This window comes from Streptococcus infantis (assembly GCF_047464415.1).
Classification (GTDB): domain Bacteria; phylum Bacillota; class Bacilli; order Lactobacillales; family Streptococcaceae; genus Streptococcus; species Streptococcus infantis_AE.
In genome coordinates, this window is record NZ_JASHBX010000003.1 from 57672 (window position 1) to 115342 (window position 57671).

55 protein-coding genes, 1 tRNA gene and 1 pseudogene (2 of these 57 cut by a window edge) are annotated in these 57671 nt (G+C 39.7%); 14 read left to right on the plus strand and 43 right to left on the minus strand.

Translation table 11 applies throughout. From position 1 onward, the window contains the following. From QM460_RS02590 to QM460_RS02635, 10 genes are all read right to left on the minus strand, one after another. Positions 1-373: the 5' portion of a thioredoxin domain-containing protein gene (locus QM460_RS02590; RefSeq protein ID WP_414289161.1), read on the minus strand. 77 nt of this gene lie to the left of the window's left edge; only the first 373 of its 450 coding nucleotides appear in the window; the start codon lies at positions 371-373; the stop codon falls past the left edge of the window. Positions 374-727: 354 nt separating this feature from the next. After that, positions 728-1510: a deoxyribonuclease gene (locus QM460_RS02595; protein WP_414289162.1), complete on the minus strand. Its 783-nt coding sequence runs from the start codon at positions 1508-1510 to the stop codon at positions 728-730. Between the two features lie 28 nt (positions 1511-1538). Further along, positions 1539-3335, minus strand: a complete 1797-nt coding sequence (gene pepF / locus QM460_RS02600) for an oligoendopeptidase F (RefSeq protein ID WP_414289163.1) — start codon at positions 3333-3335, stop codon at positions 1539-1541. Between the two features lie 10 nt (positions 3336-3345). Then, a complete protein-coding gene (locus QM460_RS02605; protein WP_414289164.1) occupies positions 3346-4089 on the minus strand; it encodes a 16S rRNA (uracil(1498)-N(3))-methyltransferase in 744 nt (247 codons plus the stop codon). 1 nt (position 4090) lies between these two features. Then, positions 4091-5041, minus strand: a complete 951-nt coding sequence (gene prmA / locus QM460_RS02610) for a 50S ribosomal protein L11 methyltransferase (protein ID WP_414289165.1) — start codon at positions 5039-5041, stop codon at positions 4091-4093. A gap of 137 nt (positions 5042-5178) precedes the next feature. After that, positions 5179-5652 (minus strand): GNAT family N-acetyltransferase, encoded by a 474-nt coding sequence (locus tag QM460_RS02615; protein WP_414289166.1) that lies wholly within the window; start codon positions 5650-5652, stop codon positions 5179-5181. Continuing rightward, entirely contained in the window at positions 5649-6083 is a 435-nt protein-coding gene (locus QM460_RS02620) for an NUDIX hydrolase (protein ID WP_414289167.1), read from the minus strand. The genes QM460_RS02615 and QM460_RS02620 overlap by 4 nt, the downstream gene beginning before the upstream one ends. 49 nt (positions 6084-6132) lie before the next feature. Next, positions 6133-6675 (minus strand): hypothetical protein, encoded by a 543-nt coding sequence (locus tag QM460_RS02625; protein WP_414289168.1) that lies wholly within the window; start codon positions 6673-6675, stop codon positions 6133-6135. A gap of 23 nt (positions 6676-6698) precedes the next feature. Further along, positions 6699-7778 (minus strand): M50 family metallopeptidase, encoded by a 1080-nt coding sequence (locus QM460_RS02630; protein ID WP_414289169.1) that lies wholly within the window; start codon positions 7776-7778, stop codon positions 6699-6701. Positions 7779-7797: 19 nt separating this feature from the next. Beyond that, positions 7798-8268: a DUF3013 family protein gene (locus QM460_RS02635; protein ID WP_414289170.1), complete on the minus strand. Its 471-nt coding sequence runs from the start codon at positions 8266-8268 to the stop codon at positions 7798-7800. 115 nt (positions 8269-8383) lie between these two features. Between QM460_RS02635 and QM460_RS02640 the strand changes: the two genes are divergently transcribed. The 4 genes from QM460_RS02640 (at position 8384) to QM460_RS02655 (ending at position 11242) form a co-directional block, all read left to right on the plus strand. Next, positions 8384-9655, plus strand: a complete 1272-nt coding sequence (locus QM460_RS02640; protein ID WP_414289171.1) for a replication-associated recombination protein A — start codon at positions 8384-8386, stop codon at positions 9653-9655. 262 nt (positions 9656-9917) lie between these two features. After that, positions 9918-9990: transfer RNA gene (locus QM460_RS02645), tRNA-Lys, on the plus strand. A gap of 95 nt (positions 9991-10085) precedes the next feature. Next, positions 10086-10502 carry a helix-turn-helix domain-containing protein gene (locus tag QM460_RS02650; RefSeq protein ID WP_080979301.1) on the plus strand — a complete coding sequence of 139 codons (417 nt, stop codon included), beginning with the start codon at positions 10086-10088 and terminating at the stop codon, positions 10500-10502. 224 nt (positions 10503-10726) lie between these two features. Further along, positions 10727-11242 carry an HdeD family acid-resistance protein gene (locus QM460_RS02655; protein ID WP_003004261.1) on the plus strand — a complete coding sequence of 172 codons (516 nt, stop codon included), beginning with the start codon at positions 10727-10729 and terminating at the stop codon, positions 11240-11242. Positions 11243-11774: 532 nt separating this feature from the next. On the opposite strand, the gene QM460_RS02660 is transcribed toward QM460_RS02655, so the two are convergent. Next, positions 11775-12164 (minus strand): T6SS immunity protein Tdi1 domain-containing protein, encoded by a 390-nt coding sequence (locus QM460_RS02660; protein ID WP_080979261.1) that lies wholly within the window; start codon positions 12162-12164, stop codon positions 11775-11777. Between the two features lie 54 nt (positions 12165-12218). On the opposite strand from QM460_RS02660, the gene QM460_RS02665 reads away from it, so the two are divergent. Together QM460_RS02665 and QM460_RS02670 are read left to right on the plus strand one after the other, a co-directional pair. Continuing rightward, positions 12219-13061: an aldo/keto reductase gene (locus QM460_RS02665; RefSeq protein ID WP_049526126.1), complete on the plus strand. Its 843-nt coding sequence runs from the start codon at positions 12219-12221 to the stop codon at positions 13059-13061. Positions 13062-13364: 303 nt separating this feature from the next. Next, positions 13365-14510: a low temperature requirement protein A gene (locus QM460_RS02670; protein ID WP_049526125.1), complete on the plus strand. Its 1146-nt coding sequence runs from the start codon at positions 13365-13367 to the stop codon at positions 14508-14510. A gap of 662 nt (positions 14511-15172) precedes the next feature. On the opposite strand, the gene QM460_RS02675 is transcribed toward QM460_RS02670, so the two are convergent. The 18 genes and pseudogenes from QM460_RS02675 to rpsL all read right to left on the minus strand — a co-directional run bounded on the left by QM460_RS02675 (position 15173) and on the right by rpsL (position 37832). Further along, on the minus strand, positions 15173-16261 hold the full coding sequence (locus tag QM460_RS02675; RefSeq protein ID WP_049527285.1) for an AI-2E family transporter: 1089 nt from the start codon (positions 16259-16261) through the stop codon (positions 15173-15175). Between the two features lie 9 nt (positions 16262-16270). Then, a complete protein-coding gene (locus tag QM460_RS02680; protein WP_049527288.1) occupies positions 16271-17560 on the minus strand; it encodes a membrane protein in 1290 nt (429 codons plus the stop codon). A 507-nt stretch (positions 17561-18067) separates the two neighbouring features. Next, on the minus strand, positions 18068-18625 hold the full coding sequence (locus tag QM460_RS02685; RefSeq protein WP_000753298.1) for a hypothetical protein: 558 nt from the start codon (positions 18623-18625) through the stop codon (positions 18068-18070). Between the two features lie 219 nt (positions 18626-18844). Then, on the minus strand, positions 18845-19873 hold the full coding sequence (queA, locus tag QM460_RS02690; protein ID WP_001095263.1) for a tRNA preQ1(34) S-adenosylmethionine ribosyltransferase-isomerase QueA: 1029 nt from the start codon (positions 19871-19873) through the stop codon (positions 18845-18847). A gap of 39 nt (positions 19874-19912) precedes the next feature. Then, positions 19913-20821 (minus strand): LysR family transcriptional regulator, encoded by a 909-nt coding sequence (locus QM460_RS02695; RefSeq protein ID WP_025171295.1) that lies wholly within the window; start codon positions 20819-20821, stop codon positions 19913-19915. 171 nt (positions 20822-20992) lie between these two features. After that, positions 20993-21223, minus strand: a complete 231-nt coding sequence (locus tag QM460_RS02700; protein WP_075228757.1) for a GlsB/YeaQ/YmgE family stress response membrane protein — start codon at positions 21221-21223, stop codon at positions 20993-20995. 9 nt (positions 21224-21232) lie between these two features. Further along, positions 21233-22474 carry an aminopeptidase gene (locus QM460_RS02705; protein ID WP_045763099.1) on the minus strand — a complete coding sequence of 414 codons (1242 nt, stop codon included), beginning with the start codon at positions 22472-22474 and terminating at the stop codon, positions 21233-21235. 22 nt (positions 22475-22496) lie between these two features. Then, positions 22497-22649, minus strand: a complete 153-nt coding sequence (locus QM460_RS02710) for a hypothetical protein (RefSeq protein WP_000776639.1) — start codon at positions 22647-22649, stop codon at positions 22497-22499. Positions 22650-22722: 73 nt separating this feature from the next. Next, the gene (locus QM460_RS02715; protein WP_414289172.1) at positions 22723-24594 is read right to left on the minus strand and encodes a DUF262 domain-containing protein; all 1872 of its coding nucleotides are present in this window, start codon (positions 24592-24594) and stop codon (positions 22723-22725) included. Continuing rightward, the gene (locus QM460_RS02720) at positions 24588-25898 is read right to left on the minus strand and encodes a DUF262 domain-containing protein (protein ID WP_414289173.1); all 1311 of its coding nucleotides are present in this window, start codon (positions 25896-25898) and stop codon (positions 24588-24590) included. Before QM460_RS02720 ends, QM460_RS02715 begins: the two co-directional genes overlap by 7 nt. A gap of 7 nt (positions 25899-25905) precedes the next feature. Further along, on the minus strand, positions 25906-26856 hold the full coding sequence (locus tag QM460_RS02725; RefSeq protein WP_414289174.1) for a helix-turn-helix transcriptional regulator: 951 nt from the start codon (positions 26854-26856) through the stop codon (positions 25906-25908). 15 nt (positions 26857-26871) lie between these two features. Continuing rightward, on the minus strand, positions 26872-27387 hold the full coding sequence (locus QM460_RS02730; RefSeq protein ID WP_414289175.1) for a DnaA ATPase domain-containing protein: 516 nt from the start codon (positions 27385-27387) through the stop codon (positions 26872-26874). Positions 27388-27462: 75 nt separating this feature from the next. After that, positions 27463-31857, minus strand: coding sequence for a PolC-type DNA polymerase III (locus QM460_RS02735; RefSeq protein WP_414289176.1), 4395 nt, complete (start codon positions 31855-31857; stop codon positions 27463-27465). A 145-nt stretch (positions 31858-32002) separates the two neighbouring features. Then, a complete protein-coding gene (locus QM460_RS02740; protein ID WP_414289177.1) occupies positions 32003-33583 on the minus strand; it encodes an LPXTG cell wall anchor domain-containing protein in 1581 nt (526 codons plus the stop codon). 163 nt (positions 33584-33746) lie between these two features. After that, positions 33747-34153 (minus strand): annotated as a pseudogene (locus tag QM460_RS02745) (transposase); the annotation flags it as partial. Positions 34154-34565: 412 nt separating this feature from the next. Beyond that, positions 34566-36647 carry an elongation factor G gene (gene fusA / locus QM460_RS02750; protein ID WP_223140517.1) on the minus strand — a complete coding sequence of 694 codons (2082 nt, stop codon included), beginning with the start codon at positions 36645-36647 and terminating at the stop codon, positions 34566-34568. 278 nt (positions 36648-36925) lie between these two features. Next, a complete protein-coding gene (gene rpsG, locus QM460_RS02755) occupies positions 36926-37396 on the minus strand; it encodes a 30S ribosomal protein S7 (RefSeq protein ID WP_000087876.1) in 471 nt (156 codons plus the stop codon). A 19-nt stretch (positions 37397-37415) separates the two neighbouring features. Beyond that, positions 37416-37832 (minus strand): 30S ribosomal protein S12, encoded by a 417-nt coding sequence (gene rpsL / locus QM460_RS02760; protein WP_001142333.1) that lies wholly within the window; start codon positions 37830-37832, stop codon positions 37416-37418. Between the two features lie 344 nt (positions 37833-38176). On the opposite strand from rpsL, the gene QM460_RS02765 reads away from it, so the two are divergent. Both QM460_RS02765 and QM460_RS02770 read left to right on the plus strand, forming a co-directional pair. After that, on the plus strand, positions 38177-38617 hold the full coding sequence (locus tag QM460_RS02765) for a LytTR family DNA-binding domain-containing protein (protein ID WP_414289178.1): 441 nt from the start codon (positions 38177-38179) through the stop codon (positions 38615-38617). Then, a complete protein-coding gene (locus tag QM460_RS02770) occupies positions 38614-39072 on the plus strand; it encodes a DUF3021 domain-containing protein (RefSeq protein ID WP_414289179.1) in 459 nt (152 codons plus the stop codon). The genes QM460_RS02765 and QM460_RS02770 overlap by 4 nt, the downstream gene beginning before the upstream one ends. Before the next feature lie 40 nt (positions 39073-39112). Here QM460_RS02770 and mutS read toward each other — a convergent pair whose 3' ends face one another. Continuing rightward, positions 39113-41647, minus strand: coding sequence for a DNA mismatch repair protein MutS (gene mutS, locus QM460_RS02775; RefSeq protein WP_414289180.1), 2535 nt, complete (start codon positions 41645-41647; stop codon positions 39113-39115). Between the two features lie 47 nt (positions 41648-41694). Then, positions 41695-42141 carry an arginine repressor gene (gene argR, locus QM460_RS02780; RefSeq protein WP_001231485.1) on the minus strand — a complete coding sequence of 149 codons (447 nt, stop codon included), beginning with the start codon at positions 42139-42141 and terminating at the stop codon, positions 41695-41697. Between the two features lie 142 nt (positions 42142-42283). Between argR and argS the strand changes: the two genes are divergently transcribed. Together argS and QM460_RS02790 are read left to right on the plus strand one after the other, a co-directional pair. After that, the gene (gene argS, locus QM460_RS02785; protein ID WP_414289181.1) at positions 42284-43975 is read left to right on the plus strand and encodes an arginine--tRNA ligase; all 1692 of its coding nucleotides are present in this window, start codon (positions 42284-42286) and stop codon (positions 43973-43975) included. An 863-nt stretch (positions 43976-44838) separates the two neighbouring features. Then, complete coding sequence (locus QM460_RS02790; protein ID WP_000084856.1) at positions 44839-45087, plus strand: hypothetical protein; 249 nt, start codon at positions 44839-44841, stop codon at positions 45085-45087. Between the two features lie 32 nt (positions 45088-45119). Here the strand turns inward: QM460_RS02790 and QM460_RS02795 are convergent, their stop codons facing one another. Then, on the minus strand, positions 45120-45329 hold the full coding sequence (locus QM460_RS02795) for a hypothetical protein (RefSeq protein ID WP_000040887.1): 210 nt from the start codon (positions 45327-45329) through the stop codon (positions 45120-45122). Between the two features lie 237 nt (positions 45330-45566). On the opposite strand from QM460_RS02795, the gene QM460_RS02800 reads away from it, so the two are divergent. After that, complete coding sequence (locus QM460_RS02800) at positions 45567-46829, plus strand: NRAMP family divalent metal transporter (RefSeq protein ID WP_414289182.1); 1263 nt, start codon at positions 45567-45569, stop codon at positions 46827-46829. 85 nt (positions 46830-46914) lie between these two features. Here QM460_RS02800 and nrdI read toward each other — a convergent pair whose 3' ends face one another. The 7 genes from nrdI to QM460_RS02835 form a co-directional block, all read right to left on the minus strand. Beyond that, the gene (nrdI, locus tag QM460_RS02805; protein WP_049504453.1) at positions 46915-47382 is read right to left on the minus strand and encodes a class Ib ribonucleoside-diphosphate reductase assembly flavoprotein NrdI; all 468 of its coding nucleotides are present in this window, start codon (positions 47380-47382) and stop codon (positions 46915-46917) included. Positions 47383-47457: 75 nt separating this feature from the next. After that, positions 47458-47991 carry an ABC transporter permease gene (locus QM460_RS02810; protein ID WP_414289183.1) on the minus strand — a complete coding sequence of 178 codons (534 nt, stop codon included), beginning with the start codon at positions 47989-47991 and terminating at the stop codon, positions 47458-47460. A 61-nt stretch (positions 47992-48052) separates the two neighbouring features. After that, entirely contained in the window at positions 48053-49339 is a 1287-nt protein-coding gene (locus QM460_RS02815) for a response regulator (RefSeq protein ID WP_414289184.1), read from the minus strand. A gap of 2 nt (positions 49340-49341) precedes the next feature. Then, positions 49342-51015 (minus strand): sensor histidine kinase, encoded by a 1674-nt coding sequence (locus QM460_RS02820; protein WP_414289185.1) that lies wholly within the window; start codon positions 51013-51015, stop codon positions 49342-49344. After that, complete coding sequence (locus QM460_RS02825) at positions 50993-51607, minus strand: YesL family protein (RefSeq protein WP_414289186.1); 615 nt, start codon at positions 51605-51607, stop codon at positions 50993-50995. Before QM460_RS02825 ends, QM460_RS02820 begins: the two co-directional genes overlap by 23 nt. An 880-nt stretch (positions 51608-52487) precedes the next feature. Further along, positions 52488-52826, minus strand: a complete 339-nt coding sequence (gene cadX, locus QM460_RS02830) for a Cd(II)/Zn(II)-sensing metalloregulatory transcriptional regulator CadX (RefSeq protein ID WP_261274324.1) — start codon at positions 52824-52826, stop codon at positions 52488-52490. A gap of 11 nt (positions 52827-52837) precedes the next feature. Then, on the minus strand, positions 52838-53452 hold the full coding sequence (locus QM460_RS02835) for a CadD family cadmium resistance transporter (RefSeq protein ID WP_084972499.1): 615 nt from the start codon (positions 53450-53452) through the stop codon (positions 52838-52840). Between the two features lie 28 nt (positions 53453-53480). On the opposite strand from QM460_RS02835, the gene QM460_RS02840 reads away from it, so the two are divergent. Next, positions 53481-53666, plus strand: a complete 186-nt coding sequence (locus QM460_RS02840; protein ID WP_082242376.1) for a FanG protein — start codon at positions 53481-53483, stop codon at positions 53664-53666. Between the two features lie 78 nt (positions 53667-53744). Here the strand turns inward: QM460_RS02840 and rpmG are convergent, their stop codons facing one another. The 4 genes from rpmG to QM460_RS02860 form a co-directional block, all read right to left on the minus strand. Beyond that, positions 53745-53894 (minus strand): 50S ribosomal protein L33, encoded by a 150-nt coding sequence (gene rpmG, locus QM460_RS02845; RefSeq protein ID WP_001265622.1) that lies wholly within the window; start codon positions 53892-53894, stop codon positions 53745-53747. A 15-nt stretch (positions 53895-53909) separates the two neighbouring features. Beyond that, the gene (gene rpmF / locus QM460_RS02850) at positions 53910-54092 is read right to left on the minus strand and encodes a 50S ribosomal protein L32 (protein WP_000290417.1); all 183 of its coding nucleotides are present in this window, start codon (positions 54090-54092) and stop codon (positions 53910-53912) included. Between the two features lie 147 nt (positions 54093-54239). Further along, positions 54240-54440, minus strand: a complete 201-nt coding sequence (locus QM460_RS02855; protein ID WP_000796543.1) for a PTS ascorbate transporter subunit IIC — start codon at positions 54438-54440, stop codon at positions 54240-54242. A 2-nt stretch (positions 54441-54442) separates the two neighbouring features. Continuing rightward, entirely contained in the window at positions 54443-55450 is a 1008-nt protein-coding gene (locus tag QM460_RS02860; RefSeq protein WP_414289187.1) for an SPFH domain-containing protein, read from the minus strand. Between the two features lie 158 nt (positions 55451-55608). Between QM460_RS02860 and ilvD the strand changes: the two genes are divergently transcribed. Both ilvD and QM460_RS02870 read left to right on the plus strand, forming a co-directional pair. Beyond that, positions 55609-57312 carry a dihydroxy-acid dehydratase gene (gene ilvD / locus QM460_RS02865; RefSeq protein ID WP_248035870.1) on the plus strand — a complete coding sequence of 568 codons (1704 nt, stop codon included), beginning with the start codon at positions 55609-55611 and terminating at the stop codon, positions 57310-57312. A 103-nt stretch (positions 57313-57415) separates the two neighbouring features. Then, positions 57416-57671: the 5' portion of a glyoxalase gene (locus QM460_RS02870; RefSeq protein ID WP_414289188.1), read on the plus strand. 113 nt of this gene lie beyond the right edge of the window; the window shows 256 of its 369 coding nt (coding positions 1-256); it begins with the start codon at positions 57416-57418; its stop codon lies beyond the right edge, outside the window.

Here is a 57671-nt window from a genome sequence, read left to right on the forward strand (position 1 = left end):
CATTTTGATAGACTGAAAGATTCGGAACCGTTTGGATATCCATTTCTTTTGCAAAGGCTGTAATCTCATCCTTTTCATCAGAAGCACTATCTAAATAATAGACCGTCTGGTAACTTTTTTGAATCGCTAGAGCCAAATTGGGCACAAACTTTTGACAGTAGGGACAGGATTCTCTTCCAATATAGACAACAAACTCGTCGCCATCTGCAAGTTTGGAGCGCATTTCTTTCATATTGATTGCTTTAGTATACTGAACAGCTTCCTGATAAGTTTTTGGAAGAACAGGTTGACTGAATTTCCAAATCATAAACAAAATCGGTATAGCAATTCCAATGATAACCAAGCTAAGTTTTTTATTGACACGCACTAGCATATCCGTCCTTTTCTAAGTATTTCCCCTAGTCTAATCGCCCACGACAAAATATAAAATCCAACCGATAGATCTGTAATGATGCACATTCTGAAGATAAAGTCTTCGGCAAACTTTATGAAATAAATGTCATTCTAAAATCTCAACAATATAATTCTATTGTTGCACTTTTATGATTTTACTCTCCCAACTGGGCACTATAGGCAATAATTTGGTCAACCGTATCAGACAAGAATTGAATGGAAAAATCAGCCAACCTCTTTTATTAGTTTTCATTATCAGTTAGGAGAAAATTTCCTCAATACTTCTACATTTCTGATGATTTATCAAAAAGCCGTTCTTAAATGATTTTGTATCTTATTCTTTTTTAGAGGGAGTTTTTCCTGCAGCAATTGCATCGGCCTCTGTCATCTCAACAACATTAGCTTTATTAGTACTTGACGACATTCTATCTTTGTTATACCAATATACTTTCGCTTGCCCATTCTTAGCGACATAAACAATTCTATCTTGCTGTTGGGCTTTAATCTCAGCTTCACGTGCAATTCTTTTCTCTTCTTCTTTTTGAGAAATTAATGACTCAACTGCACCTATCCTATCGATCAATTCTGCTTTTTTATCGTTATTTTCAATCTGATTAACTGTTTCTTTAGCAGACTTCACTTGATTCGCATCTTGACTTTCTTCCAATTGTTTGACTAAGGCTTCACCTTTCTCTTGCAACTCATTTGCAGCTTTTTCTTTGGCAATTCTCTCTTCTTCTGCTTTTTCTTTAGCTTTTTTCTCGTCTTCGATTCGTTTTGCCTCCTCTATGCTAGATGAAGTATCCGTCGTCGAAGCTGTCGAAGAAGTAGATGTCACAGTCTGCTTAGTTTCTGACTGAGCAGATGAAGTTTTCTTTGTGACTGTTGGAGTTTGGAGAGCAACTGCAACAAAACTGACAATGAAAAGCCCTATCATTAAATTTCTTTTTCGAATATCTGGTGCTTTCTTTACAAAATACCAAATACCAACTCCACTCAAAACAAGATAGAGAGTAGGTAGAGCAATCAATAAAATAATTCCCAACAAAACTATACCAATTTTGATAAAGAGCATTCTTTTGGGATCTTGCTCTAGCCATTTTTTTATTCTATTCATATTATTCTCCTAAAATCGGCCTATTCCCCTATTCTCCCAACTGGGCACTGTAGTTGATAATTTGGTCAACCGTATCAGACAAGAATTGAATGGTATCACGGAGTGGTTTATCTGTTGAAATATCGGCTCCGATAATCATGGCTGACTCAAGTGGTGTTTTGCTACCTCCTGACTTGAGGAGATTGAGCCAGTCTTCAGCTCCAGTTTCTGATTGTTTCAGATGGAGATAGCCAGCAGTTGAAATTACAAGACCGGCAGAGTAAGTGTAACTATACAAGCCCATGTAATAGTGAGCTTGGCGCATCCAAGTCAAGGCCGCATCGTCATCAATTTCAATAGCATCTCCCCAGAAATCTGTCAAAACTTCCTTCATAATGCTGTTGAGCTTGCTTGCTCCAAAGGTTTCCCCTTCTTCAATCAGTGTATACACCTTACGCTGAAATGCTGCTTCCAAAAGGTGGGTGATAAAATTATGGAAGTAGGTATCTGTCAAGCGGTGAGCAAGAGCGAAGCGTTTTTGACGCGGATCGTCAGACTGATGCTCCAAGTAATCACTTAAAAGCAATTCATTGAAGGTTGACGGTGCTTCAACATAGTAGGTCGACATGTGGGCGTTGAAGTAACTCTGGTAATTATCTGAAAATATAAATTGACCAGAATGCCCGATTTCATGAATCAAGGTATAAACATCACTCAAACGACCTGTCCAGCTCATGAGAACATAAGGATGCACACGGTATGGATCAGCTGCATAGCCACCAGAATCCTTGCCACTATTGGCAGCAAAGTCCACCCAGCGCTCTTCTTGATAGCGAGCAACTTCCTGACAATATTCTTGTCCCAAAGGTTCTACTGACTTCATGACCAAATCATAGGCATCATCAATGCTAACCTCTGGATTGAGAGCACTGTCCAAGTCCAATTTCCAATCCGCAAAGGTCATCTTTTCAAGACCATTTACTTTGGCAACATGCTTGAGGTATCGCTGAGCAACTGGCGCAAAGTCCTTCATGATGAGGTCAATCTGTCGATCAAACATGGTACGATCCACTTCTTGTTCAGCCAGAAGATAATCAAAGACTGAATCATAGCCCTTCATATCTGCCAACAGTTTTTCAGATTTAACCTGAGCAAGATAGGCTGCCGCAGCCGTATTTTGGTGCTTACGAAGCCCTTCTGAGAAGGAACGGAAGGATTTCTCACGAACCTCAGCGTCCTCGTGGTTTTGGTAGAAGTTTTCATAGGTCACAAAGCTGTTTTTGTAGGTCTTACCATGGGCTTCAAAATCAGCCATTTCAAAGTCCCCAGCTCGCATTTTAGTATAGATATCCTGTGGACTGTAGAAAACTTCACCCAGATTGGTCAAGGCCTTCTCCACATCCGCCCCAAGATAGTGGGCTTTTTTGATTTTGGCCTGACGAATAGCTGCCGTCAAATGTGGCAAGTCACCCAAACGGTCCAAGACTTCTTCATCTGCTGCTACCAAGGCGTCATCAAAGAAGGTCAAAGCTACGCTGGCATCTGTCTCAAAGTCCATCCCAGCCTGAGCGATATTGGCAAAATCTTCATTACCATAGTCCGTCGTCTGAGGCATAAAGCTGTAATTGCCAATATGACTCATCTGAATGTAGATTTGTTCCAATTCCGCAAAGGCCTTCTCGAAATCTTCAAAAGTGTGAAGATTGCCCTTGTAGTCACGGCTAAATTGATTGATGTCTTCACGCGCCTTTTCTATCGCACGCAAGAAATCCTCACGGTCTTGATATAGGGCAGTTAAGTCCCAAAGTTCCTTCTCTGGAAATTCTGAACGGTGTTTTTGTTCCATCTTCTTCCTCTTATTTCTCTAATTCTAGTAATACACTGATGGCTGATAAGGCATAAAGCGGTGCTGTTTCTGCTCGCAAGATCCGAGGCCCAAGTCCTGCTAGAACAGCTCCTTTGGCTTCAAAACTTTCAATCTCAGCAGGTGAAAGACCACCTTCTGGTCCAAAGATAAAGAGCAGCTTTGCTCCTTTTTCCAGTCCAGCAACAGATTGGATGAGGGCAGCTGCCTCTCCTTCTTTAGCCGACTCTTCATAAGCCACCACGATGCGGTCAAACTGGTCCAGCTGTGCTAGAAAATCTGCCTTTTTCTCAAACAGCTTGATACTTGGGATCAGATTACGTTTGCTTTGTTCTGCTGCTCCGAGGGCGATTTTTTCTAGTTTTTCAACCTTTTTGCCCAATTTTTTGCCGTCCCACTTGGCAACGGACCAGTCAGCAGGGAAGGCCCAGATTTGACTGGCACCGAGTTCCGTCACTTTTTGAGTGATAAATTCGAGTTTGTCTCCCTTGGGGAAGCCTGATGCGATGGTCACTTGGACTGGCAGTTCCACATTGTCATCCAATTCCTCAACCAACTCAAATTGACGCGCCTCCACATTGACCACGCGCGCCAAACGCTTAATGCCATCATCAAAGACTAAAGTAACCTGGTCATCTTCTTTCAAACGCATGACCTGAAACATATGCTTGCTGGTTTCCTTGTCCTCGATGGTGACAGGAGAGATTGCACTACCCTTGACAAAATATTGCTGCATGCTAGCCTCCAATCACACCGGAGACATCCTTGGTCTTCTTGAAGACACAGGCATTCCACTCCCCTTGGATCATGTGGGTTTCAAGGAAAAATCCAGCTGACTCAGCTGACTCACGCACCATGTCCCACTTGTCCTTGATAATCCCACTCATGATGAGGTAGCCTTCATCCTTGACCAAGCGATAAGCATCATCCGTCAGATGAATGAGGATATCTGCCAAGATATTAGCCACGATAACATCTGCTTCAATCTCCACACCCTTAAGCAAATCGCCTGGGGCCACATGGATGTTTTCCATGCCCGGGTTGAGCTCAATATTTTCCTGAGCGACTCGAACCGCCACGTCATCCAGGTCATAGGCAAAGATTTCCTTGGCACCAAGCAGCGAGCTGGCAATAGAAAGGACACCTGATCCAGTACCCACATCTAGCACCGTTTCGCCACCGCGAAGGACCTGCTCCAAGGCAAAAAGGCTCATCTTGGTCGTCGGATGGGTTCCTGTCCCAAAGGCCATCCCTGGATCTAGCTTGATAATCTTCTCGCCAGCTGTCGCCTCATAGTCCGTCCATGACGGCACGATGGTCAAGTCATGAGTGATACGAGCTGGCTCATAGTATTTCTTCCAATTGTCAGCCCAGTCTTCCTCAGCCAAGGCAGTCGTGCCAATCTTGACTTCTCCTAAGTCCATAAAGTCTGTCAATTCTGCAAGACGCGCCTGCAAATCCGTTTCAACAGCTGCTACATCAACTGTGTCAGGGTAGTAGGCAGTCACCACGATTTCTTCCTGTTGCTCGACTTCTGGGAAAATCTCACCGAAGCGGTCCACATTTCCCACATAGTCCATACTGTCTTCGATTGCAACCCCTTGGGCACCTAACTCGATCAAGAGATTGGAAACCAACTCCTCACCCTCACGCTTCACTGTAACTTTTAACTCTTGCCATGTTTCCATTATTAAGATACCAAGCCCTTAAAACACAAAGCCAAAATAGGAAACTCTCTGAAGACGCTTGTGTCTAAGAGAAGTTTATCTTTTTGGCACAGTGTTTAGGGCGGGTTCAGTTTAGAAATTTAACCGAACCATCCTTTCTATTTGTCAATCAATTTTTTCATGTAGACCATATCCATACCTTCTTTTTCAGGCTCGATATGGGTTTGTTGGTAGCCATTCTTCTCGTAAAAAGCAACCATGCCTTCATCCTGTAATACAGTACACAAATCCCATTGTGTGATGGTTGGAAATTCCTTTTCCAGCAATTCCAATCCTTCAGAACCATATCCTTTTCCCTGATACTGGGGCAAAATCGCTGCCGTTCCCAACCAAGCCTTTGTCAACTCGTCATTGGTCTGAATTCGTAGAAATCCGATTTTATCTTCGTTTTCTTTCACAAAGTAGTAATAGCTATTGGGACGCTCGACTAGTTTCCACTTGATTCGTTCGCGATCCTCCAGATAAGGATCGTATTCATCTTGGTATTTGTCATAAACTGCTTTAAAACTAGCCCTTTGAATGGCAATAATCGTTTCTAAATCTTCTGCTCCTGCTCTCTCAAGTCTTATCATAAACTTTCCTCCAAATAATCCCTCAATCTGCCCTGGAGCTGAGGAACTGTCTGTTTAGAATTGAGAAATTCTTCAACGGGCATCAGCTTATAAGCCTGACCTTCATCTCCAAAGGTGATATTGTCAAATTGTTCTTGACTTATCTGACTAACCATAAAGACCGACTGTCTGCCTTCATAGAGCATGCTGGGATAGACCTTGCTCCAGAGCAGGCAATCCTCATTTAAATGAATTCCCAATTCTTCATAAACTTCACGTGCCGCACACTCGAAAGGACTTTCATCCCCTTCACGGCCCCCACCTGGCAACTCCCACATATTGGGCCAAGGGATATTTTCCTTGTCATCACGCAAGATGGTCAGTAGCTTATCTCCACAAAAGAGGGCAATTTTACAACCCGTAAAATCCAAGTGTTTATCCAATAATTCCATGATGATGACCTTTTCTTATCATAACTACTACTCTATAGAAAACCCCTAGCTAGCTTTCTTCAATCACCTTTTGGCACTCTGCATCCCAGTACGCCTGCCATCTACCATGTTTTTTAGCAAAAAACACCGTAAACTCATCATTTACATAATCTGCAACATAGCGAAGATTAGGCGGGTTTTCCTCAAAACTTAATATCCAAGGATGGAAGTAAAAGGTTTTCTCCCACCTCTTCTGAGTATAGCCTAGATCCTTAGCATACTGAGGGATGGGTTGTTGCAACTCGCTTTCCAAATGGGACTGAATGGCATTATCAATACTATTTAAACGAGCTAATAGTTGCTGAAACTGGTCTTCCTCTTCCGTCTTAAAACCAACTAGAAATTCAAATTCCGCAAAGTCTTCAGGAAATTCAAGTTCTGTTATTTTCCCATCCTCAGCATAGCGTCCTTCCTCATTAACAAGGCGACGAGTTCCTGACTTCAATACTCTCTCGAAATCTAGATCCGCAAAGCGATTGCGGTGAAGAAACGACTCACGTTCTTGAGATTCTTGGGATTTCTTACTAAATAACCGCTTAAATTTCTGAAGCATCGGACAGCTCCCTTTTCTATTTCTCAGCTAACCTGAGTCTCTTCTTCCTGTATGGCTTGTTCCAACTCATCTAACCACTGCTGGTAGTAGGCTTTCTCATCCCGCAGCATTCGGCTGCTATTCATTTTCTGTCTAGCAATCTTCATAGCCTTGTGAGTTTGAACTACATCTTTCTTTACCTTAAATTGATACCGAGCTTGAATGACCTGCATATCTGCTGTTTTTAGAGATAAAAAGGATTTGACTCCTCGAATGCTTGCATATTCTTCCGCTTTCTTATTATCTCCTTCTAGCAAGGTTACTTGAAGAAGGTATAACTGAGAAATTGTTCTAATCATTGAGTTATCTGTATTTTCAAGTAAAGTTTGCAAGTGCTTTTTAGCTGACTCAAGCTTACCCTCCATGATAAAAACTAATCCCTGTAGTGCTGATACACTACCAACAAAGCTCCCTTTTGCATCCTCAGGAACTGGTTGAACAAAATCTTTCAAATCATATTCTTGAGGAGCCAGCAAAGTTTGAGCAGAATGCCTCAACATCACATAAGCATAAGTCACATTCTCAGGATGCCGCATCATTTCTACTATTTTTGCTCCATCGGTGATGCCGACTGGCAAAATGTTATTTAGGAAGAAAGACAAATTAAGAAAAATCCAAGTCCCTGCAAAATACCAGCTTCTTGTCAAAAATCCAAACACTATCGCCAATAATATCAAGCTGAGATGAACCATCAAGCCTCCTGAAAGCATCAGGATGATTCTTTGATCGTTTTCATCCTCTTTTAAACCAATGTATTGAGCGCCAACATTTTTGAGAACAGCTGTTCGGCTAAGATAAAACTTGCCTGACTTTTTAACCAAAAGAAAGTTACCTAATCCAAAAGCTACTAGCCTATAGCCTGTCAAGTAACCACAAAAGGCATGTCCCAGCTCATGAAGAATAAAGATCACATACATGCTTAGAAGAGCGAAGGCATAACCAAAAGTAAAGGCTAAAACTGCGGAATATCCCAACTCTGCAAATGCGATGGTTCCACAAGCAAAAGCTAGCATAATAAAGGCAAAAGCTAGCACATAAACCAAATAAGTCCCAATTTTCTTCATAAAAATCTCCAACCAACTCCTAATATCTCGGATAAGGATAAAACTCTCCCTCTTCCAAGCCTGCTTTTCCTTCTTCAAAGACTTCTTGATTCCATTCCATGACAAATTCTTCTGCTTCTGGGTCTTCCAAAAAGTCCATAAGGGCATCTAGTCCGACCTCGGCAGTATCCTTAAGAAATAGCGCAAAATAAGCTAAGAATTCACGAGAAAAACCTTTCTTAGGGAGATATGGAATAGCAGTTAAATAATCTTCCTCATTGACTGTTGACTTGGCAGGGTTGTAAAAAAGTACCGCTTCTTCAAAGAGGATATCATCTGACGAAACCTCTCCGTCTTCATCTAACATCTCCACTCCTGCGGCATTTTGCGCCTCTAACAGAAAACTCACTTCAACCGCATGATTGCGCTTATCCCAGCTAATCTCATAATCAAAAGGAAAGTTCTTGTCCAACTCTTCTTGTAAAACATCTAAAAATCCGTATGTTGCCATTTTGTCCTCTTTCTATACGACTCTTAAATCGCCCCGAATACTCGGAAATATGCTAAAATAGATACTACCATATTACCACATTAGTATCAGAAAATCCATGTTAGAAAGGACTGCTATGCCAGACAATCTCGCGCTTCGTATGCGCCCCAAAACCATCGACCAGGTCATCGGTCAAGAGCATCTGGTGGGCCCAGGAAAAATCATCCGTCGCATGGTGGAAGCTAACCGCCTGTCATCCATGATTCTTTATGGACCTCCAGGCATCGGAAAAACCAGTATCGCTTCGGCCATCGCTGGAACGACCAAGTATGCCTTTCGGACCTTTAATGCGACAGTTGATAGCAAAAAACGTCTCCAAGAAATTGCCGAGGAAGCAAAATTTTCGGGTGGACTAGTTCTGCTCCTTGACGAAATTCATCGTCTCGACAAAACCAAGCAAGACTTTCTCCTCCCTCTCTTGGAAAGTGGACTGGTCATCATGATTGGGGCGACAACTGAAAATCCTTTCTTTTCTGTAACACCAGCCATCCGTAGCCGTGTTCAGATTTTTGAACTCGAACCCTTGTCGAATCAAGATGTCAAAGAAGCTATTCAAATCGCCCTGACTGACCCTGAACGAGGTTTTGATTTCCCAGTTGAGTTAGATGATGATGCCCTTGATTTTATCGCAACATCTACCAATGGAGACCTCCGTTCTGCCTTCAACTCGCTGGATTTGGCAGTTCTTTCTACTCCGGCAAATAACGAAGGCATCCGCCATATCACGCTCGATATTATGGAAAATAGTCTGCAGAGAAGCTACATTACTATGGACAAGGATGGAGATGGACATTACGACGTTCTCTCCGCTCTACAGAAATCCATTCGAGGTTCGGATGTAGATGCTAGTCTCCACTATGCTGCTCGCTTGATAGAGGCCGGTGACCTTCCTAGCCTAGCTCGTCGTTTGACTGTGATTGCTTATGAAGATATCGGTTTGGCCAATCCCGAAGCCCAGATTCATACCGTGACTGCTCTGGATGCAGCACAGAGGATCGGTTTCCCCGAAGCCCGCATCCTCATTGCCAATGTTGTGATTGATTTGGCCCTTTCTCCAAAATCCAACTCAGCCTATGTAGCTATGGACAAGGCTCTGTCTGACCTTAAAACCTCAGGTCACCTACCAATCCCACGTCACCTGCGAGATGGCCACTATAGTGGTAGCAAGGAATTAGGCAATGCCCAAAACTACCTCTATCCACATAACTACCCAGGTCACTGGGTCAAACAAGAGTACTTGCCAGAAAAAATTCGCAACCATAGCTACTTCTCACCAGAAGATAGTGGAAAATACGAACGTGCCCTGGCTCAACGCAAGGAAACCATTGATAAATTACGAAACTTATGAAATCCTTTTCAAAATTTTTAATTTTCCCTTGATTTTTTTTGAAAAAGTGGTATCATATAATCATAGAAACGCTGTGGTGTACGACTTCACATTTAAGTGTTGACCGACTATTTTTTGTATTATTAGGGAAACAAAAGTCTTCTAACAGCATGTAGGCCGTCTCACACGGAAACAGCTTCAGTTAGAGCGAGTTGCCCACCTGCTTAATTGCGCGGGTTCAATACAAACCGTGAAGTTTCGGCACCAATACAGCTTTTTATTTGCCTCCTTAGCTCAGTTGGTAGAGCAGTAGACTCTTAATCTATGGGTCACAGGTTCGAGCCCTGTAGGGGGCATCTAAATCAACAGGAAAAAGCCTTGATTTATAAGGCTTTTTTGCTTGTCTATAACTGATTTGCCCCATCATTTGCCCCACATTTTTTTATGAGCAATCTTTCCAAACATCTCTGATTACGAAAAACAAAAAAGCTATCCTACCTTTGCAAATTTAGATAAGATAGCAGAATATTTTAATGCAACTCCAACTCAACTTTTTGGAACTAGTAAAGAGATTGAATTAGAAAAGAGTGTTCTTGAATCGAATGAATACTCTGATAAAGTAAGTGAGATCTTAAAGGCTGTCAAATACATCGAACATTTTCTAGAAACTGATGGACAGTACTTAGAGGATTTACTTTACTTAACAAGAGGCAACCAACTATACACAGAAGATGGAGATGAGTTGTATATTGATCCAACTTCTCAGAAAAGAACACTTCATAACCAATATGAACCTGGTTTTATTGAAGCAAGGGATAAATCTCCACTAGAACTCTTAATTGAAAATAAGGAATTGTTTGATAAATAGAAAAAGCGAGGATAACCTCGCTTCAGATTGAAGTTAAAATCTTTAGAAGACACTTTTATAAGGACTTTGTCTTCAATCTGTGAAAAGGAGTGAAAACTCCTTTTCTTTTTGTAAGTCAGACTGAAACTTCCAAATTGTTTATTTATTTTATTGACATTTTCTATAAAAATAAGTACAATAGTTTTATTAGAAAACTATACTATATAGGGATAGGGGGTATTGAAATGAAATTTTCTAATCGTTTACTGCTATTCCTTGCAGGAGTTGTTTTTGTCCTTTTAGGACTTTTCCTATTTACAAACCCAGTAGCTAATCTTGTTGCTTACAGCTGGTGGATTTCATTTGGTTTACTGGTTTCTTCTATAGCAGCTATTTTAGGCTATTTCTCTGCACCAAAAGAGCTTCGCTCACCTGTTTATCTTTTCCAAGGATTTGTTAGTCTTCTCTTAGCTCTTTACCTCGTTGCTTATGGCTTTGTGACCCTGCCGGTCGTCATTCCGACCATTGTAGGAATTTGGTTAATTGTAGAAGCCATTATTGCTTTCTTTAAAGGCAATCGTCTAAGATTGATTTTCCCTATTATTGGTAGCAATATCATGTGGGTAGCCTTGCTTGAATTTTTACTAGGTCTAGTGATTCTGTTCAATCCAGTGGCTACAGGTGTCTTTGTCGTTTATGTCATTGCCTTTTCATTTTTAGTTACTGGCTTCACCTACATTATTGAGGCCTTTCGTAAATAGTCTAGTTGCTATTTCTATCGCATTCAAAAAAGCTGGGAAATCATATTCTCAGCTTTTTTGTCTCTTTAATTATCACTTTTTCGCATTCCATTCTGCGTAGAAATTTGTTTTTCCATTTTATTCTCCAATTTGATCTCGCACTGACATTTATTTATAACAACACTATATATCTAGAATAGCATAATCATTAGGTATTATAGGTTTTCAAACAAAATACGAGTCATTCGTTTTTGCCCCACTTTTGCCCCATTTTTAAATCCTGACATTGAAAATACCTAAAAGTATTTCCCTAAAATCAGCTATATTTCAACATTTTTGTTTATTTTCAATATGAAAAGTTCTTACAAATCCATGTAGGGGGCATCTAAACAACAGGAAAAAGCCTTGATTTATAAGGCTTTTTTGCTTGTCATTTTGTTTTTTGTACCAAAAAGTTTATATTCACAAAATAAGCGACTCTCATCAAAGACTCGCTATTTATCTAACATCTCGTTTTCATCGAAAAAACCACCGCGAGGGTGGTTCTTTTTTATCAATCGTCAAACACTCCGCCTGTGAGTTGGTACATGAGGTAAATGTGTTCCAAGGTTTTTACCTTATCCATATGATCCACATCTTTTACGCCTCCCAAGGCTAGTAAAGGAACAAAACCGAAACATTGGTTATAAGACAAGGGACCATGTTTTAACACAGCCTGTCTATATAAATCCAATTCAAAGTTATCAGTCACATATGAGTTATCTAAATACTGAAGAAAATATTTCAGGCTCTTAATAATAATGTCGCAGTCTTGAATATTGTATTTTACAATACCAACAAATTCATTCTCTTCCCAAGTAATAATATCTCCAAATGCTGTTACGAACAGCGGAAAAAGAAGTAAGGAACTATTCATAATAATAGCCGTAGTAAATCTTTGCATTTTTGTCTTATCTTTTTTAAGATAGTACTATTAAAAAAAGATAAGGTGAAAATCATGGAAACATATACACTTGCAAATGGGGTTACTATTCCTAAAATTGGTTTTGGAACTTGGCAAATTGCTGAAGGCGAAGAAGCCTATAACAGCGTTAGCTTCGCACTTAAGGCGGGTTACACACATATTGATACCGCACAAATTTACGGTAACGAGGTTTCTGTAGGTAAGGCGATTGCTGATAGTAATTTGGCACGTGAGGATATTTTCCTAACTACCAAACTTTGGAATGATAAGCACGATTACGAGTTGGCTAAGACTTCTATCGATGAGTCTCTCGAAAGACTTGGTGTGGATTATTTGGATCTTTTGCTTATCCATTGGCCTAATCCAAAGGCGCTTCGTGAGAATGATGCTTGGAAGGCTGGCAATGCGGGTGCATGGAAGGCTATGGAAGAAGCCTACAAAGAAGGTAAGGTGCGTGCTATCGGTGTGTCAAACTTTATGCAACATCACCTAGAAGCTCTTTTTGAAACAGCTAAAATTGTTCCACATGTCAATCAAATCCTCTTGGCTCCAGGTTGTGACCAAGAAGACTTAGTTGACTATTGCCAAGAGCGCGATATCCTTCTTGAAGCCTATAGTCCACTAGGTACAGGTAGCATTTTTGGAAATGAAGATGTTGAAGCAGTGGCCGAACGTAACGGTAAATCTGTGGCACAAGTTGCTCTGCGTTGGAGCCTCCAAAAAGGTTTCTTGCCACTTCCTAAGTCTGTGACACCTAAAAATGTAAAAGCTAACTTGGATATCTTCGACTTCGACTTATCAGAGGAAGATATGGCAGTCTTGGATAAGATTCAAGGCACCAAAACTCAGAATGATCCTGACACAGTTAATTTTTAATAGGATTTTAAGCAACTCGTCAGGGTTGCTTTTTAGCGTGTTTCTTTAGATTTGCTATGATGAAACTATCATTTTTTATTTATAGATGGGAGTTACGTAATGGAGTCTCGAAATCTTTTGCCTCAGAATACACGTACTTCATTATCAATCACCAAACACACCGCCTGTAATCTGGTACGTGAGGTAAATGTGCTCCAAGATTTTGACAATTCGCGCCACATGAAATTATTTAAGCATATCCTTTTCTCTCATTACCATTTTCTGTTATAATAAATTGTACTTCTAGAATAGAAAGGACTTAAGATGACAACTCTTATTAAACATAAACGTGTAGAATTTTCAGAACTTTTTTATGACTTAGTTTTTGTTTTTGCAATTTCAAAAGCAACTGCTTTAATTCACCCTCTTCATAGCGGTGTTGTGGCTTGGGATTCTTTACTTGATTTCTTCATCTCTGTCATGGTTATCATCAATTCCTGGATGATTCAAACCATTTATACCAATCGCTATGGAACAAACTCGTTATTTAACATGGTAATCATGTTTATCAACATGGGACTTATGCTCTTTATGTCCAATATGATTGGATACAATTGGCAACAATGGTTCTATTATACCTGTTGGGCTGTTGGTACATTGACCCTTACCTTATTTTTTCAATATTTGGTTGAATTTTTTAGAAAATCAACCGATAATACTGATCGGGAAAGTATCAAAGGTTTTCTATGGTTAACAGGTCTAGGAAGTTTAGGAGTCTATCTGGCAGCTCTTTTTCCTATTTACGTTGGAGTCTATATCTTTATTGCTAGTATTCTGCTAACATTTATTGTGCCAATTTTCTTGATTACTAAAGATGAGCATTTCCAGGTAAATCTTCCCCATTTAATCGAGCGCGTCTCCCTTCTTGTGATTATTACGTTTGGAGAGATGGTTGTTGGGCTAGCTAGCTTCTTTACAGTCGAGAATTTCTCGATTTATTCGGTTCTCAATTTCGTTATCATGCTTTCCCTGTTCTTGTTTTATTTTGGCGAATTTGACCATGCTATTGATGAAGGATCTAGTCAAAAGGGATTATTTGTAATTTATAGTCACTATCCTATTTTCATCGGGCTTATGTTGATGACAGTTTCGATGGGTTATCTCCTGAATCCCGAGGCTAATCTTCTCGTTGCAATCAGCTTCTTTTATATCGGAATTGGCCTCTTCCAAGCTGCTGTCCTAGCAAATGGGCCCTATAACAAAAACTATCTTCGCTATCCGAGAAGTTACTACTGTGCTCAAGCGACACTCTATCTGGCTGCCTTGATTCTCTCTTTGCTTTTCGCTTCTAATCCTATAACAGTGTTGAGTATTGCAACCATTTTAGCTCTAGCTATAGCCATTCATTTTATTTATTTTTATATGACACAGAATAAAAAATATTCCAAATCTAACTGGGGGATATTTTAATGAGTTTATAACATTAAAAAGCTTTGGGAACCAAGGCTTTTTTTTCATTAATTTGTTTTTCCATTTTATCCTCCGATTTGAACTCGCACTGACATTTATTTATAACAACACTATATATCTAGTATGGCATAATCATTAGGTATTATAGGTTTTCAAACCAAATGTGAGTCATTCGTTTTTGCCCCACTTTTGCCCCATTTTTAAATCCTGACATTGAAAACACCTAAAAGTATTTCCCTAAAATCAGCTATATTTCAACATTTTTGTTTATTTTCAATATGAAAAGTTCTTACAAATTCATGCAGGGGGCATCTAAACAACAGGAAAAAGCCTTGAAATCAAGGCTTTTTTGATGTCAAATAACTTTTTGTAGCAAATCATTATAAAGGTTTTCCAACCTTATCAAACTTATCATTTATTCTCAATCAATTGCTAGCAATATTTGATAAGACCAACTGTTTTTTACAGTACAGAGCTAGTCTATAATTAACTAAACTATACTAATTTGTGCCCATATTACATGGCCAATCCGCATAGAGATTAAAATGGGCTATTATGAATTCATAAATTTTCGCAACAGAACAAGAGCAAGTCATTTAGAAATAAAAGAGAAGAGAATCTTTCACTCTCTTCTTAGTATATCTTATTAAATTCAGTCTTTCTCAATCTACCTGATTTTCCTTTGCGACGACAAATTCTTTAACCAGTCGATAGATAACAGCAAATACGGGGGTAAAGAATATCATTCCAAGCAGTCCGAAAAGATTCCCTCCGATACTAGCTGCTGCAAGTGTGAAAAGAGCTGGCAAACCAATAGACTGACCTACAACTTTTGGATAAATAAGGTTTCCTTCAATCAGCTGTATAACTTGATATAGAAGAAGAGAAAGTAAGGCTTGAGTAGGACTCACTGTGAAGATAAAAATCGCTCCCACAACACAAGCAATCATAGGCCCTACATAAGGAATGAACGATAGCACTCCTGCAAAGATACCTGTCATTACTCCATAGGGTATCCCAAACATGCTGTAACCAACCGCTATCATAACTCCTATGATAACTGCTTCAATCAGCTGACTCATCAAAAATTGGTCATAAGTCTCTAGTGCTACTTGTCCAATGTAAGTCAACTTTATCACCACCTTCTCTGGAAGAAAAACTTTTAGAAGTCGACTCGTCATCGCTGCCAAATGTTCCTTACTGGATAAAAATAAAAAGGTGAAGACTATAATCAAAAAGGCATTCATCAAACTTGAAAAAATATTGCCGATATTACTAGTCAGACCTGATAAAAAACCTATCAAAGCTTGGCTAATAGAACTAGATTGTCCCTGTATGCCTGATACGATAGTTGACAACATGTCTTTGGTTACAAATTCCGAGCTGCCTAGCAATTTCCCAAGTTGAGTCAGGACTGTTGAAAGGACTGTTCCCAGCTGACTAATAGTCTGAGCTAGGGTTGGCAGCACCAAAACCAAAAGAGCAATCACGATTAAGATAAGAGCTAGGAAAACAAGTACCATGGCAATCGGACGACGCAACTCTGCCTTTACCTTCAATTTAACTAAGTACTGTTCAATTTTTTTCATAGGAACATTAAGCACAAAAGCAATAACAGCACCATAAATCAAGGTTGATGTTACATCAAAAAGAGAGATTGCTCCTGATATAAAGCTCGATGCATTCAGAATCACAAGAGCAACCAGCCCTATAAAAAGGATTAACGGGGTGTATTTTCTAACTAACTTCATAAATTCTCCTTAATAAACATGTTTAGATACGACTATACTATTTGGTTTTTCAAACTCTCGGTCAAGGTAGGCTTGATAAGTTCCTGGTGCGATAAATCCTTTTGGTGAGAGGATATCTGTTCCAGCTTGACCGACTATGGTATCAGCCAAGAGCACACAGTTTGTGGACAAGACAAAGTAGGATTTAAACTTAGATTTGATAAATTTATAAAGTTCCCCATCCGTCTCATGTCTGATTTTATAAGCGTAGGTGTAGTCTTCCTTACCATCTTCCGTTTTAATTTTATCTGCGCTTGGCTCCCATGGAATCGTCAGTTGTTTCAATTCAGCTAATTTTTCCTGAACCGCTTCTTCCATTTCCGGTGTCAAATCTATTCCGTAACCAAATAGCGTTTTTTGACTCTCCCGTTTACATAGGTCAATGTACTTGTCACGATCACAGAAATATAAGACACCATCTCCTACCATGCCAAATAAGGTCTCAGAAGACGGATCATAGTTGCCATAAGAAATAACACGGCCTTGATAGCAGATATCCACATGACCAATTGCCGAAAACAGAGAGGTCTCAGCTGTATGAATAAAAATTTCAAGCTCCGCTGTCTTACCAGACTTCACCATTCCAAGATGGATATCCTCTCTCTCATCAGCATTTTCCTGCATGAATTTGTTGATTTTTGCTAAAGTACTTGCAGGGATGAGAGCGGCTAGGACAATAGGTAAGCTCATTCTTACACGACGTTTGAGATGGTTTTTCCCAATTTCCCCCTCAAACAAGAAACCGTCACGGATATTGGACACACCATAAAGGAAAAAATAAGCCCCTAAAACAAAGAGTTGAAAGACAGAATTTCCCGTAGAGGACAAAAGACTAGTCCCACCAAGAAAAACTAGTACGAGACCATCTAGTAAGAAACGAAAACGAGGTCGAATTTTGTTTTTGCGGTAGAGAACATAGGTGACAAGGTTGATACTAGCATGAAAAATCTGATAAATTCCAATCACAAGAGCCAAAATATAAATTGGCACATCAGTAGCAAGATTCGAGCCTAGCAAATATCCCATCACTAACAATTTAACCAGTGCAACTCCCAAGGTGTCCGTTGACTGACTTTTTTTGAAAATACGTAATACTAAATCTAAGACCGTTGCTATCCAAGCTAAAAACAGAACCAGTCGAATAACCGTCACTGGCAACCAAGTTCCCGTGACCATCAAGATAAGACCTAGCAGAACAAACAAGAAACCCTGAACAAGTAATTTCTTACCTGTCAGACCTAAAGAAAGAATTTTTTCCATAAAAGACCTTTCAAAAATAATAATTAAGCCCTTTGATCAAATTGACTGGTAAATAGCTGACGGCACAAACAGCCTGTGCCAGCAAGACATGGCGACTGACTGTAGCAATGTCACCATCTTGTCTTTTGCACTTCTGAAATTTGTTTTATTGAGTCGAAATCAGAGCTTTTAAAAACTAGCTAAACTTGAAAGCTAACCATAATTGCTAGATAAAAAAGGTGCAACCAATCCTTCTTGTAAAGGTAGGAAAGAATTATATCCATTCCATTAATTATTTATATATTACCTATTGTGACACAATACTCACTATAATTCAACTTTTTACTTATTTCAATAGTTTTGATTATTTTCAACATGAAAACTCTTCAAAAATTATGCAGGGGCATCTAAACAACAGGAAAAAGTCTTGGAATCAAGGCTTTTTTACTTGTCAAATCAATCTCATCCATACTTTTCACCACTCAAAAAGCGAGCCGTCGATTTGGCTCATTTTTTCTTTTTTCATTCTTAATTTCGGTAAAAATGACTATCTTTGTCGCTTGGTGATTGGCCGATTGCCAAGACGTCTTGGCTGCCATCCGTACCTGTCAATTCATTTGCTACACCTGCTGGTGTAAAGATAAGGCGTGCACCTTCTCCACCATCGACAAGATGGATTCCTGTTGAGTAGTAGCCATCTTTTTCCTCTACTTGGCCCATTTCATACTGGAAGGTTCCTTTTGAACTTTGAATGGTCACGATTCCATCAGCTGTGACTGTAGCAGTTGTTCCAGCATAGTTTTCCCATGTTCCAAGAAATTTTGCGTAAGCTTCTGGCGACTTTTTCTTCTCTTCCTTCTTATCCGTTTGAGTGCTTGCGGAACTTGATGGACTCGTTTCAGACTTCGGCTCCTCTTTTTGACTAGCTTCTGTTTTACTTGATGACTCCTTAGTTACTTTAGAGGAAGAAGCCTCTTTGCTTGAAGATGCTGTAGTTTTTTCAGTATTTCCTCCACAAGCAGCAAGTGTCACCACAGCCAACAAGGCAAGAGCTGAAAGACTGGTGTAGCTCAATGTTTTTTTCATGATAATCTCCTTTTAAAATGATGACCCAGTTTAGTCTGAGTCTAAAATGGCTAGTCCGAAATTACATATATTTTTGACGGCCAAGCCCTAGTCTTCAGTGTATCATTTATTTGTCTATAATTCAATAGTTATTTTGGTAACTTTGTGTAAGATCAAGCAAAAAACTGATCCAAGAATGAATCAGTCTCTCTTTATATCTTCTTTGATTTTTCAAAAGCTTTAATAGATAAACATGGCATCGCCAAAGCTAAAGAAACGGTATTTTTGGTCGATAGCATGTTGGTAGGCTTCTAAGACCAATTCACGGCCTGCAAAGGCAGAAACGAGCATGACCAAGGTAGACTTAGGCAAATGGAAATTCGTAGAAAAAGCATCCACAACCTTCCAGTCATAGCCTGGTTTGATAAAGATATTGGTCCAGCCAGAGTCTGCTTGGATTTGCCCATCAAACTTGCTTCCGATGGTTTCTAGTGTACGGATAGAGGTTGTTCCAACCGCAATGACACGACCCCCATTTTCTTTGACCTGTCGCAAGGTCGCAGCAGCTTCTTCAGACAATTGATAAAACTCTGAGTGCATCTCGTGCTCATCCAGATTATCTACGGAAACAGGTCTAAAGGTCCCAAGTCCAACGTGCAAGGTCAGGTAGACTAGGTGAACCCCTTTTTGCTGGATTTCTTCCAGTAATTCCTTGGTAAAATGCAGGCCTGCAGTTGGGGCAGCCGCTGAGCCGCTCTCCTTGGCATAGACTGTCTGGTAACGTTCACGGTCATCCAACTTTTCATGGATATAAGGAGGCAGTGGCATTTCTCCAAGACTTTCAAGTACTTCTAGGAAAATTCCTTCATATTCAAAACGCACAATACGGCCACCATGGGTCAATTCCTCAGTCACAACTGCGCTTAGCCGACCATCGCCAAAGACAACTCTAGCTCCGACCTTGAGACGTTTAGCAGGTTTTGCCAAGACTTCCCATTCGTCTCCTGCTGTATTTTTCAAGAGCAAGAGTTCAACATGGCCCCCTGTTTCTTCCTTTTGACCATGAAGTCGCGCTGGTAGTACGCGGGTGTCATTCATAACCAGGGCATCACCTGGCTCTAGCATTTCAATAATAGAGTGAAAATGGCGATCTTGAAATTCCCCTGTTTTGCGATTGACTATCAAGAGTTTAGAGGCATCGCGCTTTTCCAGAGGTGTTTGTGCAATCAACTCCTCAGGCAAGTGAAAATCAAAATCATTGGTATTCATTGTAGTCATATTTCCTTTTCTTTTCTAATGTACTTACGATTAGCTATCAAAACGAACTTCTTCAAGCAAATACTCGATGAAGCGTTCACCCATCTTAGATAAGCTAGTTTTCTCATGCTGGATATAAACCAGCTCAATCGGATCATCAATATCAAGTGGAATCGAAACAATATTGTCTCCATTGAGGTTACTATTAAGGATACCAGTCGCGATGGTATAGCCGTCCAAACCAATCAAGAGATTGAACAAGGTCGCACGGTCACTAACAACGATGGATTTCTTGTGGTGTTCCTGAGACAAAATCTCCTCTGAGAAATAGAAGGAATTATGGGTTCCTTGATCATAGCTCAAGTAAGGGAAGTCTTCTAGGTCTGCCAACTGCACCTTGTCTTTTTTAGCAAGAGGATTGGTCTTGCTGACAAAGATATGAGGTTGGGCTGTAAAGAGATGGTGAGCAACTAGATGGTTATCATCCAACATCTTAGAAAGGACATCACGGTTATAGCTATTTAAAAAGAGGACTCCGACTTCACTACGGAAGTTCTTGACGTCGTCGATGATTTCCCAGGTTCTGGTTTCACGCAAAAAAAGCTCGTACTTTTCCATATCGCTCTTCTTGAGCAAGGAAACAAAGGCATTGACTACGAAGGCATAGTGTTGCGAAGACACACTAAAAAGCTCACGATGAGCGATTGGGTTCTTATAGCGTTCTTCTAGGAGTTGGGTTTGTTCGACAACCTGACGGGCATAGGACAAAAACTCCATCCCATCACGTGTGAGGGTAATTCCCTTAGGATTTCGGATAAAAATCTCAATCCCCATCTCATTTTCTAGGTCACGAACTGCATTTGATAGACTGGGCTGCGTAATGAAAAGTTGCTTGGCAGCTTCATTCATCGAACCAGTCTCTACAATTTTGATAATATAGTGTAATTGTTGAATTCTCATGTTTTTATTGTACCATACTTGAGGCAATATAAAAAGAACCAGTCACTGAAAGCTCTGTGGCAAAGCTTAGATGAGTGCTTTCAAATGACCTTATCTAGCACTTTAAAAAGAGGTTGAAACAATTCCAACCTCCTTTAATCTTTATTATTATACAAGCTTTTTAATCGAAACTTAGCTTCCTCTTTCCCAGAAGATGGCTAATAAAATCATGGCTCCTAAAACTGATGGGATAATGGCTGTACCGCTTAAGCTTGGTCCCCAAGAACCAAAAATTAATTGTCCTAAAAAGGCACCAATCCAGCCGAGAAACATTTTCCCGAAGCATCCCATCCGTTCTCCACGATTGGTGATAGCTCCTGCTAATAGTCCGATTAAAAGCCCGACAAACATACTTCCAAGCATAGATTCTCCTTAAATTGCCCAATCTCCATTACGGAAGAGTGGTACGCGTGTCCCATCCTCACGGATACCATCGATATCCATTTGGTTAGAACCAATCATAAAGTCTACGTGAACATCTGAACGATTAAGTCCTGCAGCTTCTAGCTCTTCTTCGCTCATCTCTGCTCCGCCAACAACGCTCGTTGCATAGGCTGCACCGATAGCCAAGTGGTTAGAAGCATTTTCGTCAAAAAGGGTGTTAAAGAAGGTAATACCTGACTGAGAAATTGGACTTGGATCTGGTACCAAGGCACATTCACCCAAGGCACGCGCACCAGCATTCTTAAAGACGAGGTCCTTCATTACTTGATCACCCTTTTCAGCTGTGATATCAACGATTTGACCATTTTCAAAGGTCACTTTGATGCCTTCGATGATATTTCCATTGTAGCTAAGAGGTTTTGTAGACGTTACATAACCATCTGCGCGACGGAAATCAGGGGCTGTAAAGACCTCTTCTGTTGGCATATTTGGCAAGAAACCTTCGCCTTGAGCATTGATAGCACCGGCTGATTCCCAAACGTGGTTCTTCGGCAAGCCAAGTGTCAAATCAGTTCCAGGTGCTGTGTAGTGAAGGGCTGAGAATTGTTCTTTGTTGAGCATCTCTGCCTTGCTCTTCAAGATAGCTGCATGTTCTTCCCAAGCCTTAACTGGGTCTTCTTCGTAGATACGGCAAGTCTTGAAGATTTGGTCCCAAAGGAGATCCACTGCTTCTTCGTCGCTCGCTGCATTTGGAAAGACCTTCTTAGCCCACTCGAGTCCAGCTGCAGCAGCAACAGTCCAACTAACCTTGTTGGATTGAGTTGCGATACGCATTGGTTTCATGGCAATTCCCATAGCTTTGGCGGAAGCTGAAAGTTTTTCTGCATCAACTCCGTTCAAGGCACCTGGGTCAGAAGAACGAACACCGAGACGACTTGCTTTGTTTTCAAGAAGGTAATTCATCTCAGCAATCTTGTATTCTGGTACATTGTCCAAACGCTCTAGTGGCGCGTGAAGGAATTTCTCACGATTCACAAAGTCATCTGCCCATTGAACGATAACTTCGTGTGCACCAAGTGCATAAGCCTCTTTAACGATTAAGTGAGCCAACTCACGTTGCTCCACATCGATTGAGAGAGCCAAGGTATGACCAGGTTGCACATTCACACCGTTTGCAACCAACAACTTAGCATATTTTTCTAGATTTTCTTTAAAATTTGGTAAAACCATTCTTGTTTTCTCTTTTCTATTTTTATTTTTCTTTCAAAGCAGAAAATAATCCTGCCAAAGCAATAGCACCTGACAAGAGTGCTGTCGATAGAAGAATTGTCTGATCAACAAGTTCTAACTGATATTCAAAAACTTTTTGAGCTGGCTTGTTTTCCGCAAAAATTCTAAGTTTCATGAAATGTCCTCCGTTACTAGTATATCACATATGATGTAAATTTAAAAACAAGCCTAATAAAGCTTGTTTTTATTTAACTATCACAAAAGTCGTGTACATATCTTTCCACTTCTTTTTCCATAGATTGAATCTCACGAATACCCCATTTATCATTCTTTACCGTTACATCTGCCATCATCTGTAATTTTAAACTCTGGCGGTTGAAAATTCCTTCCCACTGTTTATATTTTGCACTTGGAACTAAATTTCCAAACTTCGAATTTTGACTATCTGTAATGATACAGAGATTCCCAAAGGAGTGCAAAAATTTATCATCAATTTTTTCAACTCTTTCATCACTATTTGGATGTTGTGGAAACCAATGCTCTATAGAACGACGATATGCAAATTTGAAATCTTCAAACTTAACATCATAATCTTTCTTTAATTCTTCACGATTTTTCCATAAAACATAATCTACAAAGTTAAAAGCATAAACAGGAATTGTACCATATTTCTTAATTCTTCTATCCTCAGTAAACAATCTTTCTTCTGCATACGTCACTGCCATTTTTTCTAGAAATTCTTTAAAACGAGCACCAAATTCTTGATCATTTAGTTCTTCAATATGTCTGAAGAGAAATTGTAAAATCTCATATAACCAACGACTATCACGATTAGCAGTGAAGGTTACAGCGAACATGGATTGAAGAAGAATAATGTTTTTGTTAATTTCCGAATCTGAAAATGTATTCTTAGTAAAGCGTTCTTCAACTATGTAATGCTCTTTCGCTTTTCCATTAGGTTGATATTCATAATAAGTCCCCTTCTGCAAAAACCATTCATCCTTATTTCTGCTTGAAGAATCCATATTTGAATTTCTAACGATGTAATTATCAAAAATATGTTTTATTTTAAGAAGAAATTCACTGAATTCAATAATCCAAGTCTTATTTTTATTTTTTATATCAAATAGAGCTAAAAGTTTCTTATCGTCTAACTGAACCTCATTGGTATCCTTACCTTCCCAAATTGCCAATACATGGAGTAGGAAGGTTGGAAAATCGATAACTTGGGTATAATCACCAAAATCTTTTTCTACTTCTATATTTTTTTCATTTATCTTTTTTCCTAATATATCTGATAACTTTCTTCTTTCATTTTGATAAAAATCAATATCATCATAAATATTATGAAATGAGTAATTTGTAAAATGCCATCCAAAAATACGTTCGCGTTCTTGAAAATCATCTGCTCTCTTCCGTCGCATCTTAAATTGACTTGATACCGGTTTATCAAACTCTGCACAGGCATCCCAAATTCTTGCAAACTTTTGAGCCATTTCTTGATCTGTACCGAATTTAGCCATCATTTGCGCCTTGAGAATCTCATGAGCCTCTAGTTGTTCTCCTCGAGAATTGAAACGTTCGAAATAAAGATTCAAATCTAAATCTTCAGGAAGTATACTCCGAAAAATGATGACATTCTCAAAAAGATAATCAACGAAAGACTGAGGATTAAGCTGATGCTCCTCTAGCACTTTTTTCAATGCATCTTTAGCATTCCCATAACCTCTAGTTAATTCATTTTCATCGTCCTCAGAGATTTTTTGCTTAGTAAATAGTTTTTGAATATTCTCATTTGATTTCTTCCTAGCTGGAAAGGTAAGATTGACAGCTTTCAATCTATCAAAACCAAACTCATGCTTCAAAGCTAAGGCAATCAAATTAAGGGCTGTTGTCCGTTGTTGCCCATCTATGATTTTGAAAATGTCATTCTCTTTATTAACGACTAATGTTCCAATATAGTAGTTGTCTCTATTTTCTTGAAAAGCATCTGCTACGTCGTTCAATAACTGCTCAATTTCATCATAAGTCCAGGCAAAATTTCTCTGATAAAGAGGAATAGCATAGGTATCTTCATTTAACAAACGATTAACAGATAACCTTATATGTGTTTCTACCATTTATCTTTTTCCTCTTCTATAATCTTGTCCACAGTATAATTTTCAAATAGCTCTCTATCTATCTTGATCATGAAATCATTCGGAGTGACAGCATGGGATAAAAGTTGAAATAGCTTTTGAGCCTCTTTTTGTCTAAAACTTCCACCAGCGGCGTATTTCCCTACCGTTGCATCATATATAGCTTTAGACTTAACTCGAGGGTAATAAGACCAAATAAACAAGGTCTCTATTATCTCCTTTGATAGCTCATCTTTTCCAAATCTCTCTGCAAAAAGAGAGCAAATATTTAGAAACAGATTGTAGCATTTGAGATAGCGTCCCTTTGAGCTATTGTAAATGTTCAACATGCCTTCTGGGTAAGCTACATTTTTTTCTCCCTCTTCAAGCTCATCAGAAAATCCTAACCTTTCATTTAAAAAATCTTTATGATCTTTAATAGTTTCATGAGCAGATTCAATATACTCAAAAAATTTACTTCCGTCAATGATTGGCATAGTAATCGAAAGAGGAAATTTTTCAATATGACGATACAATTCTAGGTATGGAAAGTTCTGATTCAAATCAACGCCTTTAAAGTCGTCAATATAATCCTCTGTAAATCGTAGATAAGAGCCATAACGCTTGTTTGTTAATCCTGTTTCTCCCCTAGACCAACGTCTCATACGAAAAAGATGCTTATCAAATAACTCTTTGAGACTTAACTCTTTATCCTCTACAATTTGCTCCCACTTTTCAACAATTCTTTCATCTTCAGAATCTTGCTTGCGAAGATGATAGGCTTTGAGCAAATCATGAGGTTCTAGAGATTTTCCACGATTATTCTGAGAATCAAATAGCTGAAAGGCCTCTGATAATCGTTCCTGTGGCATAGTAATCACAGAGACAGAACAATTTTCCAATAGAAAGTTACAAATATCTTTTGCCTGATTCTCACCAATCAATTGAGTCAAATTTTCCCACTCATTATAATTTTCACTCGCATGATAGCAAGATAGCTCTCCAAATTCAGCACTTAGTAGTTGATTAGCACCCTTATAATCCTCAAAATCATCTAGTAAATAAAGAAACAAGGAGATAGAAATTAGCCGTTGCTGTCCATCGACAATATCTAAGTATCCATCATTTTCATGCAAGATAACAGAACCAACCTGATATTCCTTTTTCCCCATAGCATCTCGTAGATCATAAAAAAGATTACGGATATGCTTTCTGTTCCATTTATAAGGTCTTTGATAAGAAGGAATCCGTAAATTCTCTTCTTTCAATAGTTCTCCAACTTTTTTAGAAGTAAATTGAATACTCATTTTATCCTCATCTATATTTATCTATCATTTCTTGAACGGTCCGCTTCATATCCTCTACTAAAATCCGAGGAGACAAAACAGTAACTGCTTCCCCTTGTCCCAGCAACCAGCGTTTAAGACCCGGTGTATGCTGACTTTCAAACTTAAAATGAGTCCAGCCACCATTTTTCCCAACTATTTTTGCATTTGGAAATTGATCCATCACAATAGTAGGATCGTACAAGAACTCGATCTCAATACTGATTTTCTTCCCGATAAAAGCGTCTACTCTCTCGTTACGAATGTCTCCATCTCTAAATTTATCTCGATAAGAAATAGAGGGTTTCTCTATATCACTATGAGACCAGGACTGGATACGGTCTACTCTTAAAGTAATATAAGTCTCATATTTCAACTGGTATACAACCAGATAGAAATAATGACTATCATAATAAAGAGAGACTGGCAAAACAGTCGGCCTCTTAGAAGACTCAGAATACGGGTTTTGATAGATAATATCTAGAACCTGTTCATGCAAAATAGCTTCCGATAAATCCCAAATTTTCTCTACTCTATCTTGCTGATCCGTTAAGGGAGTATAGTTAAGTTTTTCACTGCCAATGATCTGCTCAATTTCTTTCTGGTCATCACGAGGAACTAAGGCAAGTAAATTTTTTAGTAAGCTATCAATTTCTGGTTTATTCAGTGCTCGATTTTCCAATAAAATCTTTGAAATAACGAGAATATCCTTTTTATTAAAAACTGACTTACTTGATAGGCTATACTTTTTCGTTTTACGACTATAAAACAATTCTCCACTAAAATCGGGATGACTGGATAAAATATCACGGAGTAGCGAAAAATCTCTCTGTATCGTCTTTTCACTAACCTCAAATTCCTGGGCTAATTGCTTTTTTCCTAACGGAGTCCCAAACTGTAAGCGTAAAAAGATTGTTAGTAGTCTCTCTTGATCATTCATCTAATGTCCTTTTTGTTAATCTTCAAGCGATGTTAGACACGCTGTCATCCCCCATTTAAAACGCACAATCAAACTAGAAGGCACATTCCCCAATTGATCTGGTTCAGTGTCACTAGAGAAAACCATTTGTTTATTCTTAAAATGTTGAGAATTAAAAAGATTAAAAAATTTTTCTTGAATAAGAATATCCTTTTCTCCCAATACCTGAATATCATCTACGATTAGGAGATCAAACTGCTCACTTCTAACTTTTTGGATTTCTAGCTCATTTTCCAATAAGTTTACGGCAGAAATATATTTTACTCGCTTTTCTGGATTATTCTCAAGAACCTTATTTCCAATTGCTTGAAGGAGATGTGTTTTCCCCGAACCTTTTTTTCCATAAATATAAAGTGGATTATATTGGGGATTATATTTTAATCCTAGGTTCTCTACTACTGCTAAGGCTCCTTTCTTTGCTAAATCATTACCATCTTTTTCTACAAAATTTTCAAATTGATATTTGTTATTTAAGCCTGTATTGTTCATCATTTAAACCTCTTTATTTTTTATAATATAAGTATAACAAAACAGATGGACAATATTTGTCCGTCTGTTAATTTTTATTTAAAACAAATCATCAAACAGACTCAACTGGTTGTCCTCTGGCATATTGCCCAGAATTCCCATTTCATCCATCTTTTCAACTAAAGTTGAGGAAAGTCCACCTCGCTTGCGTAGTTCGGTTTTAGAGAGGAACTCACCTTCTTGACGAGCACGAACCAATTGCTTAGCAACGTTCTCCCCTAGACCATCCATAGCGACAAACGGTGGGATGAGGGTGTCTCCATCGATGATGAATTCAGTTGCATCACTACGATAGAGGTCCAACTTCCCAAATTTGAAGCCACGTTCCCACATCTCATTGACGATTTCAAGCGTTGTATAGAGGTCGATTTCCACGTTGGAAGCTTCATTGTTCTTGCGCTTTTCAGCAATTTCTTGCATCTTGTGTTTGATAGCATCCAAGCCTGCACCCATGGTCTTGATATCAAAAGCTTTGGCACGGATGGAGAAGTAAGCACAGTAATAATAAATCGGATGGTGAACCTTGAAGTAGGCTACACGCAAGGCCATCATAACGTAGGCTGCCGCGTGGGCTTTAGGGAACATATACTTGATTTTCCCACAAGATTCGATGTACCATTCAGGTACATTGTTGGCCTTCATAGCTTCGATATACCCATTGCGCTCTTCTTCCGATATTTTGAGCCACATTCCCTTACGCACTCGCTCCATGATGGTAAAGGCCATCTTTGGATCTAGACCAGCGTGCATGAGGTAAACCATGATGTCATCCCGACATCCGATAACGGTTGACAGGTCCGCAATTCCAGCCTTAATTAAGTCTTGGGCATTTCCCAACCAAACGTCGGTACCGTGAGACAGACCAGAAAGCTGAAGCAACTCCGCAAAGGTCGTCGGATGGGTTTCATCCACCATTCCACGAACAAAGTTGGTCCCAAACTCTGGAATACCAAGCATACCAGTTGAAGTCCCGATTTGATCAGGCGTCACTCCCAGAATATCGGTTCCTGAGAAGAGGGCCATGACACCAGGGTCATCCATAGGAATATCATTTGGATCAATGCCTGATAAGTCCTGAAGTTTCCGAATCATGGTCGGATCATCATGTCCTAGGACATCGAGCTTGAGGACGTTCTCGTCGATATCGTGGAAGTTAAAGTGAGTAGTCTGCCATTCAGCGGTCACATCATCTGCTGGATATTGAACCGGTGTAAAGTCATAGACGTCCATATAGTTTGGAATAACAACGATTCCCCCTGGGTGCTGACCGGTCGTCCGTTTAACACCAGCAGCTCCTTGGGCTAGGCGCTCTACTTCAGCTTCACGGTAGAACTTGCCATAGTCACGCTCGTAACCCTTGACAAATCCATAAGCTGTCTTAGCAGCCACCGTACCAACCGTTCCTGCACGGAAGGCATATTCTTCCCCAAAGATATCACGAACATCCAAGTGGGCACTCGGCTGGTCCTCACCTGAGAAGTTCAAATCGATATCGGGAACCTTATCCCCATCAAAACCAAGGAAGGTCTCGAAAGGAATGTCCTGTCCATTTTTGCTGAGCTTGTGACCACAGTTAGGACAGTCTTTATCTGGCATATCAAATCCTGAACCGTAAGAACCATCCGTGATAAACTCACTGTACTGACACTGACCACAGACATAGTGAGGCGATAGCGGATTAACCTCGGTAATTCCAATCATGGTCGCAACGAAACTGGATCCAACAGACCCACGGGAACCAACCAAGTAACCTCGTTCATTGGAACGGTGCACTAGCATCTGTGAAGCCAGATAAATCACGGCGAAACCATTCCCTAGGATAGAAGTCAATTCTTTTTCAATCCGTAAATCAACGATATCTGGGAGTGGATTTCCATAGATTTCAAAGGCTTTTTTATAGGTTAATTCAGCAACTGTTTCTTCGGCTTTGTCAATGAAAGGTGTGTATAAATCACCCTTTACAACCTCCACAGGTTCAAAGATTTCTGCCAAGGCATTGGTATTTTCAATAACAATCTTGCGAGCCAAGTCTTCCCCTAGAAAGGCAAACTCATCCAACATTTCATTGGTTGTTCTAAAATGCGCCTTTGGTAGCGGAGCTGGTTGGGCAGCTTCTCCATGGCCGATAGTTCGGTTAATCATAGCTCCCTGACCTAGACTTCGCACGATGATTTCACGATAAATCTCATCCTCGGGTTCGAGATAGTGGACATTTCCTGTCGCAAGAACGGGTTTCCCAAGGCGATCTCCAACCTCTATCAGGCTCTTGATGATGGTCTGGAGTTCCTCCATGTCCTTGACCTGCTCTTTGGCAATCAAAGGTGCATAGATAGCAGGAGGCATCACCTCGATAAAGTCATAGTATTTAGCCACTTCGACTGCCGCATCTACTCCTTGGGAAACGACTGCATCAAAAACTTCCCCTTCTGTACAAGCAGAACCCAAGATTAAACCTTCTCGATGGGCATCCAGTACCGTACGTGGAATCCGTGGTACTCCTTCAAAATACTGAGTATTTGACAGAGAAACCAGCTTAAAGATATTTTTCAAGCCCACTTGATTTTTTACATAGATAGTTGCATGCTTGACGCGAGCTTTTTTATAAGAGTCCGGACTGATTAAATCAATATTCAATCTAGCTAAATCTGTCACGCCATGCTTTTCTGCCACTTCCTTGATAAAGATGAAAAGCAGACGGCCAGTTGCTTCCGCATCATAGTTGGCCATGTGATGGTGTTCTAGGGCAACTCCAAAACGCTTGGTCAAAGGTCCTAGACCATGACGTTTATACTCAGGATAGAGATTTCTTGCGAATTCTAGCGTATCGATGACAGGTTGACTAATTTTTGGTAGACCGTGACGTTCATAGTTGGCATTCATAAAGCCAACGTCAAAGGTTGCATTGTGGGCGACAAGAACGGTATCCTTACAAAATTCTTGGAATTCTTTCAGAACTTGAACCAAGGGTTTGGCATTTTTTACATGGTCATCCGTAATTCCCGTCAATTCTGTCGTAAAGGCCGATAAGGGGTGCCCTGGATTGATAAATTCATCAAATTCAGCTACGATATTGCCCTTATACATCTTAGAAGCTGCGACCTGAATCAAGTCATTATAGATAGCTGAAAGTCCAGTCGTTTCCACGTCAAAGACTACATAGGTTGCTTCAGACAAATCCATCTCAACTTCATTATAGACGATAGGTACACGGTCTTCAACGATATTGGCTTCCATCCCATAGATCAGCTGGATTCCAGCTTTCTTAGCCGCCTTATAGCCATGAGGGAAGGATTGAACATTCCCATGGTCCGTGATTGCTACCGCCTTGTGTCCCCATTTAGCAGCTTTCGCAACGAGTTCTTCGACTTCAGGTAGAGCATCCATGGTCGACATATTGGTATGCGCATGGAACTCAACACGACGTTCTCCCTCTGGCATCAAGTCTTTCCGTTCATAATGGACGACTTCCTGGACATCTTGCACATTCATGGTCAAATCCCGTGTAAAATTATTGACCTCAACATTCCCACGAACACGGAGCCAAGAATTTTTCTTAATCATGTCAAATTTTTGGGCTTCTTCTTCATTCTTGACCCATTTTTGCATAGAGAAACTAGAAGTATAGTCCGTCATCTTGAAGTTAATCAAGACACGACCCGTTCTAGTCACCTTCTGCTCGACATCAAAGACAACTCCTTCAAAAACCAGACGATTTTCCTCAGTATTAACCTCAATCATTGGAGTAATCTCTGCCTTGTCTAGTTTTGGCTTGGCAGCTGCTTTCTTGGCTTGGAAATCAAAGACAGGCTTATCCTCTACTGGAGGTGGTGGCGCCATCTGTTCCAATTGTTCCATAGCCCGAAGTGTTTCTTCATTAGCAGCTTGGATAATCATTTGATTTTCCGTCTGAAAGGCCTCTTGCTCTTCCCTCGTGAGTTCTTCATTTTTTTCTAAACTGCAGGAAAGTTTGGGAAAACCAAAGTGTTCCAACTGTTTGCTAAGATTTGGCAGATGATTTTTTCTAAAATGCTCAGTATCTGCGGCTTCAGAAGCTTCAATGATTAACTGGTCATTTTCAAAGCGAACCTGAAAATTCTGATATATAGAACGAAAACCTTGACTAGCGCAAGGACCATCCGAAAAAGCCTCTCGATAGTAGGCTTGTAAAAGTTCTCTAGAAAATTCCTGATTTCGCGTTTTTATCTCAAAACTAGCCTGATTTCCCGTTTTTGAGAATTCTTCCTTCAAGCCTCTTTTCAACTCTAGAAAAAGTTCAAAAGGCAAGATATTTTCAAAAACAAAATGAAACTCCCAAACTTTGCTTCGTTTATGAACAATGACTTGTTCTATTTTAGCCTGAGAGAAGGCCACATGATTTCTCATTTCAGCGGGGATTCCCAACTGATTCATTAAAATTTCAAAAGTGGTTGACATCCATTTTCCTCACAATATACTCCCTCTATTTTACCATATTTAAGGCACTTTTTCCTATTTCTACCAAAGAGCCAATATAAAAATGGAGAGGACAACGATTGTCCTCTCCAGATGTTAGCTTTTATTCGACTTTTTTTAATAAACACTAGTTTCTTTTCTTCTTGAAAGAGAATTTAAGAAGCGTCATCATTCCTAGTAATACTGCTCCAACCGATCCTAAAAGACCGCTACTTTCTCCTGTTTTTGGTAAAGCTTTTTCTTTATCTTCAGTCTTTTCTATTTCTTTCTTAGATGGACCAGACTTCACATCTTCAATTTTTTTCGGCTCCTCAGACAGACTCCTAGAATCCTTATTCTTACCATTATCCTGAGGTTTCAAGTTTAGTTCCGGTTGTGGTGCAGGATTCGGCTGTGGTGCTGGATCTGGTTGAGGTGCAGGATTCGGCTGCGGTGCTGGATCTGGTTGCGGTGCTGGGTTCGGCTGTGGTGCTGGATCTGGCTGTGGATTTGGTTTCTCAGTGTTTTGAGATTGATAAACAACCCCATAATTTGAGAAGTGAGAAACTTTGAAATGAACATATTTTCCATCAGCACTCAATTCAAACGGCAGTTCCTCAACTGCTCCTGTTTCTGGTAAGAAGTAGATAACCTTTCCTACTTTACGACTAGGATCCACAGGTATCGTTACAGTTGCTTCTCCTGTGATTTGTACAAAACTACCATCTGCCTTTTGAGTCTTAACATCGTAAAGTTCAACATTTTTAGCTGGAAGTTCTGCTGGAAGTTTAGCCAGAATATTGGTATCTAAAACCTTGTCCGCTATGATCTTATCAACCGCAGCAACATCTGCTCCTGTTAGAGATACAGAGACGTTCGTCGTAGGAGAAACGAGTGTCTCCTTGGGGTGAGATTTGTAGTATAAACTTAAGAATGCGACACCTCCTATGCTACTGTTGGTGTGCAATTCATACTTCAACAAAGTCCCATAGGCTGGATTGGATAGATCCTTGGGATTAAAACGTTTTCCAGCAGGAACGCTATAAACCCTCGTTAATCCATGATGCCTTGCCCTACCACTCTCGTCCACATCTATAGCATGGTTTACCCTTAAAAATTCTCGTTTTTCAGGAATCGTAGTTATATCTGGACTAGTCGGATCTGTAGGGTCTGGAACTTCTCGCATAATTTCTTTGAAGGTGATAATATACTCCTTTTGGATTTGCTCAGAGCCGTCATTGGTAATGGTTCTGCCGATATTCTTAAGGTTTTCCTCATAATCATCGAATCCCTTATAATCAAAAAGCACAAAATCCTTATAGGTATTTGCCTGCAAAGTATAGCTTTCTCCTGGCTTGAGAGTGATTGTTTTGCGGGACAATTCAGCAGTTCCCCGACCGCCAGGTTGGAAAACGTAATATACTTCAACCACATCAAAAGAAACTGTTTGCAAAGCTGGTTTCTCTCCCTCAACCGTCTTCTTTTCTTTATCTAGTAGTTGACTAGAAGTTTCCACAGTAGAGTTTGTATTTTTTTCTGCTGTTTGCTCCTTTTCCTTGGACTTTGGAGTATCGACTAAGCTCTTTGATGGTTCCGTTACAGTTTCCTCTGCATGTACAAGGGCTGTTCCAGCTACACCGACTGTCACGGCTGCTAGACCGAGCAAAGCAAATTTCTCCAACTTAATAGCCTTTTTTCGATCATGTTTATAACGCTTTATTCTTGACATCTTGTATCTCCTCATTATTTAAAATGTATCACCTTTAGTATACCCCCCCCCCGAATCCCTTTGTCAAGCCTTTTTTAGCACTTTTTTAAAATATTTTTACGTCCAGATTACTTCAGTAAAAAAATGAGAAACCCATTGTCAACACTTTTTAGAATTTTTATATTCAATTGAAACAAGAATAAGATAAAAGAGCCTCGGAAAAAGTATTGCAATTGGTAATACCTTTTTGAGATGCTTTTTAACATGAGCCCATTTCTTCTCAATAGGATTGTACTCAGGTGAGTAGGGAGGAAGAGGTAAAAGTTCATGCCCAAATTCTTCACATAAGAGCTCTAGCTTACCCATTCTATGGAATCTTGCATTATCCATAATAATAATAACTGATGGTGTGTTTAATGTTGGTAAGAGAAACTTCTGAAACCAAGCTTCAAAAAAGTCGCTCGTCATCGTCTCTTCGTAAGTCATTGGAGCGATTAACTCGCCATTTATTAGCCCTGCAACCAAAGAAATCCTCTGATACCTTCTTCCAGATACTTTACCTCTTATTAACTTATCTTTCAGAGAAAATCCCTTGTGAATAGGCAAACAAAAGAGTAGATAAAAGCATTTTAGGGTGATAGGACGGCGACTAAAGGCGTGATAGAAGGCGTGGACGTGACGATCCTCCAAGGTATTCACCACTTTTTCAATAGTAAAACGAGATGATCTTGTGGCAAGAATGAACTGATTTCTCGTGGTAAAGTTGTTTGATTTTTGTTATAGTGAATATGCATGGAATAGCTTTTCTAAATGGTTTATTGTGAAATTCTATTTTACAAAGACTATCGCAAACATGCAAAAAGCAACGGCAAAAACCGTTGCTTTTTTGGGAGACAAGGGACTATTGTCCTAGACTCAGATGTTAGCTTTTATTCAACCCACAACAGCTGACAAAGAGCCGAAAAAGAAGCCACAAAGTGACTTCTTTTAAAGTGACGGTGAATTATTCTTCACCTTTGTTTTTCTTAATGATTTCTTCTTGTACTGACTTAGGTACATCTTCGTAGTGGTCGAATACCATCATGAATGTACCACGTCCTTGTGATGCAGAACGAAGAACTGTTGCGTAACCGAACATTTCAGCAAGTGGAACGTAAGCACGAACGATTTGGCTGTTACCGTGTGCTTCCATACCATCTACACGTCCACGACGAGCAGTTACGTGACCCATAACATCACCAAGGTTTTCTTCTGGAACAGTGATTGTTACAAGCATCATTGGTTCAAGGATAGCTGGTTGTGCAGTCTTAGCAGCTTCTTTAAGTGCAAGAGATGCAGCGATCTTGAAGGCAGTTTCAGATGAGTCGACATCGTGGTATGAACCATCGTAAAGCTTAGCTTTAACGTCAACCATTGGATAACCAGCAAGAACACCGTTAGCCATAGATTCTACCAAACCTTTTTCAACCGCTGGGATAAATTCACGAGGAACCACACCACCGACGATTGCGTTTTCGAATTCGAATCCTTTTCCTTCTTCGTTTGGAGTAAATTCAATCCATACATCACCGAACTGACCTTTACCACCAGACTGACGTTTGAAGAATCCACGTGCTTGAGTAGGAGCACGGAATGTTTCACGGTAAGATACTTGAGGAGCACCTACGTTCGCTTCAACTTTGAATTCACGACGCATACGGTCAACAAGGACGTCAAGGTGAAGCTCACCCATACCAGAGATAACTGTTTCACCAGTTTCAACGTTTGTTTCAACGCGGAATGTTGGATCTTCTTCAGCCAATTTTTGAAGGGCGATACCCATCTTGTCTTGGTCTGCTTTAGATTTAGGCTCAACCATCAATTGGATAACTGGTTCTGGAACGTTGATTGACTCAAGGATGATTTTAGCTTTTTCATCTGTCAATGAGTCACCAGTTGTAGTGTCTTTCAAACCAACGGCAGCAGCGATATCACCTGAGTAAACAGTGTCGATTTCTTGACGGCTGTTAGCGTGCATTTGAAGGATACGTCCGATACGTTCACGTTTACCTTTAGAAGTGTTCAATACGTAAGAACCTGATTGAAGAACACCTGAGTAAACACGGAAGAATGTCAAACGACCTACGAATGGGTCAGTCATGATCTTGAAGGCAAGAGCTGCAAATGGCTCTTCATCAGATGCTGGACGAGTTTCTTCTTCATCTGTATCTGGGTTAATACCCTTGATCGCTGGGATATCAAGTGGGCTTGGAAGGTAGTCGATAACCGCATCAAGCATCAATTGAACACCTTTGTTCTTGAAGGCAGAACCACACAATACTGGGAAGAATTCAACGTTGATAGTTGCTTTACGGATACCAGCTTTCAATTCTTCGTTAGTGATTTCTTCACCTTCGAGGTATTTCATCATCAAATCTTCATCAGTTTCAGCAACTGCTTCGATCAATTTTTCACGGTATTCTTGAGCTTGCTCAAGGTATTCAGCTGGGATGTCTTCTTCAAGGATATCTGTACCAAGGTCGTTAGTATAGATTTCAGCTTTCATCTTGATCAAGTCGATGATACCACGGAAGTCATCTTCAGAACCGATTGGCAATTGAATTGGGTGTGCGTTTGCTTGAAGACGATCGTGAAGTGTGCTTACTGAGTAAAGGAAGTCAGCACCAATTTTGTCCATTTTGTTGGCAAATACGATACGTGGAACTCCGTACTCAGTTGCTTGACGCCAAACTGTTTCAGTTTGAGGCTCAACACCTGATTGTGAGTCAAGAACTGTAACCGCACCGTCCAATACACGAAGAGAACGTTGTACTTCGATTGTGAAGTCTACGTGTCCTGGTGTGTCGATGATATTTACGCGGTGGTTGTTCCATTGAGCTGTTGTCGCAGCAGATGTGATAGTGATACCACGTTCTTGCTCTTGCTCCATCCAGTCCATTTGTGACGCACCTTCGTGAGTTTCACCGATTTTGTGGATTTTACCAGTGTAGTAAAGGATACGCTCAGTAGTAGTTGTTTTACCAGCATCGACGTGAGCCATGATACCGATATTACGAGTTTTTTCAAGTGAAAATTCGCGTGCCATGAGGTTTGTTTCTCCTATATTTTTTTATTTCTATTTTATTATAACACGATTTAATAAAAACGGATAGGCAGGACCTACCCGTTCTCAATGTTTATCTTGTTATGGTTGGTTTCAACTTACGAAATGGTAAGTTGAGTTGTACTCGAGCTAAAGTTAATTAGCCGATTTGAGCCGGAACGGGATGCTGTGTGAAAAAGATAAACTTCCTTGTATTCATCGAATACTGCGTCAGTTTCCTATTTTCACCTTGCATCCTTACCGTTCCTAGCATCATGATTTTACCAACGGAAGTGTGCGAAGGCACGGTTAGCTTCAGCCATACGGTGAGTGTCTTCACGTTTCTTAACTGCTGCACCAGTGTTGTTAGCAGCATCCAAGATTTCTTTTGCAAGACGGTCTTGCATTGTGTGTTCACCACGAAGGCGAGCGATTGTTACCAACCAACGAAGTCCAAGTGTTGTACGACGTTCTGGACGAACTTCAACTGGGACTTGGTAGTTAGAACCACCAACACGACGTGCACGTACTTCAAGTACAGGCATGATGTTTTCCATAGCTGTTTCAAATACTTCAAGTGCATCGTTACCAGTAACTTCTTTGATTTGTTCAAAAGCACCGTAAACGATTGAAGCAGCTGTACCACGTTTACCGTCAAGCATAACGCGGTTGATAAGACGAGTAACTAATTGTGAATTGTAAAGCGGATCTGGCAATACGTCACGTTTTGGAGCTCTATTTTTACGACTCATTTCTCTTTATCCCCTTTCCTTATGCTTTTTTCGGACGTTTAGTACCGTATTTAGAACGGCCTTGTTTACGATCGTTAACACCTGCAGTATCAAGTGCACCACGGACGATATGGTAACGTACCCCTGGAAGGTCTTTTACACGTCCACCACGAAGAAGCACCACGCTGTGCTCTTGCAAGTTGTGTCCGATACCTGGGATGTAGGCAGTAACTTCGATAAGGTTGCTCAAACGTACACGAGCAAATTTACGAAGGGCAGAGTTAGGTTTTTTAGGTGTCATTGTTCCAACACGAGTTGCAACACCACGTTTTTGTGGTGAAGAAACGTTTGTTTGAACTTTTTTATGACTGTTGTAACCAACGTTCAAAGCTGGTGATTTAGATTTTTCTACTTTTGATTTACGCGGTTTGCGAACCAATTGGTTAATTGTAGGCATCTACATTCTCCTGTGTTTTTTTTATTTTTGGTGATGATACACTTGGTGACAGCTATCATCTGTGTGTACTTTTGCAACATTTGTCAGCACGTCCCTGTACACTCTTGAGAGACCAAAAGTAAAAAGTACCGTCTATTATTGTACCACGTTTTTTCTATTTTTGTCAATATATTTCTTCTTATTTTTTGACTTCTTTGCTCTAAAAATTCTATGAAAACGGTCACCTGCCAGATAGACTCTTCAACCGACCACATAGACAAAGCTTCTTGTAATTGTCAACAAAATGGTGTTTAATAGATTTGTAAGTAAGAGATCTCTATTACAACTTTTACAAAGGAGAAAATATGAAAGTTAGACTTGACATTGATCAACAATACGCCGAAGAACAAATCATCATAGAAGCACCATCTTTGTCCCCTAGAGTTCAAAAAGTTCAAGACTTTGTTCAATCACTGGAGCAAAACGAAACTCTTAAAGGAAAATTTCAAGACCAGGTCTACTTGATTCAGATTAGCAAAATCCAGCGAATTTACATTGAAAATCGTAAAGTTTTGGCTGAAACTGATAGTCGAACCTACGCTCTCGACATTCGTCTTTACCAAGCAAGTGAAATTCTACCTGCTTCCTTTATCCAAATTTCCCAATCGGAAATTGTCAACATCGATGCTATTAGTCATCTAAAACTAACCTCTAACGGCTTGATTGAAATCTATCTAAAAAACGAAAGTTTCACCTACTCATCTCGCCGTTACCTCAAAACTATTAAGGAGAAATTAGAACTATGAAAAAACAAGTATTTCACGATGCCACAACTGGTATCCTCATCGGCCTCATCCTATCTATTATCTTTTCTTTTATCTTTTCACCAAGCAACTACGCACCACTTAGCCCCAACTCTTTGATTGGCCAATTCATGATCCAACAACAGGTACATGGCGCTCTAGTTTTACTCTACTGTGCACTTATCTGGGCAGCTATCGGAGTCCTCTTTAGTTTTGGTAGCCGTCTCTTTGCCAAAGACTGGAGCCTTCTTCGTGCGACTGTCACTCACTTCTTCCTCATGCTATTAGGTTTTGTTCCTCTAGCAATTCTGGCAGGTTGGTTTCCACTTCGCTGGACTTTCATCCTTCAACTCATCCCAGAGTTTGCCATCGTCTATCTCATCATCTGGGCGATTCTTTATAAAAGAGAATCAAAGAAGGTTGCCCACATCAACCAATTATTGGCTCAGAAGAAATAATACAACAGAAACCCACTCACAGGACTGAGTGGGTTTTGATTTATAATTTTTGTTTCCATTCTAACAAGAGGTTCATGGCTTGCATCGGTGTCATATTGTACACATCTACTTTAGCCAATTCTGCTAGGATAGGATTTTCTTCCGCCGAGTCAAATAGGGAAATTTGTTCAGAGACTGCATGTGTTTGTTTCATTGGAGCAGGACTTTCCTGACCTTGACTCTCTAATTGCGTTAAAATTTCATCTGCTCTTTTCAGCAAGTCTGCCGGTAAACCTGCAATCTTAGCTACGTGAATACCGTATGATTTGTCAGCTGGTCCTGCTTCGATCTTGTGAAGGAAGGTAACCTGTCCATTTTGCTCAAGCGTAGCTACGTGAACGTTAACCAGATGTCCTAGACTAGTCTCCAAACTAGTCAATTCATGGTAATGAGTCGCAAAGAGAGTCTTGGCTCCGATATGTTCATGAATATACTCGATAATTGCCTGGGCCAAGGCCATGCCATCATAAGTTGCCGTTCCGCGTCCAAGCTCATCAAAGAGAATCAGGGATTTTTCAGTAGCATGTGCAATAGCATTATTAGCTTCCATCATCTCGACCATAAAGGTTGACTGACCGGAAACCAAGTCATCTGCTGCCCCGATACGGGTAAAAATCGCATCAAAGATAGGCAAGTGAGCACTTTCTGCCGGAACATAAGATCCTATCTGGGCCATGACTGCTGTCATAGCTAGCTGACGCATATAGGTTGACTTCCCGCTCATATTAGGCCCTGTAATCAGCTGGATGCTAGTATCTTCACCCATTTGGATGCTGTTGGGAATATAGGTTTGGGCTCCCATGACCTTCTCAACAACTGCGTGACGTCCCTTTTGGATGTCAATTCGTGAATCCTCTCCGAACTCTGGCCGAATCAGGTGTTGATTTTCTGCTACCACTGCCAAACCTTGTAAGACATCGACAGTAGCGATTCCTTGGGCTAGGGCTTGCAGGCGTTGGATATACTTGCCAACCTCCTCACGGATCCGCATAAAAATTTCGTATTCAAGATTGGCTGATTTCTCACGCGCTTCTAACATTTCTCCTTCGATACGAGCCAACTCCTCTGTCCCGAAACGTTCAGAGTTTTTTAGCGTAGCCTTACGGAAAAAGTGGGCTGGTACGTTACCAAGCTGCGAATTGGTCACATGGAAATAGTAGCCGTCTTTTTTATTGTAGTCAATCTTGAGCGTACTGATGCCAGAATTTTCTCTTTCCTTGGCCTCAATCTCAGCAATCCAGCTGGTTCCTTCTCTCAGTACCCGACGATACTTGTCCAAGGTCTCATCAAAGCCAGTCCGAATAATACCGCCTTCGGTAATCACATGAGGAGCCTCAGGGGCAATGGCTGCACTAATGAGATTTTCCAACTCAGGAATAGCATCCAGTTGTTCAATTAGATAAGCTAGAGCTGGTTGCTCCATTCCTTCTAAAATTGCCCGAATTCGAGGAACACTTCCCAAGGTAGTCGCTAATTGCAAGAGGTCTTTAGGATTACTTTTCCCAAAAGACACACGACTAGCCAGGCGCTCAATATCGTAGACTCCCTTTAGGCTTTCTGTCAAATCACTACGTTCAAAGAAATGATCCAGAAAGACCTGTACAACCTCCTGACGTTCAAGGATACGATCCTTGTCAATCAAGGGACGGTGGATCCAAGAGCGCAAAAGACGCATTCCCATGGCAGTCTTAGTTTCATCTAGCAACCAGAAAAGACTCCCTTGTTTCTTGCCAGAACGAGCATTTTCTACTAGATCTAAACTAGCCTTGGTTGCATAATCCATCTGCAAGAAATCCTTAATTTCATAACGGACAACTGGCTTCAAGTGGTTGAGCTCTCTCATCTGAGTCCGATGAACATACTGAAGAAGCTTACTGCTGGCAGCTTGTTCAATAGGCGCCAAGCGTGGATCCAGCAGATGTATGTCTTCAAATAATTCTTGCTCATAAGAAAGCACCAAATTCATTTGACGGCTGAGAATCTGTTCTTCCTCTTCAGTTAAGGCATAGCCGATGACAACTTCTCTTGCCTTAAGATTTCGGATTTCACCACAGACCAGGGTAAAATCCAATAAACCTGTCACATATAAATCACCCGTCACTAAGTCCATGTATGCCAAACCAAATTGCTGACCGTCACGGTCGATAGCCACCAAAAAGTTGTTTTGACTATCTGGTTTACTACTATCAACGACTGTACCTGGTGTAATCACCTGCACAACCTCACGCTTAACAACCCCTACTGCCTGCTTAGGATCCTCCATCTGCTCAGCAATGGCAACCTTGTAGCCACGCTCAACTAGGACATCAATATACTGTTGAGCAGAGTGATAGGGAACTCCAGCCATGGGAATAGGATTGTCAGCATTTTTATTGCGACTGGTTAATGAAATTTCTAGTATCTGGGCAGCATTGACTGCATCTTCGTAAAATAACTCATAAAAATCACCCATACGAAAGAGCAAAAAAGCATCTGGATATTGTTTTTTGATATCCACATACTGTTGCATGCCTGGTGATAATTTTTCTGTCGTCATCCATTCTCTCCTTGTTAAAAATAGTCTTGAGAGAGACTCCCAAGACCTTATCTATCCTTCATCAAATCTAACAAACGATCTTCCATGAGTTTAGCGACATGCTGATCTCGGCAGATTACCAAGAGAGTATTGGCACCCGCAACTGTTCCTAAAATCCATTCATCCTTGTTGGCATCGACAACATTGGCTAAAACTGCGGCTTCACCCAATTTAGTGTGCAAAACTAAGGTAAACTCAGCTCTTGCTACACCTTCCAAATGATGGGATAAAAACTCAACCAGGTCAATCTTCTCTGTCTCATTTGCTAGTACGTAGTAGACCTTATCATTTTTCTTAACCTTGGTCAAGCCCAGTTCGCGAAGGTCACGCGACAATGTCGTTTGCGTCACAAAAACATTGCGTGCTTCCAACCGATCTTGAATCTCCTTTTGAGTCCCTAATTTTTCCTCAGTGATCATTTGTTTGATTAACTGATGGCGTTCTCTTTTTCTCATAACATCCTCTCGAGTGAATATTTATAACATTTTACAACTATTTAATAAGAACATTATACCAAAAAAACCGAATATTTCAAAAAAATTCTTATCATTCCTCAAAATTATGATAAAATAGAAGAAAAGTCCAAAGGAGTTTATAATGAATACAAAACAATTGATTGCTAGCGAATTGGCTAGCGTCATTGACAGCCTGGATCAAGAGGCTATTTTAAATTTACTAGAACAACCCAAAAACTCTGATATGGGAGACATCGCCTTCCCTGCCTTTACTCTAGCAAAAGTTGAGAGAAAAGCTCCACAAATGATTGCAGCAGATATCGCTGAAAAAATCAATAGCCAAGCCTTTGAAAAAGTCGTCGCTACTGGACCTTATGTTAACTTCTTCCTTGATAGAAATGCCATTTCTGCTCAAGTATTACAAGCTGTTATCACTGAAAAAGAACACTATGCTGACCAAAATATTGGTAAACAAGAAAATGTTGTTATCGACATGTCTAGTCCTAATATTGCTAAACCATTCTCTATTGGTCACCTACGCTCAACTGTTATCGGAGATAGCTTGTCACATATTTTCCAAAAAATCGGTTATCAAACAGTCAAGGTCAACCATTTAGGAGACTGGGGCAAACAGTTTGGAATGCTGATTGTTGCCTACAAAAAATGGGGCAACGAAGAAGCTGTAAAAGCTCATCCGATTGATGAACTTCTTAAACTCTACGTTCGCATCAATGCTGAAGCTGAAAATGACCCTAGCTTGGATGAAGAAGCACGCGAATGGTTCCGTAAACTTGAGAATGGAGACGAGGAAGCTCTCGCACTTTGGCAATGGTTCCGTGATGAAAGTTTGGTGGAATTTAACCGCCTTTACAATGAATTGAAGGTTGAATTCGACAGCTACAACGGGGAAGCCTTCTACAATGACAAGATGGATGCAGTTGTAGATATCCTTTCTGAAAAAGGACTTCTTGTTGAGTCAGAAGGAGCCCAAGTTGTTAATCTTGAAAAATATGGAATTGAACACCCAGCTCTTATCAAGAAATCTGACGGTGCAACACTCTACATCACACGTGACTTGGCCGCTGCCCTTTACCGTAAAAACGAATATCAATTTGCTAAATCTATCTATGTCGTTGGTCAAGAACAATCTGCTCACTTTAAACAGCTTAAGGCTGTCTTGCAAGAGATGGGTTACGATTGGAGTCAAGATATTGTCCATGTTCCTTTTGGATTGGTAACAAAAGAAGGGAAGAAACTCTCTACTCGTAAAGGGAATGTTATCTTGCTAGAGCCTACTGTCGCAGAAGCCATCAGCCGTGCCAAAGCGCAAATTGAAGCCAAAAATCCGGAACTTGAAAATAAAGACCAGGTGGCGCATGCTGTTGGAGTTGGAGCCATTAAATTCTATGACCTTAAAACCGACCGTACAAATGGATACGACTTCGACCTTGAAGCTATGGTATCCTTTGAAGGTGAGACTGGCCCTTATGTTCAATACGCCTATGCTCGTATCCAATCTATCTTACGCAAAGCGGATTTCAAACCAGAAACAGCTGCCAACTATAGCTTGAATGATGCTGAAAGCTGGGAAATCATTAAACTCATCCAAGATTTCCCACGTATTATCAACCGTGCGGCAGATAACTTTGAACCTTCTATCATTGCTAAATTTGCAATTAGCTTAGCGCAAGCCTTTAACAAATATTACGCTCACACTCGCATCTTGGATGAAAGCCCAGAACGCGACAGTCGTCTAGCTCTCAGCTATGCAACTGCGGTTGTCCTCAAAGAAGCACTTCGTCTGCTGGGTGTGGAGGCGCCAGAGAAGATGTAAATCGTTACAAGAGACTGGAACTAAAGTTCCTAGTCTCTTGACGGCAATCGCTATATGGCGAATTGCCTAAACGCTTCACTAATTCACCTAACCAAATAATATCGATTTGGTTAGGCTCATGTCGTAGACTTTTAATCACTTTATTGTAAAGCAATCTAAGTAACTAACATCAAATCCTATAAGGAATTTGGCTAGGCGCTTCACTAGTCTTTCGATAGAAATATTATCGATTTCTACCGAAAGACGTCGTAATCTTAAAGTTACTGGAACTAAAGTTCCTAATTGTTGGACGCTAGCCGCTTTTATGCGGACTAGCTAACTGCTTCACTAGTCATGGCCCCTAAATATAATCTATTTAGAGGGCCACGACGTCGTAAATGAGGCGAATTGCCTAAACGCTTCACTAATTCACCTAACCAAATAATATCGATTTGGTTAGGCTCATGTCGTAGACTTTTAATCACTTTATTGTAAAGCAGTCTAAATAACTAACGCTAAATCCTATAGGGGATTTGGCTAGGTGCTTCACTAGTCATGGCCTCTAAATATAATCGCTTTAGAGGGCCACGACGTCGTAAATGAGGCGACTTGCCTAAACGCTTCACTAATTCATTCAACCAAATAATATTGATTTGGTTGAATGAATGTCGTAATTCTGAAGTTATTTAATTGCAAAGCGACTTAAGCAACCAATCCTAAACCTCTAGGACTTTTATTTGGTACTAGGGGCGGAGGGCATTACATCTACTATTTTAGATTAGCGATCACTTGCCTAATTTCTATATTGTCATTACTTGAAAAGCGAAAAATCTTTTTCGCTTTTCTCTTGCTATTAACTTCTTTATCACTTAGGGAGAGATTTTATGAGCCAATATGCTTATATTTTAGTTGTCATCAGTCTTGTCGCTCTTTTTCTCATCAACAAATACGAAAAGGAAAAACTACAAAGACTTCTACAAGAACAGCTGTTAAAGGATGAATCTTTTCGCGCTACTATCAAGGAAAAGATTCAAACAACAGAAAACATCAACGATGTCATCGACTACATCAATAAGGGATATCGTTTGGGAATCATGATTTCAAAGGAAATTGTTGAAGACATCAGAAAATGAAAAAGGATTCGAGATGCATTTCTCGAGTCTTTTTATTTATTTCTGACAGCTAAGATTTCTACCAGGATAACAATCCCTAAGGATACCATGGTTCCAAATGGTGCTGCATCTTCATCAAAAATTTTCTCAGAGAACAGTAGCAGAGCAATCGCTAATAGTAGCAAAGCACTGCATAGCATAATATCCTTGAAGCTTGGTTTGCGTTTTATATACTTTAAAAATGATTTCTGTAGTTTACTCATTTCCTTATCCATTTCTACTAAGTATTTTTACATAATATCGCTCTATTTATCTTTATCTCTATTATAGCTCACTCTAGAACTAAAGCAAGCACGGTATCACTTTTTCTCTATTTCATTGTAAACTATTTTCACTATTTTCAAAATATTTTCAAAATTCACTTGCTTTTCTAATCATTTTTTTATAGAATAGAGTACATATCCAGATTATTCTGAAAATTTAATGATAGGAGATTAATTATGTCACAAGTTTCTTCGTTAAACCAATCAACATGGACAAGTAAACTTAAAGCAATGGGACCTGGTATCTTAATGGCTTCTGCGGCTGTAGGGGGATCACATATCGTATCTTCTACTCAAGCTGGTGGTTCTTATGGTTGGTCCCTACTACTCTTGGTCATATTAGCTAATGTTTTTAAATATCCATTTTTCCGTTTTGGTGCTGAATACACTGCTGATACTGGAAAAACCTTAGTCGAAGGTTATGCTGAAAAAGGGAAAATTTACCTCTGGATTTTCTTTCTACTCAATGTCTTTTCTGCTATGGTCAATACTGCTGGTGTTGCTATTCTTTGTTCAGCCATCATCGCTAGTGCATTTCCAATGATTGGACTAAGCATCACTCAATGGTCTCTCATACTTGTGGCAATCATTTGGGCTATGTTGCTCTTTGGAGGCTACAAACTTTTGGATGGTATGGCAAAATGGATCATGTCTGCCTTAACCATTGCAACTGTTCTTGCAGTTATTATTGCTGCTATTAAGCATCCAGAGTACAGTTCTGATTTTGTTGAAAAAACACCTTGGCAAATGGCTGCACTTCCCTTTATCGTTTCTCTCTTAGGATGGATGCCTGCACCTATTGAAATTTCAGCCATTAACTCACTTTGGTCTGCTGAAAAGAAAAAGACTGTCAACTTTAATACAGAAGATGCTCTTTTCGATTTTAACGTAGGTTATATTGGAACAGCCATTCTTGCAGTATTCTTTGTAGCACTCGGAGCGCTTATTCAGTATCCTACAGGACAAGCAGTTGAAGCCGCTTCTGCCAAATACATCTCTCAATTTGTAGGTATGTATGCCTCTGTACTTGGTGAATGGTCTCGTTACTTAATCACCTTTATCGCTTTCCTCTGTATCTTTGGAACAGTTATCACTGTTATCGATGGTTATTCTCGTGTTAACCAGGTTTCCCTTCGTCTCCTAGCTAATCAAAAGAATGACGATAGCAAATCTTTGAAAATCTGGATGACCATCACAGCTATCATTGGTATTGTTATTATCAAATTTTTTGCAGGTCAAGTGTCAACCATGCTTCGCTTTGCCATGATTGGTTCTTTCCTCACAACACCATTCTTTGCCCTTTTAAACTATGTCTTAGTCACACGTGAGAACAAAAACCTTCCTTCTTGGCTGAAACTGCTCGCTATTGCAGGACTGATTTTCCTATTTGGTTTTGCAATCTTCTTTATCTACGCACTCGCTATCGGAAAAGCAGGTTAGTTTATAAAGTAGCACCCACCTTGGGTGCTTTTTTGCGTATTCAAAAAGCAGTTGAGAAGCCCAACTGCTACATCAAATGATTCTATTAATCCGTATTCAACTCGTATAAGTCTGCAATAATCCCTGCGACCTTCTTGATATCTCCCAGCATTCCACGCATCTCAAAGTCAGCTAGAACGGGGAATCCGAAGCGTTGGCTGTATTGTTTGGCTGTCAAACAGTATTGGTTGTTGAAGTTACGATTGCCTGATCCTACGACACCAAAACACTTGCTGGCATTGTCACCGTAAGCGATAAAGTCCCCTACTGGAGTGGTCAAAATCTCCACATCACCATTGTCAACTCCATTGCCACCTTCTAGATAAGTCGGTAGAAAAGCGACATATGGATTGGTCATCTCAAAGAAATTCTCTCCCTCCTTGACCAAATCTTTAATATGGATCTTTTCCACTTCAATGTTCCCATACTGTTCTAAAAGGTATGCCTTCAGACGTGTGACGAAACTTTCAGTATTTCCACTCAGACTGATATAGACTAAGGAAATTTTTTTCATGCTCTCCTCCTTCTTTTTTGAATTCAAAAAAATAACTACCAAGATTGTATCTTGATAGTTATCCTTTGTCAACTCTTAGGCCAGTTCTTCCTCTTCTTGAGCTTCAGTTAATTCTTTTTGCTGACGCCACATTTTATAGAAGACGATTGCTAGGAAGATAACATTGAGTACGATCCCAAAAATGGCTGAACCTTTGGCACCAAGCTCCGCTCCCATACGGATGTTAGGATCTGTAAAAAGTGAAACCGCATCCTGAACGCCGATAAAGTTGTAGATAGAACCAACGATGGCAACGAAGACATAAGCAAGATAAGTGTAGTTAGCCAATTGAAGGTTTTTACGAATAAGGAAAACCAAAGCCACAACAACTAGAATAACAGATAAGACAACCAAGAGAATGCTGAAGACAGAATGGCCATGCTCCGATACCTTAATGGTGTAATCAACAAGCTCCTTAGCATAAGTAGCATTAACACCTGATGCTGATGTTTCTAGATTGCTCATACCCTCCGCAGTAGGTACTGGAGATATGATTCCATATAGCGACATTGCTGAGAGTAAGGCTGAAAAAATCAGTAATACCCATAGATAGATTGGTTTCTTTTTCATCAAAGCAACCCCCTTATGTTTTTTAGTTTATTATAGCATATTTTAACAAGCAAAACAAATCCTATAAGTTGGCTTCCACCTGTTTACGGTAGGCTTTGGGAGACTTCCCACATAGTTTTCGAAAGACCTTATAGAAATAACCAACATTACTGTAACCAACTGTATAACAGATATCCTCAATACTATCATTTGTAGATAGCAAGAGCTGCTGGGCAGCCTTAATGCGTTGCTTATTGAGAAGCTCAGCAAAGGTGGAATTGGTTTCCTTCTTAATCAACTGGCCCAAATAAACGGGATTGATAAAGAGATCCTTGCTGATATCTTTGAGAGAAAGCTCTTTTTGGTAATCTCTACCAATAACCTCGAGCACACTAACAACATTTTCATTCATGCGGTATTGACCAAAGAAGGATGTCAAGGTTTCCTTGGTATAAGCGACTAGGTCCTCAAAAGTTGTAATGGCATGGATGTTTTTGACAATATCTGTCATGTCGTCTGCCTTCAGATGTTCAAAAAGATGGAAAACATCCATGACAAACTGGGTAAAGAGCTGCTTGGTAATGGATACCCTCGGTGTGTTTTCTAAGACAATCTTCTCAAGTAAGGTCAACTCCTCGATAATCTGCTGGAGATTTCCTTGAATAATCACTCGATAGATGGGTTCGTAGTAAGAAAAGAGACTTTCAGACTGATCTAAATTGACCGAGCCATAAAAGAGAGTCTTTTCAATATCACGCTTCCACTTTTCAAAGTTGATTTGATAAGAAGCTTCAAAAGGCATGACCAATAAGCCCTCAAATTCCTGATCAGCAAGGACGATCTGCCAGTCTTGACCTAGAACGTAGTAAGGAATGGCATAATTTCCTTGTTTTTCTTTTGAAAGTCCAATCCACCAGTTTTCTTTTTGGCTGAGATGAGTCTTGAAAGCTTCTTCATCGAGTTGCTGACTCAATATTTCGGGCTCATGAGATTTTTCACCAAGCTGACTGGCAATCTTTTCAAGCAAGTGTTCAAGCTCAACCTTATCGACTGGTTTGACCAGATAATCAACGACATTGAGATTCATGGCTTTTTTGACATAGTCAAATTCTTGGTAGCCTGAAAGGAGAATATAGTAAGCATTTGGCAACAACTCCTTCATCTCCCCAATCATTTCAAGCCCTGTCTTGTCAGGCATATTGACATCTGAAATAACAATATCGACGGGATGTTCTCGAACGTAGTCCAGAGCATCGTCAGCATGATTGGCTGTTGCAACGACTTCCATATCCCACTTGTCAAAAGGAATCAAACGTTTGAGTCCTTCTGTAATCATGTACTCGTCGTCCACTAAAAGTACTTTATACATCTTTATCCTTTCTCTTCATTTTGAATGGTAATTCGATAGCGAACACCTTTTTTTTCAACAGATTCTACACTGATATCATATCGGTCACCAAAGTAGAGCACAAAGCGCTCATGCACATTGACAATCCCAATGGACTGCCGTTTCCCACTATAATCCACTGTATGTTCAAAGGTTCTTTGAGCTAATTTATCCTGGATCTCTGCTAATTTTTCGGCAGGCATTCCACGCCCATTATCGGTTACCAAAATCTCAACATAGCCTTCTTTTTTCAAGGCCTTGATACTAATCACATTATCTGTACGTCGATGATCAACTCCATGAGCAAAATAATTCTCCACCAAGGGTTGGAGGGTGAATTTTGGAATGCGCATTTCTTCCAAGCCAGGGTCGATCTTAAATCCGTAAGCAATGGATTTTGGATAGCGAACCATACAGAGATAACTGTACTTCCGACAAAACTCCACTTCTTGCTTTAATGTTGTTTCTCGCTCATCAGAGATGTTGTTGCGCAGGAGACTACTGAATTCGTAGATAATATCCGCTAGTTCATTTTGGTTTTCCATAACCGCGTACATCCGTAAAAACTCGAGGGTATTATACATAAAATGCGGGTTAATCTGAGCTTGTAGGGCGCGCATATGGGCATCTTTTTGACTCAGTTCAAGCTGGTAAATATCATGGATATTTCTCTCCAATCGATCCAACATATCATTTGTTGTCTCAGCAATTAAAAGTAATTCCTGGTCTTTTTTCGTGAGATCAATTCTTTTACCTTGTTCTCCTTGCGCAATATCATGGATTGTTTCCACTAGGTCGACAACCTGGGTTTGATACTTCGAAAATGTTTTTTTCAGAGTTACATATAAAATAACGATAAAGAGAAGACTCAAAGCAAGAATAAAGACAGAACTAGAGATACTCCCACTAAGGACATAATCCCTAGGAACCGCAACCTGAACCTGATAACCATGAGCAGTCTCATCTTGCAACCATTCCTCTCGATCACTTTTTTCACCTTGGTGAAACATATCTGTTTCAAAAGGAGAGGTGATGCTCACAGCAATTGGGATATTTCCTCTGGTATTGTCAATAGCCTTATAAAAAACATCAGAAGATACAGAAACATAAATAACACCAAGAGCTTGATCCGATACAGGATCAGATACGGGAATGGCGAAACTATTGGCATCTGGCTTGAAGGCATCTGCAGAAACTTTGTAACCACTACGATTGTCCCTCTTCGAAACATAAACTTCTGTCGAGTCTTGCAAGACAATGGCTACACCCGTTACAAAATCATTGCGCACGTAGAGGTCATCGATATTTTCATAAATGGATACAGATATATAGGGCGATGCTTTACGCTCCAGTTGCCAGTAGAAATAATCTGGTGTACTGAGGCTAAAATACTTATAAATTCCCTCGATTCGCGCTTGATTATCTACTAAACTTTGGGCTGAACGCGCTGATTCTCGATAATAATACTCAACCTCACTCACTGTCCGAGTCAAAACCCGCTGGGAAACCTGTCTTGCTTCTTTTTCTCGACTATCCCAGTTCACATAGGAAATCAACAGGGCAAAACTAGCAATGATGACAATCATCACCCAAGTATAGGTTCGAAGGAGTGAATGAAGCCAAAACTGTTTCATCCTATTTGGACGCCAATTTTTCATGAATGCTTTCATAAACAGGCTCCAATAAATCACTAATAAAGAAATGCCACATACCAATCCCTACAAAAATAATGAGGGCAGGCATATAAAACCCAATAATGGCTAACAAGACGCTACCAAGAAGAACTTTAGCCACTGCTGATAAGCTCATAAAAATTCCGATAAAGGCAATCTTTAAGGTATTTTGATAGGATAAGTCAAAATAAACTTGTAATTTTAGAGAAACTGTATAAGCCAAAAAGACCAAGGCTACCAAAAAGATATTTAGAAAGGTTGCTGCCAAATGGATAATGGTCTGATGCGGCAATTGGATCATGAGATACAAACCATAAATCAAGATCAAGTCAAGTCCCATAAAGGTGTAGAAACTGAGATTGCTTTTTACAAAATTGCTCTTATAAAGAGTCCATGCCTCTTTAAAACCATAGGCACGGTAAGAATAGCCATGTTCTGCAAATAAGCTCATGATAGTCGCACTAGCTGGCGCTATACCAAAAACCACACCTCCTGCTAGTGTCAATAACCAAAAATAAGCTGTAGCTATCATCCCCAAAAAGAAACGATGAAAGACTAGCTCAATAAAATTTCCCACGGTTTGCCTCCAAAAAAATAATCTAGAACTATTATAACATATTTCAAGCGCTCTCAAAAAAGAAGAGGAGAGAAAAGGTAGCAAGAGTTGAACCTGCTACCTTTTAGAAGCAAGTTCGGAGCAGGTATCCATCCTTGTCAAATGGCCAAATGTTAGTTTATAAAGGATAAATATAATTGTTTAATAATGTTATTTGTGCTATAATAAATATAGATAGAGATACCGATCAATGACCAAAGGAGTTTTCAGAAAAGATAAACATATTTGCAGATTAAATACTTACTATTCAACTTATTTACTGGATTAACAAAATAACGAAAGGAGTATGAATCATGACTTTAAGAACTACTTTGTTTTGTGTTGCGCTTGTATTGACTCTTTTCTCTGATAAATTGTTCAAACAACAATATGTAAAAATCGGAAAAATAATTTGCGCTATAATCTTATTAGTCGCTTCATTATCATATCTGTTCTAAGTTATTTTAAGAATACAGGAATTTGTTTGTCCTGTATTCTTTTTTCTACCAAATGTACATTGATAAAATTTATACTTAATTTCAAAACAACACAAAAAAGCTCTAGTCATACTGTCTAGAGCTTTTTTGTGTTGTTTTGATTCGTATTGAATGCATACTTCACTTCTATCTACAGTTTCTAAATCTCTAAATATAATAGAGCTGAAGCAGTGATAAAACAGATCATCAACAAACTTGGTAATATCTTAGAAAATAATTTCTTTATAGTCCAAGTCGCTTTGCTTTAAATTATACTTTTTTCTTAAACATTTGATACGAGTAGGTATTTCTTGTGAGTAATTTTCATCAAAAAATTTCATAGATAAGTCCTATATATAATCATGGTAAAGTAGTAAAAATAGTTGTTATCCTAGTTGATTAAAAAAGTCTTTGATTTCCTCATCTTTTATAAAATAATATATAATTTTCCCCTCTCTTCTAGTATCCAAGATGTTTTGATTGGCTAGTTTACGAAGATGGTGGGAGGCAGATGCCATACTGAGATTTAGTAAACAGGCTATATCACAGACACAGAGTTCTTCGACTGCAAGGAGATAAAAGATGATATTTATCTGTTTATTATCGGTAAACTTTGATAAAATACGAAGTGATTTTTGGACTTTTTCCTTTTCAAAGTAGTTCGTTGCGGTTGTAACATTTTGTTGATTAATAACATCCACTTGGCAGATACTATCTTTTTTCATAATTTTTTCTCCTAGCCGAACACAGTCCTTAGCATGTCAAAGCTGTTGTTTTCAATCAGGATATACATCCCCAATCCTAAATAAACAACGGCAATAAACCATCTGCTATATTTTTCCAAAGTTTCTCCAACAGAAGGGACTTGTGCCAATTTTTGGGCAGAAAAAACCAGGAGATAAATCATGACTAGAAAAGTAAGTAAAGCCACTATCAAATTCGCTAAATTTAAGGTAATAAAATATGGGACAAAAACACCAATATTGTCAGCACCACAACTTGCAAAAGTAATCATAGCGACTAGAAAAATCAGGTTTTTATCATCTTTGCGCAAACCATCTTTTGCAATAGCTTCTCCATCAGAATCTCCTAAAAGCAAAACTTTGAGTCCTAGGAAAATTGGAATCAAACCGAGCAAACCTAAAATCTCTTTACTAGGAATATAATTTAAGACAAATGCAAAAAGCAAACTTAGCAATATTAGACTAACAGAGCCTAGAAATTGTCCTAAATAGATGTTAATGATGTCTTTTCTGCTTTTTCTTTTGGCAAAAAATAACATTAGGATAATAAGTAAGTCTACGGCTGTCCCAGAATACAGTATTATTGAAGTAACAACATTTTGAATCATAAAACACCTCATTCAAATATATTTTTGAATGTATTTTAACATTAAACTTTGTAGATGTCAACTTAAAATTCACCAAAATATAGATAAGGCGTTAGTGTACCAAATATTAAAAAGCCCTGCCATCGAAATGATAGCAGGGCTTAACTTCAATATCCAGATGATATATTTATCTAAAAAAGGTAGAGTAAAAGGTAGAGTTTTTATTGATTTGTAGTGCGATATAATGAGTTTCAAAAAATCAAAAATCACTTTAAATCAATATTTTGACGTCTATTGACGTGTACTGAAACCCTTACTTCACCTCTGTAAACACAACGTGCTTGCGAAGTTTTGGTGAGTATTTCTTCAATTGAAGACGGTCTGGAGTGTTACGTTTGTTTTTAGAAGTAAGGTACAAGCGTTCACCAGATTCTTTGTGTTCAAGTGTAATATTTACGCGCATGGTATCTCCCTTCTATTATTCAGCTGATGCAGCTTTAGCGATCTTACGTCCTTTGTAGTATCCTTTAAGTGATACACGGTGAGAACGTGAGTAATCTCCAGTAGTTTCGTCAAAGTTTACAGATGGAGCTGTTACTTTGTAGTGTGTACGACGTTTGTTTTTCTTCGCTTTTGAAGTGCGACGTGCAGGTACTGCCATTTTGATTTCTCCTTTTAAGATATAATTCAGTTAGGTTTGATTTTCATCAACTTTAATAGTATATCAAAACTTTTTTGTAAAGTAAAGTTACTTGACAAAAAAAGATAAAAAAATTTTCCTATCCAATCTTCTGGATAGGAAAATAGACTAAATATCAATCTCAAATGGTTCATCAATGGTTTCTGAGACGTATTTCCCGTCTTTTTTCCGTTGCTTGACACATTCTGTAAGAAGATATTCAATTTGCCCATTGACTGATCGGAAGTCATCTTCTGCCCATGATGCGAGTGCAGCATATAACTTATTCGAGAGTCGAAGGGGGATTTGCTTCTTTTTAGCTTCTGCCATTTCTAATAAAGGCTTCCTGTATTGACAATTGGTTGTGCATCATGATTGCCACAGAGAACGACTAGGAGATTTGAAACCATCGCTGCTTTACGCTCTTCGTCTAGTTCAACCAACTCTCCTTCATTGAGACGTTCCAGTGCCATTTCAACCATTCCAACAGCGCCGTCAACAATCATCTTACGTGCATCGATAATAGCAGATGCTTGTTGACGTTGAAGCATGACGGCAGCAATTTCTGGTGCATAAGCTAGATAAGTGATTCGTGCCTCAAGAATTTCCAAACCAGCATCCTCTACACGACTTTGGATTTCTTCACGAATACGTTTAGCTACAATCTCACTAGAACCGCGGAGGCTTCCTTCATCGGCTTGCCCATCACCTGTAGTGTCTACATTCGGAGACACATCGTAAGGATAGATGCGGACAATATTACGGAGGGCGCTATCACATTGCAATGAAAGATATTCTTTATAGTTATCTACGTTGAAGACTGCTTTGGCTGTATCGACAACTCTCCAAGTTACCGCGATTCCGATTTCAACAGGATTTCCCAGACAATCGTTAATCTTTTGACGAGAATTACTCAAAGTCATAACTTTGAGAGAAATCTGTTTCTTGCCAATTTCAATGTTTACATCATTGCCATTTGATGATTTCATTCCTGAAAAAGGAGATTTTGTGCTAACATCGCCACTTTGTCCGAGTCGAGTGTGAATTGCAGGATTGACCGCTATACTGAAGGGATTGACAAAGTAAAAACCAGGTTCTTTGATGGTACCTATATAGTTACCAAAGAGGGTCAAAACCAGAGCTTCTTGAGGTTTGACAACTTTTAAACCAGCATGAGCTAGAGCTGAAATTAAGATTAATAAAAGTCCGATAATAATTCCAAAAATATTTTCTGAACCAGCACCCATTATAAATATAAAGAAACCAAGTACGAGTGCCAACTCAATGAGAATCAATGCTACTACACCATTTGGTTTTGAATTGATTAATTTTTCAGTCATAAGAATGACCTCCTGTATTTGATATCTAAATGATATCACTTTAATTTTAAATGTCAATAAAAAAATGCAATCTTTTTTCAGAAAATTCTTGAATTTTCTTCTGTTATTCAGGCGAAAATTATGCTATAATGGTAAAAACTGAAATGGGAGGGAACTTAATGACAGAATTAGATAAACGTCACCGCAGTAGCATTTATGACAGCATGGTTAAATCACCAAACCGTGCCATGCTTCGTGCAACTGGTATGACAGATAAGGACTTTGAAACACCGATTGTGGGAGTGATTTCAACTTGGGCAGAAAACACACCGTGTAATATTCACTTGCATGATTTTGGTAAGCTTGCAAAAGAAGGTGTCAAATCTGCTGGTGCTTGGCCTGTTCAATTTGGAACCATTACGGTAGCAGATGGGATTGCCATGGGAACGCCTGGTATGCGCTTCTCTTTGACATCTCGTGATATCATCGCGGACTCTATCGAAGCTGCTATGGGTGGTCATAACGTCGATGCATTTGTAGCTATCGGGGGCTGTGATAAGAACATGCCTGGTTCTATGATTGCCATTGCCAATATGGATATCCCAGCTATTTTCGCCTACGGTGGTACTATCGCCCCTGGAAAACTAGATGGTAAAGACATCGACTTGGTTTCTGTATTTGAGGGAATCGGAAAATGGAACCATGGTGATATGACCGCTGAAGACGTCAAACGTCTCGAATGTAATGCCTGCCCTGGCCCTGGTGGCTGCGGTGGCATGTATACTGCCAACACGATGGCTACTGCTATCGAAGTTTTGGGTATGAGCTTGCCAGGTTCTTCTTCTCACCCAGCAGAATCTGCTGATAAGAAAGAAGACATCGAAGCAGCTGGACGTGCTGTGGTTAAAATGCTTGAACTCGGTATCAAACCGTCTGATATCTTGACTCGTGAAGCCTTTGAAGATGCCATTACAGTGACAATGGCTCTAGGTGGTTCTACTAACGCTACTCTTCACTTGCTTGCCATTGCCCATGCTGCTAATGTTGACTTGTCACTTGAGGATTTCAATACCATCCAAGAACGTGTCCCTCACTTGGCCGATTTGAAACCTTCTGGTCAGTATGTCTTCCAAGACCTCTACGAAGTTGGTGGTGTGCCTGCAGTTATGAAGTACTTGTTGGCAAATGGATTCCTTCACGGAGACCGTATCACATGTACTGGTAAAACTGTCGCTGAAAACTTGGCCGATTTTGCAGACCTCACACCAGGTCAAAAAGTCATCATGCCACTTGAAAATCCTAAACGTGCAGACGGTCCGCTTATCATCTTGAACGGTAATCTTGCTCCTGACGGTGCAGTTGCCAAGGTATCCGGGGTTAAAGTTCGTCGTCACGTTGGGCCAGCCAAGGTATTTGATTCTGAAGAAGATGCTATCCAAGCTGTCTTGTCTGATGAAATCGTTGATGGCGATGTTGTTGTTGTTCGTTTCGTTGGACCTAAGGGTGGTCCTGGTATGCCTGAGATGCTATCACTTTCTTCTATGATCGTTGGTAAAGGTCAAGGAGACAAGGTTGCCCTCTTGACAGACGGACGCTTCTCTGGTGGAACTTATGGTCTAGTTGTCGGACATATCGCACCTGAAGCTCAGGACGGTGGACCAATTGCCTACCTTCGTACAGGAGATATCGTCACTGTCGACCAAGATACTAAAGAAATTTCTATGGCCGTATCCGAAGAAGAACTTGAAAAACGTAAGGCAGAAACAACCTTGCCACCACTCTATAGCCGTGGTGTCCTTGGTAAGTACGCCCACACCGTATCTTCTGCATCACGTGGTGCCGTGACAGATTTCTGGAATATGGAACAATCTGGTAAAAAATAACTAGAAAAAGCAGTCGCTAAATGACTGCTTTTTCTAGTTATTTGTATTATTTCATGGAATATGATAAGATAATTGCTCTAACTATGATTATAAAGGAGAGACAATGTTTTCACAAAATACAGGAATTATGCTCTACGTAGATGATGTAGCAGCTGAGAGAGACTTTTGGTCTGCTATCGGTTTTGAAGTTTTTAATCAATCAGAAATTATGGGTTTTGAAACTTTTGAAATGAAACCTCACACGGACAGTACACTGAATTTTACTGTCTACGCCAAAGACTTTATTCGTCAGGTATCGCCAGAGGTAGTTGATATGAAACCTAGCCTACTCTTTGAATCAGCAGACCTTCACAGTCTTC

What these genes read in the sequence shown, in the direction of transcription:
- QM460_RS02595 (WP_414289162.1), bottom strand. Translation starts at nt 1,510, where the DNA reads ATGAATAGAATAAAAAAATGGCTAGAGCAAGATCCCAAAAGAATGCTC.
- pepF (WP_414289163.1), bottom strand. Translation starts at nt 3,335, where the DNA reads ATGGAACAAAAACACCGTTCAGAATTTCCAGAGAAGGAACTTTGGGAC.
- QM460_RS02605 (WP_414289164.1), bottom strand. Translation starts at nt 4,089, where the DNA reads ATGCAGCAATATTTTGTCAAGGGTAGTGCAATCTCTCCTGTCACCATC.
- prmA (WP_414289165.1), bottom strand. Translation starts at nt 5,041, where the DNA reads ATGGAAACATGGCAAGAGTTAAAAGTTACAGTGAAGCGTGAGGGTGAG.
- QM460_RS02615 (WP_414289166.1), bottom strand. Translation starts at nt 5,652, where the DNA reads ATGATAAGACTTGAGAGAGCAGGAGCAGAAGATTTAGAAACGATTATT.
- QM460_RS02620 (WP_414289167.1), bottom strand. Translation starts at nt 6,083, where the DNA reads ATGGAATTATTGGATAAACACTTGGATTTTACGGGTTGTAAAATTGCC.
- QM460_RS02625 (WP_414289168.1), bottom strand. Translation starts at nt 6,675, where the DNA reads ATGCTTCAGAAATTTAAGCGGTTATTTAGTAAGAAATCCCAAGAATCT.
- QM460_RS02630 (WP_414289169.1), bottom strand. Translation starts at nt 7,778, where the DNA reads ATGAAGAAAATTGGGACTTATTTGGTTTATGTGCTAGCTTTTGCCTTT.
- QM460_RS02635 (WP_414289170.1), bottom strand. Translation starts at nt 8,268, where the DNA reads ATGGCAACATACGGATTTTTAGATGTTTTACAAGAAGAGTTGGACAAG.
- QM460_RS02640 (WP_414289171.1), top strand. Translation starts at nt 8,384, where the DNA reads ATGCCAGACAATCTCGCGCTTCGTATGCGCCCCAAAACCATCGACCAG.
- QM460_RS02655 (WP_003004261.1), top strand. Translation starts at nt 10,727, where the DNA reads ATGAAATTTTCTAATCGTTTACTGCTATTCCTTGCAGGAGTTGTTTTT.
- QM460_RS02660 (WP_080979261.1), bottom strand. Translation starts at nt 12,164, where the DNA reads ATGCAAAGATTTACTACGGCTATTATTATGAATAGTTCCTTACTTCTT.
- QM460_RS02665 (WP_049526126.1), top strand. Translation starts at nt 12,219, where the DNA reads ATGGAAACATATACACTTGCAAATGGGGTTACTATTCCTAAAATTGGT.
- QM460_RS02670 (WP_049526125.1), top strand. Translation starts at nt 13,365, where the DNA reads ATGACAACTCTTATTAAACATAAACGTGTAGAATTTTCAGAACTTTTT.
- QM460_RS02675 (WP_049527285.1), bottom strand. Translation starts at nt 16,261, where the DNA reads ATGAAGTTAGTTAGAAAATACACCCCGTTAATCCTTTTTATAGGGCTG.
- QM460_RS02680 (WP_049527288.1), bottom strand. Translation starts at nt 17,560, where the DNA reads ATGGAAAAAATTCTTTCTTTAGGTCTGACAGGTAAGAAATTACTTGTT.
- QM460_RS02685 (WP_000753298.1), bottom strand. Translation starts at nt 18,625, where the DNA reads ATGAAAAAAACATTGAGCTACACCAGTCTTTCAGCTCTTGCCTTGTTG.
- queA (WP_001095263.1), bottom strand. Translation starts at nt 19,873, where the DNA reads ATGAATACCAATGATTTTGATTTTCACTTGCCTGAGGAGTTGATTGCA.
- QM460_RS02695 (WP_025171295.1), bottom strand. Translation starts at nt 20,821, where the DNA reads ATGAGAATTCAACAATTACACTATATTATCAAAATTGTAGAGACTGGT.
- QM460_RS02700 (WP_075228757.1), bottom strand. Translation starts at nt 21,223, where the DNA reads ATGCTTGGAAGTATGTTTGTCGGGCTTTTAATCGGACTATTAGCAGGA.
- QM460_RS02705 (WP_045763099.1), bottom strand. Translation starts at nt 22,474, where the DNA reads ATGGTTTTACCAAATTTTAAAGAAAATCTAGAAAAATATGCTAAGTTG.
- QM460_RS02710 (WP_000776639.1), bottom strand. Translation starts at nt 22,649, where the DNA reads ATGAAACTTAGAATTTTTGCGGAAAACAAGCCAGCTCAAAAAGTTTTT.
- QM460_RS02715 (WP_414289172.1), bottom strand. Translation starts at nt 24,594, where the DNA reads ATGGTAGAAACACATATAAGGTTATCTGTTAATCGTTTGTTAAATGAA.
- QM460_RS02720 (WP_414289173.1), bottom strand. Translation starts at nt 25,898, where the DNA reads ATGAGTATTCAATTTACTTCTAAAAAAGTTGGAGAACTATTGAAAGAA.
- QM460_RS02725 (WP_414289174.1), bottom strand. Translation starts at nt 26,856, where the DNA reads ATGAATGATCAAGAGAGACTACTAACAATCTTTTTACGCTTACAGTTT.
- QM460_RS02730 (WP_414289175.1), bottom strand. Translation starts at nt 27,387, where the DNA reads ATGATGAACAATACAGGCTTAAATAACAAATATCAATTTGAAAATTTT.
- QM460_RS02735 (WP_414289176.1), bottom strand. Translation starts at nt 31,857, where the DNA reads ATGTCAACCACTTTTGAAATTTTAATGAATCAGTTGGGAATCCCCGCT.
- QM460_RS02740 (WP_414289177.1), bottom strand. Translation starts at nt 33,583, where the DNA reads ATGTCAAGAATAAAGCGTTATAAACATGATCGAAAAAAGGCTATTAAG.
- fusA (WP_223140517.1), bottom strand. Translation starts at nt 36,647, where the DNA reads ATGGCACGCGAATTTTCACTTGAAAAAACTCGTAATATCGGTATCATG.
- rpsG (WP_000087876.1), bottom strand. Translation starts at nt 37,396, where the DNA reads ATGAGTCGTAAAAATAGAGCTCCAAAACGTGACGTATTGCCAGATCCG.
- rpsL (WP_001142333.1), bottom strand. Translation starts at nt 37,832, where the DNA reads ATGCCTACAATTAACCAATTGGTTCGCAAACCGCGTAAATCAAAAGTA.
- QM460_RS02765 (WP_414289178.1), top strand. Translation starts at nt 38,177, where the DNA reads ATGAAAGTTAGACTTGACATTGATCAACAATACGCCGAAGAACAAATC.
- QM460_RS02770 (WP_414289179.1), top strand. Translation starts at nt 38,614, where the DNA reads ATGAAAAAACAAGTATTTCACGATGCCACAACTGGTATCCTCATCGGC.
- mutS (WP_414289180.1), bottom strand. Translation starts at nt 41,647, where the DNA reads ATGACGACAGAAAAATTATCACCAGGCATGCAACAGTATGTGGATATC.
- argR (WP_001231485.1), bottom strand. Translation starts at nt 42,141, where the DNA reads ATGAGAAAAAGAGAACGCCATCAGTTAATCAAACAAATGATCACTGAG.
- argS (WP_414289181.1), top strand. Translation starts at nt 42,284, where the DNA reads ATGAATACAAAACAATTGATTGCTAGCGAATTGGCTAGCGTCATTGAC.
- QM460_RS02790 (WP_000084856.1), top strand. Translation starts at nt 44,839, where the DNA reads ATGAGCCAATATGCTTATATTTTAGTTGTCATCAGTCTTGTCGCTCTT.
- QM460_RS02795 (WP_000040887.1), bottom strand. Translation starts at nt 45,329, where the DNA reads ATGAGTAAACTACAGAAATCATTTTTAAAGTATATAAAACGCAAACCA.
- QM460_RS02800 (WP_414289182.1), top strand. Translation starts at nt 45,567, where the DNA reads ATGTCACAAGTTTCTTCGTTAAACCAATCAACATGGACAAGTAAACTT.
- nrdI (WP_049504453.1), bottom strand. Translation starts at nt 47,382, where the DNA reads ATGAAAAAAATTTCCTTAGTCTATATCAGTCTGAGTGGAAATACTGAA.
- QM460_RS02810 (WP_414289183.1), bottom strand. Translation starts at nt 47,991, where the DNA reads ATGAAAAAGAAACCAATCTATCTATGGGTATTACTGATTTTTTCAGCC.
- QM460_RS02815 (WP_414289184.1), bottom strand. Translation starts at nt 49,339, where the DNA reads ATGTATAAAGTACTTTTAGTGGACGACGAGTACATGATTACAGAAGGA.
- QM460_RS02820 (WP_414289185.1), bottom strand. Translation starts at nt 51,015, where the DNA reads ATGAAAAATTGGCGTCCAAATAGGATGAAACAGTTTTGGCTTCATTCA.
- cadX (WP_261274324.1), bottom strand. Translation starts at nt 52,826, where the DNA reads ATGAAAAAAGATAGTATCTGCCAAGTGGATGTTATTAATCAACAAAAT.
- QM460_RS02835 (WP_084972499.1), bottom strand. Translation starts at nt 53,452, where the DNA reads ATGATTCAAAATGTTGTTACTTCAATAATACTGTATTCTGGGACAGCC.
- QM460_RS02840 (WP_082242376.1), top strand. Translation starts at nt 53,481, where the DNA reads ATGTATTTTAACATTAAACTTTGTAGATGTCAACTTAAAATTCACCAA.
- rpmG (WP_001265622.1), bottom strand. Translation starts at nt 53,894, where the DNA reads ATGCGCGTAAATATTACACTTGAACACAAAGAATCTGGTGAACGCTTG.
- rpmF (WP_000290417.1), bottom strand. Translation starts at nt 54,092, where the DNA reads ATGGCAGTACCTGCACGTCGCACTTCAAAAGCGAAGAAAAACAAACGT.
- QM460_RS02855 (WP_000796543.1), bottom strand. Translation starts at nt 54,440, where the DNA reads ATGGCAGAAGCTAAAAAGAAGCAAATCCCCCTTCGACTCTCGAATAAG.
- QM460_RS02860 (WP_414289187.1), bottom strand. Translation starts at nt 55,450, where the DNA reads ATGACTGAAAAATTAATCAATTCAAAACCAAATGGTGTAGTAGCATTG.
- ilvD (WP_248035870.1), top strand. Translation starts at nt 55,609, where the DNA reads ATGACAGAATTAGATAAACGTCACCGCAGTAGCATTTATGACAGCATG.